Annotated in this window: 47 protein-coding genes, 1 tRNA gene, 1 other RNA gene and 1 pseudogene; 25 read left to right on the top strand and 25 right to left on the bottom strand. The window is 67.4% G+C overall.

Annotation, left to right across the window (positions count from 1 at the left end; genetic code table 11):
- The first annotated feature begins 95 nt into the window (after window positions 1-95).
- Window positions 96-602 (top strand): hypothetical protein, encoded by a 507-nt coding sequence (locus HBE64_RS01080; protein WP_167096973.1) that lies wholly within the window; start codon window positions 96-98, stop codon window positions 600-602.
- A gap of 3 nt (window positions 603-605) precedes the next feature.
- Here HBE64_RS01080 and HBE64_RS01075 read toward each other — a convergent pair whose 3' ends face one another.
- The 4 genes from HBE64_RS01075 to HBE64_RS01060 all read right to left on the bottom strand — a co-directional run bounded on the left by HBE64_RS01075 (window position 606) and on the right by HBE64_RS01060 (window position 4,925).
- Window positions 606-1,385, bottom strand: coding sequence for a sulfite exporter TauE/SafE family protein (locus tag HBE64_RS01075; RefSeq protein WP_167096971.1), 780 nt, complete (start codon window positions 1,383-1,385; stop codon window positions 606-608).
- Window positions 1,386-1,468: 83 nt separating this feature from the next.
- A complete protein-coding gene (locus HBE64_RS01070; RefSeq protein WP_208300631.1) occupies window positions 1,469-2,554 on the bottom strand; it encodes a DUF4185 domain-containing protein in 1,086 nt (361 codons plus the stop codon).
- A gap of 68 nt (window positions 2,555-2,622) precedes the next feature.
- Entirely contained in the window at window positions 2,623-3,609 is a 987-nt protein-coding gene (locus HBE64_RS01065) for an aspartate-semialdehyde dehydrogenase (protein ID WP_243841592.1), read from the bottom strand.
- A 50-nt stretch (window positions 3,610-3,659) separates the two neighbouring features.
- A complete protein-coding gene (locus tag HBE64_RS01060; RefSeq protein ID WP_167096961.1) occupies window positions 3,660-4,925 on the bottom strand; it encodes an aspartate kinase in 1,266 nt (421 codons plus the stop codon).
- 94 nt (window positions 4,926-5,019) lie between these two features.
- Here HBE64_RS01060 and HBE64_RS01055 point away from each other — a divergent pair, with 94 nt between their 5' ends.
- Window positions 5,020-5,715 carry a nitroreductase family protein gene (locus HBE64_RS01055; protein WP_167096959.1) on the top strand — a complete coding sequence of 232 codons (696 nt, stop codon included), beginning with the start codon at window positions 5,020-5,022 and terminating at the stop codon, window positions 5,713-5,715.
- On the opposite strand, the gene HBE64_RS01050 is transcribed toward HBE64_RS01055, so the two are convergent.
- Entirely contained in the window at window positions 5,698-6,138 is a 441-nt protein-coding gene (locus HBE64_RS01050; protein ID WP_167096957.1) for a hypothetical protein, read from the bottom strand. The two genes, HBE64_RS01055 and HBE64_RS01050, sit on opposite strands and share 18 nt — an antisense overlap.
- Before the next feature lie 6 nt (window positions 6,139-6,144).
- Window positions 6,145-7,392, bottom strand: coding sequence for a glycosyl hydrolase family 28-related protein (locus HBE64_RS01045; protein WP_167096955.1), 1,248 nt, complete (start codon window positions 7,390-7,392; stop codon window positions 6,145-6,147).
- A 208-nt stretch (window positions 7,393-7,600) separates the two neighbouring features.
- Here HBE64_RS01045 and leuA point away from each other — a divergent pair, with 208 nt between their 5' ends.
- The 5 genes from leuA (at window position 7,601) to HBE64_RS01020 (ending at window position 15,438) form a co-directional block, all read left to right on the top strand.
- The gene (gene leuA, locus HBE64_RS01040; RefSeq protein WP_371744154.1) at window positions 7,601-9,406 is read left to right on the top strand and encodes a 2-isopropylmalate synthase; all 1,806 of its coding nucleotides are present in this window, start codon (window positions 7,601-7,603) and stop codon (window positions 9,404-9,406) included.
- Between the two features lie 32 nt (window positions 9,407-9,438).
- Window positions 9,439-9,825, top strand: coding sequence for an SHOCT domain-containing protein (locus HBE64_RS01035; protein WP_167096951.1), 387 nt, complete (start codon window positions 9,439-9,441; stop codon window positions 9,823-9,825).
- 120 nt (window positions 9,826-9,945) lie between these two features.
- Complete coding sequence (locus tag HBE64_RS01030; protein ID WP_167096939.1) at window positions 9,946-11,403, top strand: DUF3375 domain-containing protein; 1,458 nt, start codon at window positions 9,946-9,948, stop codon at window positions 11,401-11,403.
- The gene (locus HBE64_RS01025; RefSeq protein ID WP_167096937.1) at window positions 11,400-12,089 is read left to right on the top strand and encodes a DUF4194 domain-containing protein; all 690 of its coding nucleotides are present in this window, start codon (window positions 11,400-11,402) and stop codon (window positions 12,087-12,089) included. The genes HBE64_RS01030 and HBE64_RS01025 overlap by 4 nt, the downstream gene beginning before the upstream one ends.
- Entirely contained in the window at window positions 12,082-15,438 is a 3,357-nt protein-coding gene (locus HBE64_RS01020) for an ATP-binding protein (protein WP_167096935.1), read from the top strand. The genes HBE64_RS01025 and HBE64_RS01020 overlap by 8 nt, the downstream gene beginning before the upstream one ends.
- Before the next feature lie 5 nt (window positions 15,439-15,443).
- Here HBE64_RS01020 and HBE64_RS01015 read toward each other — a convergent pair whose 3' ends face one another.
- Entirely contained in the window at window positions 15,444-16,430 is a 987-nt protein-coding gene (locus tag HBE64_RS01015) for a DEDDh family exonuclease (RefSeq protein ID WP_167096933.1), read from the bottom strand.
- Between the two features lie 103 nt (window positions 16,431-16,533).
- Here HBE64_RS01015 and HBE64_RS01010 point away from each other — a divergent pair, with 103 nt between their 5' ends.
- Both HBE64_RS01010 and HBE64_RS01005 read left to right on the top strand, forming a co-directional pair.
- A complete protein-coding gene (locus HBE64_RS01010; protein ID WP_167108438.1) occupies window positions 16,534-17,793 on the top strand; it encodes a Mur ligase family protein in 1,260 nt (419 codons plus the stop codon).
- Window positions 17,790-18,503, top strand: coding sequence for a type 1 glutamine amidotransferase (locus HBE64_RS01005; protein WP_167096931.1), 714 nt, complete (start codon window positions 17,790-17,792; stop codon window positions 18,501-18,503). Before HBE64_RS01010 ends, HBE64_RS01005 begins: the two co-directional genes overlap by 4 nt.
- 22 nt (window positions 18,504-18,525) lie before the next feature.
- On the opposite strand, the pseudogene HBE64_RS01000 reads toward HBE64_RS01005, so the two are convergent.
- The 3 genes and pseudogenes from HBE64_RS01000 to HBE64_RS00990 form a co-directional block, all read right to left on the bottom strand.
- Window positions 18,526-19,007 (bottom strand): annotated as a pseudogene (locus HBE64_RS01000) (hypothetical protein).
- Between the two features lie 112 nt (window positions 19,008-19,119).
- Window positions 19,120-19,731, bottom strand: coding sequence for a recombination mediator RecR (gene recR / locus HBE64_RS00995; RefSeq protein ID WP_167096929.1), 612 nt, complete (start codon window positions 19,729-19,731; stop codon window positions 19,120-19,122).
- A 9-nt stretch (window positions 19,732-19,740) separates the two neighbouring features.
- Window positions 19,741-20,088: a YbaB/EbfC family nucleoid-associated protein gene (locus HBE64_RS00990; protein ID WP_167108435.1), complete on the bottom strand. Its 348-nt coding sequence runs from the start codon at window positions 20,086-20,088 to the stop codon at window positions 19,741-19,743.
- A gap of 173 nt (window positions 20,089-20,261) precedes the next feature.
- Here HBE64_RS00990 and HBE64_RS00985 point away from each other — a divergent pair, with 173 nt between their 5' ends.
- Complete coding sequence (locus HBE64_RS00985) at window positions 20,262-21,020, top strand: Rv3717 family N-acetylmuramoyl-L-alanine amidase (protein ID WP_167108432.1); 759 nt, start codon at window positions 20,262-20,264, stop codon at window positions 21,018-21,020.
- Here HBE64_RS00985 and HBE64_RS00980 read toward each other — a convergent pair.
- Window positions 21,017-21,457: an SRPBCC family protein gene (locus tag HBE64_RS00980; RefSeq protein WP_167096927.1), complete on the bottom strand. Its 441-nt coding sequence runs from the start codon at window positions 21,455-21,457 to the stop codon at window positions 21,017-21,019. The two genes, HBE64_RS00985 and HBE64_RS00980, sit on opposite strands and share 4 nt — an antisense overlap.
- 90 nt (window positions 21,458-21,547) lie before the next feature.
- On the opposite strand from HBE64_RS00980, the gene HBE64_RS00975 reads away from it, so the two are divergent.
- Window positions 21,548-22,957, top strand: a complete 1,410-nt coding sequence (locus HBE64_RS00975) for an FAD-binding oxidoreductase (protein ID WP_167096925.1) — start codon at window positions 21,548-21,550, stop codon at window positions 22,955-22,957.
- Complete coding sequence (locus tag HBE64_RS00970) at window positions 22,954-24,264, top strand: class I SAM-dependent methyltransferase (RefSeq protein ID WP_167096923.1); 1,311 nt, start codon at window positions 22,954-22,956, stop codon at window positions 24,262-24,264. The genes HBE64_RS00975 and HBE64_RS00970 overlap by 4 nt, the downstream gene beginning before the upstream one ends.
- Here the strand turns inward: HBE64_RS00970 and HBE64_RS00965 are convergent.
- Entirely contained in the window at window positions 24,261-24,686 is a 426-nt protein-coding gene (locus HBE64_RS00965; RefSeq protein WP_167096920.1) for a rhodanese-like domain-containing protein, read from the bottom strand. The two genes, HBE64_RS00970 and HBE64_RS00965, sit on opposite strands and share 4 nt — an antisense overlap.
- Window positions 24,687-24,779: 93 nt before the next feature.
- On the opposite strand from HBE64_RS00965, the gene HBE64_RS00960 reads away from it, so the two are divergent.
- Window positions 24,780-25,238: an Lrp/AsnC family transcriptional regulator gene (locus HBE64_RS00960; protein ID WP_167096918.1), complete on the top strand. Its 459-nt coding sequence runs from the start codon at window positions 24,780-24,782 to the stop codon at window positions 25,236-25,238.
- Between the two features lie 3 nt (window positions 25,239-25,241).
- Here the strand turns inward: HBE64_RS00960 and HBE64_RS00955 are convergent, their stop codons facing one another.
- The 4 genes from HBE64_RS00955 to ffs all read right to left on the bottom strand — a co-directional run bounded on the left by HBE64_RS00955 (window position 25,242) and on the right by ffs (window position 29,074).
- Window positions 25,242-25,601 carry a heme-binding protein gene (locus HBE64_RS00955; protein WP_167096916.1) on the bottom strand — a complete coding sequence of 120 codons (360 nt, stop codon included), beginning with the start codon at window positions 25,599-25,601 and terminating at the stop codon, window positions 25,242-25,244.
- A 134-nt stretch (window positions 25,602-25,735) separates the two neighbouring features.
- A complete protein-coding gene (locus tag HBE64_RS00950) occupies window positions 25,736-27,616 on the bottom strand; it encodes a DNA polymerase III subunits gamma/tau (protein WP_167096914.1) in 1,881 nt (626 codons plus the stop codon).
- 9 nt (window positions 27,617-27,625) lie between these two features.
- Window positions 27,626-28,924 carry an aminotransferase class I/II-fold pyridoxal phosphate-dependent enzyme gene (locus HBE64_RS00945; RefSeq protein ID WP_167108429.1) on the bottom strand — a complete coding sequence of 433 codons (1,299 nt, stop codon included), beginning with the start codon at window positions 28,922-28,924 and terminating at the stop codon, window positions 27,626-27,628.
- 55 nt (window positions 28,925-28,979) lie between these two features.
- Window positions 28,980-29,074: signal recognition particle sRNA small type (gene ffs / locus HBE64_RS00940), an RNA gene on the bottom strand.
- A gap of 79 nt (window positions 29,075-29,153) precedes the next feature.
- Between ffs and HBE64_RS00935 the strand changes: the two genes are divergently transcribed.
- From HBE64_RS00935 to HBE64_RS00920, 4 genes are all read left to right on the top strand, one after another.
- Window positions 29,154-29,239: transfer RNA gene (locus tag HBE64_RS00935), tRNA-Ser, on the top strand.
- Window positions 29,240-29,312: 73 nt separating this feature from the next.
- On the top strand, window positions 29,313-30,047 hold the full coding sequence (locus HBE64_RS00930) for a hypothetical protein (protein ID WP_167096912.1): 735 nt from the start codon (window positions 29,313-29,315) through the stop codon (window positions 30,045-30,047).
- Between the two features lie 63 nt (window positions 30,048-30,110).
- The gene (locus tag HBE64_RS00925; protein WP_167096910.1) at window positions 30,111-31,190 is read left to right on the top strand and encodes a dihydrodipicolinate reductase; all 1,080 of its coding nucleotides are present in this window, start codon (window positions 30,111-30,113) and stop codon (window positions 31,188-31,190) included.
- A 138-nt stretch (window positions 31,191-31,328) separates the two neighbouring features.
- Window positions 31,329-31,979: a cutinase family protein gene (locus tag HBE64_RS00920; protein ID WP_243841459.1), complete on the top strand. Its 651-nt coding sequence runs from the start codon at window positions 31,329-31,331 to the stop codon at window positions 31,977-31,979.
- A gap of 26 nt (window positions 31,980-32,005) precedes the next feature.
- Here the strand turns inward: HBE64_RS00920 and HBE64_RS00915 are convergent, their stop codons facing one another.
- Window positions 32,006-34,462 carry a CocE/NonD family hydrolase gene (locus HBE64_RS00915; protein WP_167096908.1) on the bottom strand — a complete coding sequence of 819 codons (2,457 nt, stop codon included), beginning with the start codon at window positions 34,460-34,462 and terminating at the stop codon, window positions 32,006-32,008.
- Window positions 34,463-34,650: 188 nt separating this feature from the next.
- The gene (locus HBE64_RS00910; RefSeq protein ID WP_167096906.1) at window positions 34,651-35,907 is read right to left on the bottom strand and encodes a PecA family PE domain-processing aspartic protease; all 1,257 of its coding nucleotides are present in this window, start codon (window positions 35,905-35,907) and stop codon (window positions 34,651-34,653) included.
- Between HBE64_RS00910 and HBE64_RS00905 the strand changes: the two genes are divergently transcribed.
- Window positions 35,906-36,316 (top strand): hypothetical protein, encoded by a 411-nt coding sequence (locus tag HBE64_RS00905; protein ID WP_167096904.1) that lies wholly within the window; start codon window positions 35,906-35,908, stop codon window positions 36,314-36,316. The genes HBE64_RS00910 and HBE64_RS00905 overlap by 2 nt on opposite strands.
- 742 nt (window positions 36,317-37,058) lie before the next feature.
- Here the strand turns inward: HBE64_RS00905 and HBE64_RS00900 are convergent.
- The 4 genes from HBE64_RS00900 to HBE64_RS00885 form a co-directional block, all read right to left on the bottom strand.
- The gene (locus tag HBE64_RS00900) at window positions 37,059-37,328 is read right to left on the bottom strand and encodes a hypothetical protein (RefSeq protein ID WP_243841458.1); all 270 of its coding nucleotides are present in this window, start codon (window positions 37,326-37,328) and stop codon (window positions 37,059-37,061) included.
- Between the two features lie 227 nt (window positions 37,329-37,555).
- Window positions 37,556-37,807 carry a hypothetical protein gene (locus HBE64_RS00895; protein WP_167096902.1) on the bottom strand — a complete coding sequence of 84 codons (252 nt, stop codon included), beginning with the start codon at window positions 37,805-37,807 and terminating at the stop codon, window positions 37,556-37,558.
- Between the two features lie 293 nt (window positions 37,808-38,100).
- On the bottom strand, window positions 38,101-39,138 hold the full coding sequence (locus HBE64_RS00890) for a DNA polymerase domain-containing protein (RefSeq protein ID WP_167096900.1): 1,038 nt from the start codon (window positions 39,136-39,138) through the stop codon (window positions 38,101-38,103).
- A 38-nt stretch (window positions 39,139-39,176) separates the two neighbouring features.
- Window positions 39,177-39,863: an SDR family oxidoreductase gene (locus HBE64_RS00885; protein ID WP_167096898.1), complete on the bottom strand. Its 687-nt coding sequence runs from the start codon at window positions 39,861-39,863 to the stop codon at window positions 39,177-39,179.
- A 97-nt stretch (window positions 39,864-39,960) separates the two neighbouring features.
- On the opposite strand from HBE64_RS00885, the gene HBE64_RS00880 reads away from it, so the two are divergent.
- The 6 genes from HBE64_RS00880 to HBE64_RS00855 are packed head-to-tail and all read left to right on the top strand — an operon-like array spanning window position 39,961 to window position 46,178.
- Window positions 39,961-40,545: a TetR/AcrR family transcriptional regulator gene (locus HBE64_RS00880; protein ID WP_167096896.1), complete on the top strand. Its 585-nt coding sequence runs from the start codon at window positions 39,961-39,963 to the stop codon at window positions 40,543-40,545.
- Between the two features lie 13 nt (window positions 40,546-40,558).
- Window positions 40,559-41,632, top strand: a complete 1,074-nt coding sequence (locus tag HBE64_RS00875) for an ATP-dependent DNA ligase (RefSeq protein ID WP_167096894.1) — start codon at window positions 40,559-40,561, stop codon at window positions 41,630-41,632.
- The gene (gluQRS, locus tag HBE64_RS00870) at window positions 41,629-42,498 is read left to right on the top strand and encodes a tRNA glutamyl-Q(34) synthetase GluQRS (protein WP_167096892.1); all 870 of its coding nucleotides are present in this window, start codon (window positions 41,629-41,631) and stop codon (window positions 42,496-42,498) included. Before HBE64_RS00875 ends, gluQRS begins: the two co-directional genes overlap by 4 nt.
- A 45-nt stretch (window positions 42,499-42,543) precedes the next feature.
- Complete coding sequence (locus HBE64_RS00865; protein WP_167096890.1) at window positions 42,544-44,019, top strand: ABC transporter permease subunit; 1,476 nt, start codon at window positions 42,544-42,546, stop codon at window positions 44,017-44,019.
- The gene (locus tag HBE64_RS00860; protein ID WP_167096888.1) at window positions 44,016-44,795 is read left to right on the top strand and encodes an amino acid ABC transporter ATP-binding protein; all 780 of its coding nucleotides are present in this window, start codon (window positions 44,016-44,018) and stop codon (window positions 44,793-44,795) included. The genes HBE64_RS00865 and HBE64_RS00860 overlap by 4 nt, the downstream gene beginning before the upstream one ends.
- A 9-nt stretch (window positions 44,796-44,804) precedes the next feature.
- Entirely contained in the window at window positions 44,805-46,178 is a 1,374-nt protein-coding gene (locus HBE64_RS00855; RefSeq protein ID WP_167096887.1) for an FAD-dependent oxidoreductase, read from the top strand.
- Here HBE64_RS00855 and HBE64_RS00850 read toward each other — a convergent pair.
- Genes HBE64_RS00850 through HBE64_RS00840 form a run of 3 tightly spaced genes read right to left on the bottom strand, consistent with a single transcriptional unit; the run spans window position 46,175 to window position 49,592 of the window.
- Complete coding sequence (locus HBE64_RS00850; RefSeq protein ID WP_167096885.1) at window positions 46,175-47,398, bottom strand: cytochrome P450; 1,224 nt, start codon at window positions 47,396-47,398, stop codon at window positions 46,175-46,177. The genes HBE64_RS00855 and HBE64_RS00850 overlap by 4 nt on opposite strands.
- A gap of 45 nt (window positions 47,399-47,443) precedes the next feature.
- Window positions 47,444-48,667, bottom strand: coding sequence for a tRNA guanosine(34) transglycosylase Tgt (gene tgt / locus HBE64_RS00845; RefSeq protein ID WP_167096883.1), 1,224 nt, complete (start codon window positions 48,665-48,667; stop codon window positions 47,444-47,446).
- Window positions 48,668-48,689: 22 nt separating this feature from the next.
- Window positions 48,690-49,592 (bottom strand): haloalkane dehalogenase, encoded by a 903-nt coding sequence (locus HBE64_RS00840; protein ID WP_167096881.1) that lies wholly within the window; start codon window positions 49,590-49,592, stop codon window positions 48,690-48,692.
- 169 nt (window positions 49,593-49,761) lie between these two features.
- On the opposite strand from HBE64_RS00840, the gene HBE64_RS00835 reads away from it, so the two are divergent.
- A complete protein-coding gene (locus tag HBE64_RS00835; protein WP_167096879.1) occupies window positions 49,762-50,274 on the top strand; it encodes a lipoprotein LpqH in 513 nt (170 codons plus the stop codon).
- Window positions 50,275-50,292: the final 18 nt, after the last annotated feature.

The following is a 50,292-nucleotide window of genomic DNA, read 5'->3' as shown; positions in this document are numbered from 1 at the left end:
GTAGGTAGGGCCTTTGAAAAGACTGTGAATGACCGATTGCGGTCTGCCTGGCCGTTCCGGCACGCAACCCGTTGCCGACGCGCTATGAAGCATGGATGACCAAGCTGCTCACCTCCCTGACCGAGGCCGAGTTCCTGTTGATCCGTGAGACCGAGCCTGCCGCGCTGACAGACCTCGACGAGGACGCGCTGCTGGAACTGCACCGCAGGATTCGGCGGGCCCGCAATAAATACGTCAAGCTCTACCGCCGCAAGGGTGCGGCCAAGGTTCCCGCGAAAGGCGCGCGTGGTGCGGCTCGATCCGCCAACGAGCGCAACGGCGCAAAGGCCGAGATCTTCGAAGGTGCGCTGGGGCGAGTGAGCAAGCAGCTCGGTATCGCCGCTGCGCGCAGCGCCCGCGAGCTCAAACAGGAGCGCCTCGAGCGCGCCCGTCAGGAAGGCTCGCCACTGGCTCCGGCGCCGCCGGCGAAAAGCAAGGGCAAGGTGGCCACGAAGGGCCGGATCCGGGCGGACGAGACCCGCAAGTCCCCGGGCCGCAAGAAGCGGGAGGCCGGATCGAAAGCAGCCGGTGCGCGACGGCAGGCCAAGCGCGACAGCCGCTGAACCTCAGCGCGCAGGACCCAGAACACCGGGCGCGACCACACCCAGCACCAGGTGCGCCACCTCGAGGGAGAGCACCAAGACCAGCAATCGGAACACCCACTTGGCGGCATGCGGTCCGAGTGCCAGCCGGGCACCGAGGAACGCTCCCACCACGCTGCCGAGGGCGAGGAATCCGGCCACTTGCCAGTCGATTTCACCTTTGCCGGAGAACACGGCGAGCGACACGAGTGCCGCTGCACCGAGTGCGGTCACCTTGATGGCGTTGGCTTCCCGGATCGGAAAGCGCCCGACCAGGACCAGGGCCGCCAGGGCGTAGGTGCCCGAGTCGACGGCGATCAACCCCGCCCACAACCCGACCAATCCGATCAGCCCCAAGACCAGCGGGCCCCGGTTCGGTGGCCGATCCGTGCGGTCGGCCGCCAACCACTTCGCCGGGTTGGCAAACAGCAACAGCAGTGCCACCACCACCGCGACGATGACGAGGTTCGTCGTGCGGACGTCGTCGAACACCGACGCCAGCGAGGCGCCGATGAGAGCGCCGAGCGCCGCCGGGATGGCGAATCGGGAGGCGTCCCGCCACGGCAGGTGCCCGGCGCGGTGGAACGCCCAGATCGCCGTGGCGCAGCCGATCACAATCGGAAGCCGGTTGGAGGCGTTCGCCACGATGGGTTCGACGCCCAGCATGATCATGATCGGGATAGTCACTGCCGACCCGCTGGACGCCGCGGTGTTCAGGAACGCTGCGGCGAGGCCAGCAAGGATCAGGATCACCGAATCCGTCACGAGCGCAACCGCCCGCCGGCAACCATGCCCCTTTTATTAACACACGGGTCAATCTGCCGCCGGGTGTTAGCGGTGAGCGATTCTCACATGTCCCAGGGCTTGAACGGGTTCACCGCGAACTGCAACACCCGATACGGCGCGCGGTCACGTGGCGCGGTATTCCACTGGCTGACGAACACCCGCACCTCGTCGAGTGTGGACCCCGGTGAGATGTAGCCGCCGTAGGGCTGCGCCAGCTGGTTGTCGTCGGGCGCCGGCAGGGCGTCGGCCGGCTCGGGCCACTGGCCCGCCCGCACCACCGTCGTCACCGGCGCGCCGCCCAGACCGGTCGGGTCGTAGGCCACCCGGACCTCCATGTTGCCGGTGCTGGCATTGAAGTAGGACAGAACCGTCTTGCCGTCGATCTGACGGATGCTCAGCTCCCCCACCCGGTCGGGCCACAGCGGTGTCGGGGGCTTGTTCCAGCCGGCTCCGGCCGACCAGCCCTGCCAGCGGCTCCGGTCGGTAAATGACTGTGGCGCAACACGATAGAGCACCGCTGGCCCGGTGCGGTCGAAGTTGTTGGCGACGATGTAGACCCAACCGGTCTGCGACTCCGGGGTGGGGATCGGGTCGTAGTAGCCGCTGATCTGGGTCTGCCTGCCGTCGGCGTAGGCCGCCTTGCGGACCGATCCCGGCACCGTCTGCCAATCGCCGCGGCCGGCTTCGGCTTTCACCAGTCGGGAGGTTTGCGGCACCAGGTTCTTGGTGGTCGTCACCAACAGATAGTTCTGCCGGTTGATCGTGACGACGCCGGCGGGCAGCTGTGAGGATCCCGGCGCGGTGGGGTCGGCCAGCAGCGGCTTGTCCACCCCGGTGACACCGGTGTAGCGCACCCCGTCGGGGTCGTCGACGGAGTCACCGGCCACATGCAATGCCACCGGCGAGAACCAGCCGCCGAAGCCCACCCCCTGGCCGGCGAAGCTGTCACCGCAGATCTGCAGCAGTTCGGTTGGAAATTCCATGAATTCGCAGAGATCGGTGGCGCCGATACCGTAGTCGCGCGTCGGTGTACCCGTACCCGCTGTCGGGCCGATGAGCACCACCTCGCCCAGGGCCAGAGGCGCCAAGATGGGGTTCGGCACCGGGCTCGGCGGGTCGGCGGCCGCGACGGGAGCCGCCACCAGCATCAAGATCGACGAAATGGCGCACGCCACTCGCAGTTTCACGCCCAAACTCCCGCTTCGGCGTGGTGAGGTCAAAGCTGTGCGGCCAGCAGCTCGGCGATCTGGATCGTGTTGAGCGCCGCGCCTTTTCGCAGGTTGTCCCCGGAGAGGAACAGCGCAAGACCACGACCGTCGGGCACCCCGGGGTCGCGGCGGATCCGGCCCACCAGGGTGTCGTCCACCCCTGCGGCGGCCAGCGGCGTCGGCACGTCGACCACCGTCACACCCGGCGCACCGGTAAGCAGCTCCGTGGCGCGCTCAGGCGAGATCGGTTGGGCGAACTCGGCGTTGATCGACAGCGAGTGACCGGTGAACACCGGAACCCGCACACACGTCCCGCTGACGGCAAGGTCGGGGATGCCGAGGATCTTGCGGCTCTCGTTGCGCAGCTTCTGATCCTCGTCGGTCTCACCCGAGCCGTCGTCGACCAGCGAACCGGCCAGCGGAACCACATTGAAGGCGATCGGGGCGACGTACTTGTTCGGCGGCGGGAAATCCAGGGCGGAGCCGTCGTGCACCAGCTGCTCGGCGCCATCAATCACCGCGCGGGCCTGCGAGGCCAGCTCTTCGACACCGGCCAGGCCACTGCCCGAAACCGCTTGATACGTCGAGGCGATCAGGCGCACCAGTTGAGCTTCGTCGTGCAGCACCTTGAGCACCGGCATCGCGGCCATGGTGGTGCAGTTCGGGTTGGCGATGATGCCCTTGGGTCGATTACCGGCGTCGCGCGCGAAGTTGACCTCGGAGACGACCAGGGGAACGTCGGGGTCCTTGCGCCATGCCGAGGAGTTGTCGATCACGACCACACCGGCGGCGGCGAACCGCGGCGCCTGGACCCGCGACATCGTCGCACCCGCCGAAAACAGGGCGATATCAAGGTCACTGGGGTCAGCGGTCTCGGCGTCCTCGACCTCGATCTCCTGACCGCGGAACGGCAGCTTCTTGCCCGCCGACCGCGCGGAGGCGAAGAACCGCACGCTGGTCACCGGGAAGTCGCGTTCCTCGAGCAGGGTGCGCATGACCTGGCCGACCTGGCCGGTCGCCCCGACCACTCCGATGTTGACCACGGTTACCGTCCCGTCCCGCCGTACACGACGGCCTCTTCTTCGCCGCCGAGCCCGAACGCCTCGTGCAGTGCCGCGACGGCCTTGTCCAGTTCGGAATCTTTGACCAGCACCGAGATTCGGATCTCGGAGGTGGAGATCAGCTCGATGTTGACGCCGACTTCGGCCAGCGCCTCACAGAAGGTGGCGGTGACGCCGGGGTGGCTGCGCATGCCGGCGCCGACCAGGGACACCTTGCCGATGTGGTCGTCGTAGAGCACCTTGGTGAAGCCGATCTCGCTCTGCAGCGAGGCGAGCTTCTCCACCGCGGCTGGGCCGGCGTCGCGCGAGCAGGTGAAAGTGATGTCGGTCTTGCCGTCCTCGACCTTGGAGATGTTCTGCAGCACCATGTCGATGTTGATGTCGGCGTCGGCGACGGCGCGGAACACCCGGGCGGCGTAGCCGGGCACGTCGGGCAGACCGACGACGGTGACCTTGGCCTCACTGCGATCGTGGGCTACTCCGGTCAGGATGGCGTCTTCCATGGGGATGTCCTCGATAGATCCGGTGACGATCGTGCCGGGCTTGTCGGAGTACGACGACCGGACATGAATCGGAACGTGGTAGCGGCGGGCGTATTCCACGCACCGCAGCATGAGCACCTTGGCGCCGCACGCTGCCATCTCGAGCATTTCCTCGAAGCTGACGGTGTCCAGCCGGCGGGCATTGGGCACGATGCGGGGGTCGGCGGTGAAGATGCCGTCGACGTCGGTGTAGATCTCGCAGACGTCGGCGTGCAGTGCGGCGGCCAGGGCGACCGCGGTGGTGTCCGATCCGCCCCGACCCAGGGTGGTGACGTCCTTGCTGTCCTGGCTCACGCCCTGGAAGCCCGCGACGAGGACGATCTGGCCTTCATCGAGCGCGGCGCGCAGCCGGCCCGGGGTGACGTCGATGATCTTGGCGTTGCCGTGGGTGCCGGTGGTGATGACTCCGGCCTGCGATCCGGTGAAGGAGCGGGCGTGCGCTCCGAGTGACTCGATGGCCATGGCGACCAGGGCGTTGGAGATGCGCTCGCCGGCGGTGAGCAGCATGTCCAGCTCGCGCGGCGGCGGTGCCGGACAGACCTGGCGAGCCAGATCGAGCAGTTCGTCGGTGGTGTCGCCCATGGCGGACACCACGACGACGACGTCGTTGCCCTGCTTCTTCGTCTCGACGATGCGCTCGGCCACCCGGCGAATCCGCTCGGCGGACGCCACCGAGGATCCGCCGTACTTTTGCACGACGAGCGCCACTGTCTGCCCTTCTGTAAAACGTGGGGTTCGCCCACAAGGATAAGGGGTACGCACACCTGCTTTTCCCGCCGAGATCGGCGGTAACGTCCCAGCGGTGCCTGATCAACCCTCCGACCGCCACGCACACACCCGGGTGCCGGTGCACCCGCCGATCGCTACCCGCTGGAGTCCGCGGGCCTTCGACCCCGACGCCGTCGTCACCGACGAGGAGCTGACAGCCCTGCTGGAGGCGGCCCGATGGGCGGCGACGTGGGGAAACGTCCAGCCGGTGCGCTTCGTGGTCGGCCGGCGGGCTGGGGGTACCGCCCAGCCGGAGGCGAGGGGGAGAGCGCAGCGACCCGGGGAGATACCGGGCCGGGCTGGAGCGCAGCGACCCGGGGATATACCGGGCCGGGTGGATAGCGCCTTCGAGGCGTTGTCGGGCCTGCTCAGGCGGGGCAACAGCTACGCGAAAGCCGCCGGTGCGCTGATCCTGCTGTGCGCCGACGAGGGCGAGGACGAGCGCACGGCGCTGTACTCCGCGGTCGATGCCGGGGCGGCGGCGGCCAACCTGGCGATCGAGGCGGTGGCCCGGGGGTTGATCGCTCATCCGATGGCCGGTTTCGACGTCGAGGCCGCACCCGAGGTGTTGGGTCTGGCCGCCGGGCTGCGGCCGCTGATCATGGTCGCCGTCGGCACGCTCGGCGACTACGGCGAGATGGCGCCGGAGATCCTCGAGCGCGACTCCCGGCCAAGGGAGCGGCTGGCCCTGGAGGACGTGGTGCTCAACTGGTCAGGAACAGGTCTTTGACAGCTGGTTGGTCAGGCCGGTGATCTGGTCGCTCAGCGCCTGCATCTGGAAGACGATCACCGGCGCCGGGGCACCGGGTGCCCGGGAGTCCTTCTCGGCGCGGACCTTGGGCAGATCCGTGACGAACTCGTTGGCCAGCTGCGCCAGCTGGGTGGCCTGAGCCGCCAGTTCGGGGTCGTTGACCTTCTGGGCGCGCTCGGCCATCCCGTCGGCCCACTGCTGATAGAGGAGGTCCTCGGCGGCGGTCGGGGGGCCGGAGCCGCCCTTGGACTGGATGAGCTCCGACTGGCTCTTGTTGAAACTCAGCATGTCGATCACCGGCTTGCACTTCTCCGGCGGCTTGTCGAAGTATGTCCAGATGGCGAACCCGGCCGCGATCACGAGCACGATGACGGTGAGGGTCCAGCGGGGCGGGCGGCGCATGATCGATCAGCGTAACGACTGCCAGGTCACGCCGTCCGACACCAGGTCGACAACGCCGCCCGGCTCGATGGTCACGGTGGGAGTGATGCCGGCCATGGTGACGTCCCCCGCTCCGACGTTCTTCACCGTGTAGCGACTGGTGTTGTTCAGAGCCGGAGGCATTTTCGGCTGTGATCCGGCGGCGAGGAAGTAGACGTAGTCGGTGCCGGGTTCCGAGGCCAGGGTGAGCGGACCGGCGACGGTGGCCACCACCCGTGCCCCGATATTGGCCGAGGTGTTGCCGGCCACAGCCAGGTTGCGCCCGCCGCCGAGCACCGCCGCGGTGGCGAATCCGCCGTCGTCCCATTGGTTTCCGGAGATCGACAGGTCGTCAACGTGTTCGGCGGCCACCGCATGCGACCAGCCGGCGCCGTCGTCTTCGCAGGCGAACAGATTGCCGGTGATGTTGAACCCGCGAATCCGGTGGGCGGCGTCGCGGGCGTAGATACCGATGGCCGGACAGGCGTCCGGTGATCCCTTGCCGCCGTTGGTGATGTTGTTGCCGACGATCTGCACGTGCGGTGCGTCGGTGTCGAGCCAGGCTGGCATGGTGTAGACGATTGCTTCGTGCCGAGCGCCCTCGCAGATGTTGGCGACGATGGTGATGTTCTTGTTGCCGCGCAATTCGATGTTGTGCGTTGGGGTTCCGTTGAGGTGGTTGGCGATGATGCGCAGCGGCCCGCTCTCGACCGACAGGTTCGGCCCGGTGGAGCCGACGTTGTTGTTGACGATCCACGAGTCGTAGAAGTGGTGGGTGGTGTGGATGCCGTAGCCGTTGCCCTGCTCGACGAAGTTGTCGTCGATCCAGTTCAGCAGCCCGTCGGTGGTCGGGTTGAGCCGAATCCCGAACTGCGTCCAGCCCTTGATGAGGCAGTGCCGCAGATAGCTCTTGTCCAGCTCGACGACCAGGCCCGGGGATCCGTGGCCGCCGGCGTCGATGACGAGGTTCTCGATCCGCGCCTGCGACCACAGGCCGGTGATGGGCGCGAAGTTGCCGGTCGCCCTGATGGTCGAGGCCCGCTCCCCGTCGCCGGTCAGGCAGACCCGGGCCAGCCCTCCGGCCTCGCCCAGCGGGGCCGATACGCAGTACACCCCGGCGGGCAGGAAGACGGTGGCGCCGCCGCTGTCGTGGGCGGAGCGCAGGGCCGCCGCGAGGGCCGCGGTGTCGTCGGTGCGGCCGTCACCGAGCGCGCCGCGGGATCGGACGTCGATCACGAAGTCACGCTAGCGGTAGAGGCGGCCGGAAAACCCGGGCTTTGGCCTGGTGACGCATCGGGAGTACAGTACGACCTTGTGCAGCGGGTGCTCCTCCTCGGACGCCGCGACGGGGTCTGATCCAGACTGGCTTCCCGTCGCGGGTGTTTGCGATGCGCCGGTCTGAAATCCAAACCAGAACTCCCGGAGCCCAATCGTGACCACCCACATCTCGTCCGATTCGCTGGATGCCTACGTATCAGCTCGGACCATCAAGACCCCAGCCGGACCCCGCCAGGACGGCCAGCCGGCGTACAACACCCAGCGCAACACCGCGATGCCGGTGTTCCGCTACCGGCCCTTCGCCCAAGAAGTCGAATCCGTCGCCCTGCCCGACCGCACCTGGCCGGACAAGGTCATCGACCGCGCCCCGCTGTGGTGTGCGGTCGACCTGCGTGACGGCAACCAGGCCCTGATCGATCCGATGAGCCCGGCCCGCAAGCGCCGCATGTTCGAGCTGCTGGTCAAGATGGGCTACAAGGAGATCGAGGTCGGCTTCCCGTCGGCCAGCCAGACCGATTTCGACTTCGTCCGCGAGATCATCGAACAGGGCGCTATCCCCGACGACGTCACCATCCAGGTGCTGACCCAGTGCCGTGACGAGCTGATCGAGCGGACCTTCGAGGCCTGCGACGGCGCACCGAACGTCATCGTGCACTTCTACAACTCGACGTCGATCCTGCAGCGCCGCGTGGTGTTCCGGGCCGACCGCGACGAGATCAAGAAGATCGCCACCGACGGCGCACGCAAGTGCCTGGAGGAGGCGGCCAAGCACCCGGGCACGCGCTGGCGCTACGAGTACTCCCCGGAGTCCTACACCGGCACCGAGCTGTCGTACGCCAAGGAGGTGTGTGACGCGGTCTCCGAGATCATCGAGCCCACCCCGGACTGGCCGCTGATCGTCAACCTGCCCGCCACCGTCGAGATGGCCACCCCGAACGTCTACGCCGACTCGATCGAGTGGATGAGTCGCAACCTGAACCGCCGCGACTCCATCATCTTGAGCCTGCACCCGCACAACGACCGCGGAACTGCTGTTGCCGCAGCCGAATTGGGCTATCAGGCCGGGGCGGACCGCATCGAGGGCTGCCTGTTCGGCAACGGTGAGCGCACCGGCAACGTCTGCCTGGTGACGCTGGGTCTGAACCTGTTCTCCCGCGGGGTGGATCCGCAGATCGACTTCTCCAACATCGACGAGATCCGGCGCACCGTGGAGTACTGCAACCAGCTGGGTGTCCACGAGCGCCATCCCTACGGCGGCGACCTGGTCTACACCGCGTTCTCCGGCAGCCACCAGGACGCCATCAACAAGGGCCTGGACGCCATGAAGGTCGCCGCCGACGAGGCGGACTCCGACGTCGACGACATCCTGTGGCAGGTGCCGTACCTGCCGATCGACCCCAAGGACGTCGGGCGCACCTACGAAGCCGTGATCCGGGTGAATTCGCAGTCCGGCAAGGGCGGCGTGGCCTACATCATGAAGGCCGACCACGGCCTGGTGCTGCCGCGGCGGCTGCAGATCGAGTTCAGCAAGGCGATCCAGCAGATCACCGACGGTGAGGGCGGCGAGGTGTCACCCAAGGAGATGTGGGACGCGTTCGCCGACGAGTACCTGGCGCCGATCCGGCCGCTGGAACGCATCAAGCAGAAGGTGATCGGCTCCGAGGTCGACGGCGGCATCGACGTCATCGAGGCCACCGTGAAGATCGACGGCGTCGAGACCGAGATCCGCGGCGAAGGCAACGGACCGCTCGCCGCGTTCGTCGACGCGCTGAGCACCCAGGGCATCGACGTCAGCGTCCTGGACTACTCCGAGCACGCCATGTCGGCCGGTGAGGAGGCCGCCGCGGCGGCCTACGTCGAAGCCTCCGTCGGTGGCCGCACCGTGTGGGGTGTCGGGATCGCCACGTCGATCACGACCGCGTCGCTGCGCGCCGTGGTGTCAGCCGTGAACCGGGCAGCCCGGCAGGGCTAGGCTTACGGCGCACACTTCGAGGGGAGTACGCCATGGACTGGGGTTCCACCTGGGACTTTCTCTGGCATTTCTTGATCATCTTCGCCTGGATCGCCTACCTGCTGGTGCTGTTCCAGATCCTCACCGATCTGTTCTGGCGGGACCACACGACCTCGGGCTGGGTCAAGGCGGTGTGGACGATCTTCCTGATCGTCTTCCCGTGGATCACCGCGCTGATCTACCTGATCGCGCGCGGTCAGGGCATGACGGAGCGGGCCCGGGAAGCCGCCCAGAAGGCCAAGAGCGAGACCGACGCCTACATCCGCGAAGCCGCGGGACGCTCTCCGGCTCAGGAGATCGAGCACGCCAAGCAGCTCCTGGATTCGGGTGCCATCAGTGCGGCGGAGTTCGAATCGCTCAAGGCCAAGGCCCTCGCCTAAGGCCGACGGCCCGGACACGCCGGGCCTCGGCAACACGCCGTGCCGGGGCGATCGGGGTCGGTGCCGTCGCTTATCTTTGACGGTCCGATGACTAATCAGGAAGCCAAGGAGACGGCCTAGGTGGACGACGCCACGCTGTCCACCGCCGAGCTCGCACAATCCAACCGGGACATCCAGGCCTCACCCACCATCCGGCTGCTCGCCGCGCTCAACATGAGCATGTACGCCACCCTGATGGAGCGGCACCTGAGCAGCGGGGTGGCGGTGGAGACCGAGCTGGTGGTCGCCCTCGAGCGTGACCTCGACGACCTCGACCGGCCGGAGGGTTTGTCGGGCTTGGCCCTGATCAAGGTGTGGGCGAGCCAGGGCTGGCTGCACCGGGTCGCCGACACCCGCAGCGGCTACGAGCGCAATCTCTGCTACCTCACCCAGGAAGCCCGCCGGGCGCTGGACTTCCTGCGCGGCATCCGGCGCCAGGACACCATCGCCACCGGCGGGTCCATCAACGGCATCGCCTCCCGGCTCAAGCAGGTCGCCATCCGCGTCGGTACCGACCCGGACCGGATTCGCGCCGGCATCCAGGCGCAGATCGCCGCATTGCAGGCCGAACTCGACCAGCTCGACCAGGGCGTGAGCCGGGTGAACGACGACGTCGGCGACTCCTATGACGAAGCCCACGCGATCGCGCTGCAGATGGAGCGGATGATCACCGACATCGGCCAGTACGGGACGATGATCGAGCAGGCCACCGCGGCCCTCGACGAGCCGATCGACAGCAATCTCGAATACCGCGACCGGCAGCGCCAGATGTACGCCGACTACCAGGCCGCGTGGGACTCCCAGGGCCGCGACTCGCACCGCGCGTTCCTGGCGATGGTCAACGACCCCGACCAGCGCGCCGAGTTCGAGGCCGACGTGGCCGCGGTCGCCGACGCACTGCCGTCGCTGGATCCGGCGTTGCGCAAGGTGATGACCGGGTTCTTCGAGCTCGTCGGCCAGCAGATCGACGAGGTCGAACGCATCCAGCAGCGCTGCGCCCAGCGGGTCAAGCGATTCACCGCGTTCGGCACCCTCGAGCAGAGCCGGGGTGTGGCCCGTCAGCTCAACACCGCCATCGCCGCCGCGCGCACGCTGCTCAAGGAGTCGCTGACCGATTCGCGCCTGGACCTCGAGCTGCCGCTGGCCCGCCACGCCATCAGCTCCGTCGGGGCGCTGAGCTTCCGGATCAGCGACCTGTCGGCGCCCAAGCCTGCGCAAGCCGCCGACAGCACCGTCGATCTGGCCAGCTTCGCCGCGCTGACCACCCAGGTCGACGCCCCGGGAATGTCGGAGATGATCAACAGCGCCGTCGCGCGGGGGCCGCTGTCGCTGCCCGAGGCCGTGTCCATGCTCGACTCGGCGTACCTCGGTCATGTGATCGTGCTGTGGTCCTGGGCGCTCAAACAGCCGCGCACCGACGGCGCGGACGCGTCGACGACAGTCCGCTTCCAGTCCCTCGACGGACGTGACCGCGAGATCGAGGTCCCGCTGCTGATGTTCACCGAACCGATCTCCACTCTGCAGGGAGCCGCGCAGTGACCACCGAACCTGCCATCGACTTCTCGTCGCTGCCCCAGGTCAACAAGACCTCCCGGGTGCCGCAGGAACGCCGGCCGCGCTTCGACGGCGATGTCGGCGAGCTGCCCGACCGAGCCTGCTGGGCGTTGCAGCACCTGCTGACCCGCCGCTACATCAGCGCCGAGTCGGACCGCGAGCTCTACGGCTGGGTGGTCGAATACCGCGACCAGCTCAGTATCCGGCTGTCGGAACTGGACCTGCTGCTGCGCATCGTCGAGGGCGTCGAGGTCGCGTTCATCGAACAGGCACGCTACGAATCAGCAAGGGGCGTCAAGCTTTTGCGCCGCGAACCGCTCGGCACCTACGATTCGATCCTGGCGCTGCACCTGGCGCAGATGATGCGTGCGGCCAGCGACCACACCGTGCTGATCTCACGCGACGAGATGCACGGGCTGTTCGCCGGGGTGCTCAACGACACCGACCGCGACACCGTCACCTTCGCCGCCCGGATCGACGGCGCGATCGCCCGGCTGGCGTCGCTGGAGATCCTGCGGCGCAGCCGCGACGACGAGGACAGCTACACCATCAGTCCGGTGATCACCGCGGTGATGACGGCATCGGTGATCACCGAGTTGCAGCAGCAGTTCGAACTGCTGCTCAGCGGTGGCGCGCCGCAGGAGCAGGAAGAGGTCGACGTCGATGCCTGAGCAGTTCCACCTGGCCCGCCTTCAGGTCGTCAACTGGGGTGTGTTCGACGGCTACCACGACATCGCGTTCACCGAAGGCGGGGCGCTGATCGCCGGTGCCTCCGGAAGCGGTAAATCCTCACTGCTGGACGCCATTTCGCTGGGGTTCCTGCCTTTCAACCGCCGCAACTTCAACGCCTCCGGTGACCATTCCGCCGCCGGGTCCAATGCCGGGCGGCGCACCGTCGACAAGTACGTGCGCGGCGCCTGGGGTGAGCGCACCGACGGCGGCACCAGCCGGGTGATGTACCTGCGCGGCGAGGGCACGGCCTGGTCAGCGGTCGCGGTGACCTATGCCAGCAACACCGGCCGCGCCGTCACAGGTCTGGTGCTCAAGTGGCTGGTGGGCGAGTCCCGCTCGGACTCCTCGAGCCGGTTCGTGCTCGCCGACGGCGACCGCGACATCGAAGAGGTGTGCAACCGTTGGGCCGCAGGCCGTTTCGACAGCAATGTCTTCAAGGACGACAATTGGCGGTTCTCCACCAAGGTCGAATCCCAGTACCTCGCCCAGCTGTATGCCACCATCGGCATCCGCGCCTCCGATGCCGCTCAGCAGCTGCTCGGTAAGGCCAAGTCGCTGAAAAGCGTTGGTGGACTTGAACAGTTCGTTCGCGAGTTCATGCTCGACGAACCGGAGAGCCTGGCCCGCCTGCCTGAGGCGCTCAAGCAGATCGACCCGCTCGTCGAGGCCCGCGAGCTGCTGGCCGTCGCGCAGCGCAAGCGCAAAATCCTCGGCGACATCGAGGCCATCCAGCAGCGCTACGCCTCGGAGTCCTCGGATCTGGGCATCATCGACCTCGTCGACCTGCCGACGGTGCGGGCCTACACCGATCACGTGCGTCTGGCCCAGTGCCCGGCGCAGATCGAGGCGCTCGACAGCACCATCGACCAGCTCGGCAACGAGTACGAGGACGTCACCCGCACCCTGAATCTTGCCAAGGCGGAATCGGATTCGCTCAACGCACAGATCAACGGGTCGAGCTCCACGGTCGGGCCGCTGCAGTCACAGGTCGCCGCCGCCGAGGCCCAGGCCGACGAGGTGTCCCGGCGCTGGGCGGCCTACGAGGCGATGGTCGAGGCGCATGACCTCGACGTCCCCGACACCGCAGACGACTTCTGGAACCTGCGCGACGATCTGACCAAGCAGGCCACCGAACTGCTGGCCCGGCTCGACCGCGGCCGCGAGGCCTCCACCGATGCCGAGTACGCCCAGAAGGTCGCGCGGCTGGCCCGCGACGAAGCCGCCAAGGAACTGCGCCGCGTCGAGCACGTCGGCTCGGCCCTGCCCGAGTCGGCCATCACGATGCGCGAAGAGATCTGCGCCGCAGTCGGTGTCGACCCCGGCGAGCTGCCCTACATCGCCGAGTTGATGGACCTGCGGCCCGAGCAGAGCCGCTGGCGGATCGCCGTCGAGAAGGTGTTGCGCGGTGTCGGGCTGCGGCTGCTGGTACCCGATCAGCACTATGCCGCGGTGCTGCGGTTCGTCAACGAGACCAACATGCGGGGCCGGCTGCAGCTGCACCATGTCCGGGCCTCAGCCAGTGGCCGCGAGGCGGAGCCGAACACGTTGGCGGGCAAGCTTTTCGTCGTCGATCCCACGCACCCGTGCGCTGCCGAAGCCGCCGACATCGTCGCCGCGGCCGGTGACCACATCTGCGTCGACACCCCTGACGTGTTCCCCCGGTTCCGGCGGGCCGTCACCGACACCGGGCTTTACAAGGACTCCGAACGGCTGGCCATCAAGGACGACCGGCGCGCGCTGCGACCCTCCGAGTACATCTACCAGGGTGACGTCGGGGCCAAGATCGACGCGCTGACAGTCGATCTCAGCAGCGCCGAGGAGGCTTATCGGCAGGCCCGCCGGGTCGCCGACGACATCGCAGCCGAACGCCAGCAGTGCCGCGACCGCGCAGCGGCCTACAAGGCGATCTGCGAACAGTTCCCGCAGTGGAGCCACATCGACACCGAGACGGCCGACAAGCACGCCGACCGCCTGCGCGAGCAGTTCGAAATCCTGCTGGCCGACCATCCGAACATCGAGGCCCTGTCGGCGCGGGCCGAGGAGTGCTGGACCGAGATCCAGACCCTGATGACCCGCCGCGGCGCCATCCAGACCCGGCGCGACGACCTCGACGTGCGGCGGACCCGGCTGCTGGAGTTGCAGGAACGGCTGACACCGGCGTTCGTGAGCGAGCCGTTGACGGAGCTGCTCGACCGCTACTCGGCGGATCTGCCGGTGGTACTGGAGCTGCTCGATCCCGAGCCGCACCGCGAGGCGCTGTTCACCGCGATCCGCCGCGAGCGCGAGCAGCTTAGGGAAAGCAGGCGTCGCTCCTATGACGAACTGGCCCGCATTCTCAACACGTTCGACACCGCGTTCCCTGATGCGATCCCCAACGACAGCGACGTGTTCGACGAGCGGGTGCACGACTACGTCGCGCTGTGCAAGCACATCGACGAGCGTGAACTACCCGAGGCCTACGAGCGGATGATGCGTCTGGTCACCGAGCAGGCACCCGACGCGATCCTCACCTTGCACCGGGTGGCCGAGCAGGCGGCCCGCCGTATCAGCGATCAGATCACCAGGGTCAACACCGGTTTGGGTTCGGTGGAGTTCAACCGCGGCACCCGGCTGACGCTGCGGGCCACCCCGCGGCAGCTGGCCGCGGTGTCGGAGCTGACCGAGATCGTCAAGGCCATCTCGGGCCGCATCGCCGAGGTGGGCCTCGGTGACAACCAGGCGATCCTGGACCAGTACGCCGACATCATCCGACTGCGGAACCGGTTCGCCTCCAGCACCCCTGAGGACCGGGCCTGGACGCGTGACGCACTCGACGTGCGCAACCGGTTCACCTTCGACTGCGCCGAGTGGGACGTGCACAGCGACGAGCTGATCCGCACGCACAGCAACGCCGGCGACAACTCCGGCGGTGAGCAGGAGAAGCTGATGGCGTTCTGCCTGGCGGGCGCGCTGAGCTTCAACCTGGCCAGCCCCGACAGTGTGGACAACCGGCCGATCTTCGCGCAGTTGATGCTCGACGAGGCGTTCTCGAAATCCGACCCGCAGTTCGCCCAGCAGGCGCTGCAGGCCTTCCGCAAGTTCGGGTTCCAACTCATCATCGTGGCCACCGTGCAGAACGCCACGACGATCCAGCCCTACATCGACAGTGTGGTGATGGTGTCCAAGACCGACGCCAACGGCCGAAATGCCCGGCCGGTGGCCACGGTGGCGACCAAGACGATCTCGGAGTTCTCCACGCTGCGCAAGCAGATGAGTGCGCCGACGGCCAAGGTTCCCGTCGAGGTCTGACCGGCTCAGAACAGGGCGAACTGCTGGCCCTGGTCGACCGAGGCCTCGAACTCGTCGACTCCGGTGCCGTTGGCCACCGATGCCACCGAGTCCATGAACTGGCGGTCGGAGACGGTCGGGACGCCCAGCTCGCGCGCCTGGTAGCCCTTGCCCTGCTCGGGCCGCGGCTCGTTGCAGATCACCAGTGACGTCTCGGGGTCGACCGCGTCGGTGTAGGCCAGGCCGGCATGCAGGATGCGCTCGACGAGTTCTTCGTGAGTGCGGTTGACCTCGGCCGACAACGCCACCCGCATGCCCTGCACCAACCGTCGGCCGTCGTAGCGGCCGGGGTTGAGGTACGGGCACGGCATCCGCGAGGCCAGCATCTTCAGCGGGCGCAATTCCTCATGGGTGATGCGGCCGTTCGGCCAGCGCCTGCGATTGGCCGGACGCACCGGCAGCCAGACACCGTTGTCGCGGGCACGCTGCAGCGCCGGGGTGAGCACCCGGGAGAGCACCAGCGCATCGTCGAACGCGTCGTGGGCGCGGGTCTGGGCGACATCCCAGTGCCGGGCCAGGGTCTCCAGCCGCAGGTTCTCCAGGCCCAGGTCGAGGCGGCGAGCCAGCTCGACGGTGCACATGACGGTGTCGATCGGCAGCACGGTCTCGGCCATCTCGGCCTCGGTGGTCAAGAACGCGTAGTCGAAGGCCACGTTGTGGGCCACCAGGGTGCGCCCGTGCAGCAGGTCGACGACGTCGCCGGCGATATCGCCGAAGGTGGGCTGGTCCTCGAGCATGTCCGCGGTCAGGCCGTGGATGTGGGTAGGGCCGGGGTCGACACCGGGGTTGAGCAGGCTGACCACCGAATGTTCGACCCTGCCCTCAGGGTCCAGCGCGAGGGCGGCGAGGCTGATCACCCTGGCATGACCAGGGCGAAAGCCGGTGGTCTCGACGTCGACGACGACCCACCCGTCCCCCGGCTCGGAGGCTGGTCTGCCCCAGGTGTGGCTCACACAGTCAGAATGGCACGCACCCCCGACAGCGCCCGGTACATCGAACCGTGTCGGGCCGCACACCTCTGCGCCGCATAAACTGCGTCCGATGCCCAGGCCGACGATGACGATCCGGGGGCGCACCGCGCTCGCCGCCGGCGCCGCCGCGCGCTGGGCGTCCAGGGTCACCGGCCGCGGGGCCGGCGCCATGATCGGCGGCCTGGTCGCGATGACGCTGGACAAGTCGATCCTCGACCAGCTCGGGGTGGGGCGGCGCTCTGTCGTCATCACCGGTACCAACGGCAAGTCGACGACCACCCGGATGACGGCCGCGGCGCTGGGCACGCTGGGTGCGGTCGCGACCAATGCCGAGGGCGCGAACATGGACGCCGGGTTGATCGCGGCGCTGGCGGGCGCACCGGAATCGCCACTGGCCGCACTCGAAGTCGACGAGATGCACGTGCCGCACGTCTCCGATGCCGTGCATCCGGAGGTGATCGTGCTGCTGAACCTCTCGCGCGACCAGTTGGACCGCGTCGGGGAGATCAACCACATCGAGCGCACGCTGCGTGCGGGGCTGGCCCGTCACCCCGATGCGTTGGTGGTGGCCAACTGTGACGACGTGCTGATGACGTCGGCGGCCTACGACTGCCCGAACGTCGTGTGGGTGGCCGCGGGCGCCGGGTGGGCCAACGACTCGGTGAGCTGCCCGCGCAGCGGCGAGGTGATCGTGCGCGACGGGTCGCACTGGTATTCCACCGGAACGGATTTCAAACGCCCGAGCCCGCAGTGGTGGTTCGACGACGTGAACGTCTACGGGCCTTCCGGGCTCGAGTTGCCGATGCGGCTGTCGCTGCCCGGCCGGGTCAATCGGGGCAATGCCACGCAGGCGGTCGCGGCCGCGGTCGCGCTCGGCGCCGATCCGGCCGCCGCGGTGGCCGCGGTGTCGACGGTCGATGAGGTCGCCGGGCGGTACCAGACCGTGCCGATCGGTGAGCACACCGCGCGAATCCTGTTGGCCAAGAACCCGGCTGGCTGGCAGGAGGCGCTGTCGATGGTGGACACCACCGCGGCGGGCGTGGTGATCGCGGTCAACGGTCAGGTGCCCGACGGGGAGGACCTGTCGTGGTTGTGGGACGTCAACTTCGAGCACTTCGGCGATGAGCGTCTCGCGCAAAGAGCATCGGGATCAGCCGTGCCGGTGGTGGCCGCCGGTGAGCGCGGCACCGATCTGGCGGTGCGGCTGGGGTATGCCTCGGTGCCGCACACCTTGGTGCACAACACTATTGACGCGATCACGTCGTGTCCGGAGGGGCACGTCGAGGTGGTGGCCAACTACACGGCGTTCTTGCAGTTGTCCCGGACGTTGGGGCGAATGCGATGAGTGATGTCGTGCAGATCGGGCTGGTGCTGCCCGATGTGATGGGCACCTACGGCGACGGCGGCAACGCGGTGGTGTTGCGACAGCGGCTGCGACTGCGCGGTATTGCCGCCGAGATCGTCGAAATTACGCTGGCCGATCCGGTGCCCGACTCGCTGGATCTCTACACCCTGGGCGGCGCCGAGGACTACGCGCAGCGGTTGGCCACCAAACATCTTCTGACACATCAGGGTTTGCAGCGGGCGGTGTCGCGCGGCGCGCCGGTGCTGGCGATCTGCGCGGCTATCCAGGTGCTGGGTCACTGGTATGAGACCTCGGCCGGTGAACGGGTCGAGGGGGTCGGCCTGCTGGATGTGACCACGTCGCCGCAGCCGGCGCGCACGATCGGCGAGGTGGTGTCCAACCCGGTGATCGAGGGCTTGTTTCAGCCGTTGACCGGCTTCGAAAACCACCGCGGCGGAACGGTTTTAGGCCCGGATGCCCGCCCCCTGGCCGCGGTCGTCAAGGGTGCCGGCAACCGCGACGGGGACGGGTACGACGGCGCGGTGCAGGGCAGCGTGGTGGCGACGTATCTGCACGGGCCCTGCCTGGCCCGCAATCCGGAGTTGGCCGACCTGCTGCTGTCCAGGGTGGTCGGCCCGCTGGAGCCGCTACAGCTGCCCGAGGTAGACGACTTGCGTCGCGAACGCCTAGCAGCCCCCCGCCGCATGTGAACCTCTTTCCCCGAGATTGAACTCACGCAGACAATCTGCGAGTGGACCTCTGCGTCACGTCAATCTCGGGGCGCCAACCCCGCGACATCAGCGCATCGTGAACGCGACTGACGACGTCGATCGGGTTGTCTTCGTTGATCACCCGTACTGCCTCCCAGCCCAGTTCGGCAACGAGACGGGACCGCCTCTGATCCCAGACGTAGCGGCCTCGGTCGGTCCGGTGCTGGTCACCGTCGTATTCCGCCGCAACCATGAACTCCTCCCACCACCATGAAGTGCAGCCGCAGCGGCAACCGCGTTCGACCTCGGGAGGTGCTTGCCACCGGCGATCACCGCCCGCCGCTTGGACCACAGCCACGCCGCGACAGTGCGGCCCCGCAGCGTCGGCACCAGGCCGCGCGGCAGGTAGACGTCGGGCAGAAGTCTGGTGTGGAACCTTTGCAGCTCGTACCGCGTGAGCTTGCCGCTGGCGATCGCCTCAGTCCCGATGAACACCTGATTCATGCCGACCAGCATGAGAACACCCACTGACATCTCCGCGAGATTGAACTCACGCAGAGGAAGTGCGAGTAGACCTCTGCGTGAGTTCAATCTCGGCGCGGAAGAGGCGGCGTACCTAGACCATCTGGCGGCGGCCGGACAGGGCGCGGCCCAGGGTCAGCTCGTCGGCGAACTCCAGGTCACCGCCCATCGGCAGACCCGAGGCGATCCGCGAGACCGTCAACCCCGGGATGTCGCGCAGGATGCGCACCAAATACGTTGCGGTGGCTTCACCTTCGGTGTTTGGGTCGGTGGCGATGATCACCTCGGTGATGTCCACGCCGTCGACTCGTTCACCAATCCTGTTGAGCAGCTGACGAATTCGCAGCTGATCCGGACCCACGCCCGACAGCGGATCCAGCGCGCCGCCCAGCACGTGGTAGCGCCCACGGAATTCGCGCGTGCGCTCGACGGCCTGCACGTCCTTGGGTTCCTCGACCACACACACCTGTGTGCCGTCGCGGCGGGCGTCGCTGCAGATCCGGCAGCGCTCGGCGTCGGAGACGTTGCCGCACACCTCGCAGAACTGCACACCGTCGCGAACCCGGGCCAGCACCGCGGTCAGCCGGTCGATGTCGGGCGGCTCCACCGACAGCAGGTGAAACGCGATCCGCTGGGCACTCTTGGGCCCGATACCCGGCAGCTTGCCGAGCTCGTCGATCAGATCCTGGACGGGGCCTTCAAACATGAGGCAGCGTCAGACCTGCGGAAGCCCGGGTGTGCCGAGCCCGCCGACGCCCGGAAGACCGGGCGGAGTCTGGTTCGCCAGCGGCCCCAGGTGGGTCTGCGCCAGGATCGTGAACTGCCGCGACGCGTCGGCGATGGCACCGACCACCAGGTCCTGAAGCGTCTCGACGTCATTGGGGTCGACGACCTTGGGATCGATGCGAACCCCGACCACCTGCCCGCTGCCCTTCATGGTCACCTGCACCAGCCCGCCACCGGCCTGCCCGTGCACCTCCGCGGCGGCCAGCTTCTCCTGGGCTTCCATCAGCTTCTGCTGCAACTCCTGCGCCTGGGCCAACGCAGCCTGCAGGCCCGGCATCAGCTGATCGCGCACCTGCTCGGCGCGTTCACGCAAGCCCTCGAGGTCGGGCACTTCTCCGGGCTGCATGACAGTCTCCTTGCGTATTGGTCTCGACTTGGTTGCGCCTGGGGATTACGGCGCTTACCGACTTCAAGCCTAGACGCCGAAGAGTTACGGTGACGCGCGTGCTTATGTCCGTTCCCAGGCGTGTCGCCACCGCAGTCTGCGCCAGCTTGCTGATCGCGGCCTACCCGCTGGCGACCCCGGTCACCCAGGCCGCGCCCGCGAACATCGCCGGAATGATCGTGTTCCTCGACCCGGGCCACAACGGCGCCAACGACGCCTCGATGACCAAGCAGGTTCCCACCGGCCGCGGCGGCACCAAGGATTGTCAGACCAGCGGGACAGCCACCGACGATGGCTTCCCCGAGCACACCTTCAACTGGGACACCGTGCTGCTGATCCGGCAGGGCCTGACCCAGCTCGGGGTGCGCACCGCGATGTCGCGCGGCAATGACGACCAGGTCGCGGCGTGCGTCGACGAGCGCGCCGCGATGGCCAACTCGTTCGCCCCCAACGCGATCGTGTCGATCCACGCCGACGGCGGCCCGGCCACCGGCCGCGGCTTTCACGTCAACTACTCCAGTCCACCGCTGAATCAGGCTCAGGCCGGGCCTTCGGTACAGCTCGCCCGCGTCATGCGCGACACCCTGGCCGCCTCGGGCATCCCGCCGGCCACCTACATCGGGTCCGACGGCCTCTACGGCCGCGCTGACCTCGCCGGGCTCAATCTGGCGCAGTATCCGGCGGTGCTCGTCGAACTCGGCAACATGAAGAATCCGGTGGACTCGGCGTTGATGGAAAGCGCTGACGGCCGCGAGAAGTACGCGGCCGCCGTCGTCCAGGGCATCGCGGCGTTCCTGGCCACCCAGCCGCCCAGAACCAGCTAGGGGTTCTCGACGGCCTTCTTCAGGTTGGCCAGCACCTCGCCCTGAATGCGGCGCAGGCCCAGCGGCGCGAACGTCTTCTCGAAGAAGCCCTTGACCCCGCCGGCCCCGGTCCAGGTGGTCTTGACCGTGACGCTGGAGCCCGGCCCGGCCGGGGCGACGGTCCAGTTGGTCACCATCGAAGAGTTGGCGTCCTTCTCGATGACGGTGTGGCCGGCGACATCGACATTGGCCTGTACCTCCCGCACCCGCGACTTGGTGGCCTGCAACTTCCACTTGGCTACGGTGCCCTGCCCCTGGCCGCCCTGCAGAACCTGGTAATCGCTGTACTGCGGCGAGAGGATCTTCGGACGCACGCCCTGGTAGTCCGCGATCGCGTCGAGCACAGTGGCGGGTTCGGCGTCGATCAGAATGGTGCTGTCCGCGCTGACCTGTCCCATCAGGAAAAACTCCTCGTGTGGCGGTGATGTACCGGTGTGCCGAACAGCCGTGCGGTCGCATCGGCTGGGGCTGGCGACTAGCGTAGTCGTGTGGCTGTTGACGCAGCACTGACCACTTACCGGCGGGGAGTTGACCGACTCCTTGCCAGCTACCGCGCTATCCCTGCCACTGCCTCGGTGCGGCTGGCTAAGCCGACGTCGAACCTGTTCCGGGCCCGCGCCAAACGCGACGCACCGGGCCTGGACACCTCCGGGCTGACCGGCGTCCTCAGCGTCGACCCGGACACCAAGACGGCCGACGTGGCCGGTATGTGCACCTATGAGGATCTCGTCGCGGCGACACTGCCCTACGGGCTGACCCCGTTGGTCGTCCCCCAGCTCAAGACCATCACCCTCGGTGGTGCGGTGACGGGCCTGGGCATCGAGTCGGCCTCGTTCCGCAACGGCCTGCCGCACGAGTCGGTGCTGGAGATGGACATCCTCACCGGTTCGGGCGAGGTGCTTACCGCGACTCCCGAACACCACCCCGACCTGTTCCGCGCTTTCCCGAATTCCTATGGGACGCTGGGCTATTCCGTTCGACTGCGGATCGAGCTCGAGACGGTCAAACCGTTCGTCAGCCTCCAGCACATCCGGTTCAACACGTTGGCCGAGCTTGTCGCAGAGATGGACCGCATCGTCGACACCGGCGGATACAACGGGCAGCCGGTGGACTACCTCGACGGCGTTGTGTTCAGCGCCGACGAGAGCTATCTGTGCCTAGGCACCCAGACCGCCACCCCTGGCCCGGTCAGCGACTACACCGGCGCCGACATCTACTACCGGTCGATCCAGCACGCCGCCGGGATCAAGGACGACCGGTTGACGATCCACGACTATCTGTGGCGCTGGGACACCGACTGGTTCTGGTGCTCAAGGGCTTTCGGCGCACAGAACCCGACCATCCGCCGGCTGTGGCCACGGCGCCACCGGCGCAGCAGTGTCTACTGGAAGCTGATCGCCTACGACCAGAAGTTCAACATCGCCGACCGGATCGAGGCGCGGCACGGCCGGCCACCTCGCGAACGAGTGGTGCAGGACGTGGAGGTACCGATCGAGGGCGTCGAGGAGTTCGTGTCCTGGTTCCTCGACAACGTCCCCATCGAACCGATCTGGCTGTGCCCGTTGCGGCTGCGCGATCAGGGCGGCTGGCCGCTGTACCCACTGCGCGCCCACCACACCTATGTCAATGTCGGGTTCTGGTCATCGGTGCCGGTCGGCCCCGGCCCCGGCGGGCAGGAGCGCAGCGACCCGGGGATCAGCAGAGGCCACACCAATCGACTCATCGAGCGAAAAATCAGTGACCTGAACGGGCACAAGTCGCTGTACTCAGACTCTTTTTACAGCCGGGAGGAGTTTGACGAGCTCTACGGCGGAGAAACCTACAGGACCGTGAAGAAGATCTACGACCCCGATTCGCGGCTGCTGGACCTGTACGCAAAGGCGGTGCAACGACAATGACGACCTTCAACGACCCGACCGAAGCGCCAGGCCGGCTCAGCCTGGCCGAGATCCTCGAATCCTTCACCGCCGGTGGGGAACTGCCGCTCAAGTTCAGCGCATACGACGGCAGTAGCGCCGGCCCCGAGGACGCCCAGCTGGGCCTGGAACTGCTGACGCCGCGCGGCACCACGTACCTGGCCACCGCACCGGGCGATCTCGGCCTGGCCCGCGCCTATGTCGCCGGCGACCTGGGTGTGCAGGGCGTGCACCCCGGTGACCCGTACGAGTTGCTCAAGGCCCTCGGCCAGTCGATGGACTTCAAGCGCCCGCCGGCCCGCGTGCTGGTCGACATCGTCCGGTCCCTCGGGATCGAGCGCCTCAAACCGATCGCACCGCCCCCGCAGGAGGCGTTGCCGCGCTGGCGACGGATCGCAGAAGGCTTGCGGCACAGCAAGAAACGCGACGCCGAGGCCATCCACCACCACTACGACGTGTCCAACGCCTTCTACGAGTGGGTGCTGGGGCCGTCGATGACCTACACCTGCGCGTGCTACCCGAACCCCGAGGCGACGCTGGAAGAGGCGCAGGACAACAAGTACCGCCTGGTGTTCGAGAAGCTCAACCTCAAGGCCGGTGACCGGCTGCTCGACGTGGGCTGTGGCTGGGGCAGCATGGTCCGCCACGCCGCGCGCAACGGGGTGAAGGCCATCGGCGTGACGCTCTCGCGGGAGCAGGCGGCGTGGGCGCAGAAGGCGATCGCCGACGAGGGCCTGGCCGACTTGGCCGAGGTGCGCCACATGGACTACCGCGACGTGCTGGAGAGCGGGTTCGACGCGGTGTCCTCGATCGGGCTCACCGAACACATCGGGGTGGCCAACTACCCGTCCTACTTCGGCTTCCTGAAGTCCAAGCTGCGCACCGGCGGGTTGCTGCTGAACCACTGCATCACCCGCCACGACAACAGGACCGGTCCCAGTGCTGGTGGGTTCATCGACCGCTACGTCTTCCCCGACGGGGAGCTCACCGGTTCGGGCCGCATCATCACCGCGGTGCAGAACGTCGGCCTCGAGGTCATCCATGAAGAGAACCTTCGTCAGCACTATGCGCTGACCCTTCGGGACTGGTGCCGCAACCTCGTGGAGCACTGGGACGATGCGGTCGACGAGGTCGGGCTGCCCACCGCCAAGGTGTGGGGCCTGTACATGGCCGGGTCGCGGCTGGGTTTCGAGACCAATGTGGTTCAGCTGCACCAGGTTCTGGCCGTCAAGCTGGACCACAACGGCGGCGACGGGGGCCTGCCGCTGCGGCCGTGGTGGAACGCCTAGGCTGACGCCTCAGGCACGGGTGCGGTGAGGCCGTCCACCGGCCGGCGGGTGCGGCCCGCCGCCGTCTCGATCGCCAGGCCTTCGCGGGCCCAGTACTCGAACCCGCCGATCAGCTCACGGACGCGGGTGTAGCCCAGTTCGGTGAGCAGCAGCGCCGCGCGGGTCGAGCCGTTGCAGCCCGGCCCCCAGCAGTAGACGACGATGTCGGCGTCGCGATCCGGCAGTTCGGCGTCGGCCCGCTGCCGCAGCTCGCCACCCGGGATGTGCAGCGCATCGGGGATGCGACCCTGCCCCCACCCGGTCGTCGACCGGGTGTCGACGACAACCGGCGACTGCCCGGCCTGACGGGCCGCGACCAGGTCCGCGGGGTCGGTTTCGAAGGCGAGCTTCGCGGCGAAGAACTCGCGAGCAGTCACTGGCATCCTCTAATCGAACAACGGCTCGCACGGCGGAGGAAGGGCTGATCAACGCAAATCAGGGAGAACGTCCGTGGAATCGGTGGCATTATTCGCCTCATGCCGAACGATCGACGGGCCGCACTTGATCGCACCGACGCGCTGATCCTCGACACGTTGCAGTCGGACGGCCGCGTCAGCATGGCCGATCTGGCCCGGACGGTCGCGCTGTCACCCAGTTCGGCTGCCGACCGCGTTCGGCGGTTGGTGGACGCCGGGATCATCACCGGCTACACCGCGACCGTGGATGCCGCCGCGCTGGGCTACCCCATCACCGCTTTCGTGCGGCTGGCCTTCCCGTCGGGCAACTACAAGCCCGTTCACGACCTGCTCGAGGTGGTGCCGGAAGTCGTTGAGGCCCATCACGTCACGGGCAACGACTGCTTCATCATGAAGGTGTTGGCGAGGTCGATGACCGACCTCGAGCGCATCACCGGAAAGCTCGCCGCGCTGGGCAGCATCACGACCAGCGTGGTGTACTCGAGTCCCCTGCCCAGGCGACGGATCGCGCCGGCGTGAGCGTCAGAACGGGCCGGGTGCGCCCGAATCTCCGCAGCGAGTCTTGATGTCCAGCAACGGTTGTCGAATCCCAGCGATATCGGCCTTCACATCGGGGTTGGCGGCCATATAAGCCTTCACCTTGGCCAGCACCTGGGCGCGCGGCAGCCCGCCGAGGCTGCTGAAGAAGGCGTTCACGTCGGGATGGGTGAACAGGTACGCCGAGGTCGCGAACTGCACACCGGTGCGCACACCTTCGAGGTCGGCGGCAGTGCAGTTCGGTGGCGGGTCGGCGGAGGCGGCCGGCGCTACACCCACCAGCGCCAGCGTGAACGCACCGAACGCCGCGGCCGTGAGCCGCCGGGTCAGAAGAGTCGTGGGCATCGCCGATTCGTTCCGTTCTGCCTCCGGGCGCGGCCCGGGGGCGGACCGCATGTGTGGTCGACAGTAGGGGGCATCGGGGCGTTCCGCACGCCGGGGATGGCCGATCTCAGCGACCACACAGCGAATTCGCGTTGTCAGCCGTCGATGCGGCGGGCGCCCAACTCGGTCTGCAGCAGTTCCAGAGCCACCTCTTCGGGGTCGCGACGCGGTGCGGCGTCCTCGTCGCGGCCGACCTCGGCGATCATGCTGTCTTCTTCGGCGCGTTGCGCCTCGACCGGATCGGGTGCCGGCTCGGGCGGCAGTGGTTCGGCGGCGGCGGCGACGGGCTGGCCCGCACCGACCTCGCAGCGGATTCGCCAGTCGACCCCGAGGGCGTCTTTGAGCGCGTCGCGGATGACATCGGCATTGCGCTGCTCGGCCAACCGCTTTGCCAGCGGCGCCGATTCGTGGGCCAGGACCAGGGTGTCGCCCTCGACGGCACGGACCACCGCACCGGCCAGCATCACCTCGGTGGTGCGGCTGCGCTGACGGACCTTCTCGCGCACCGTCGACCACATGCTGCGGACCGCCGCCGCCCCGGGCTCACCGGCTGCCGCAGCCGGGGCAACAGGCTCGGGCCGGGACACCGGTTCGATGACGGGTTCCGGCGGGGCCACGGGTTCCGGTGCGGCAACAGGTTCGGGCTCGGCGACGGGCTCGGGCCGGACCACCGGCTCCGGCTTGGCGACCGGGGTCGGCTGAGGGGCCGATGGTGCGGCGGCGGGTGCCGCCTCGACGGCAGGTGCCTGCGTCTTGCGCACGTATTGCTTGGCGGGCGGGGCCGCCGCCGCACCCATGGCTGCTTCGCCCGCCGGAATCGAGATGTCCAACCGGGTTTCGATGCGCTCGATGCGCTGCAGCAGCGCTGACTCGGTGTCGCTGGCCGACGGCAACAGCAGCCGGGCGCACACCACCTCCAGCAGCAGCCGCGGCGCCGTCGCGCCACGCATCTCCCCCAGCCCGGCATGGACGACCTCGGCGTAGCGGGCCAGCGTGGCCGGGCCGACCCGCTCTGCCTGGTCCCGCATCCGCTCCAGGACGTCATCGGGGGCGTCCACCACACCACGGCTGGCGGCATCCGGAACCGCTTGCAGCACAATCAAATCGCGGAACCGCTCGAGGAGGTCGACGGCGAATCGGCGCGGGTCGTGGCCGGCGTCGATCACCGACTCGACCGCACCGAACAGGGCGGCCGCGTCACCGGCCGACAGAGCGTCCACCGCGTCGTCGATCAGCGCGACGTCGGTGGCACCGAGCAGCCCCAGCGCCCGCTGGTAGTGCACCCGGTTGTCCTGGGCCCCGGCCAGCAGCTGGTCGAGGACCGAGAGGGTGTCGCGTGGCGAGCCGCCACCGGCCCGGATCACGAGCGGGAAGACGGCGTCGTCGACCTCGACGTCCTCGGAGGCCAGGATGCGCTCGATCAGCGACCGCATGGTGCGCGGCGCCAGCAGCCGGAACGGATAGTGGTGGGTACGCGAGCGGATGGTCGGCAGCACCTTCTCCGGCTCGGTGGTGGCGAACACGAAGATCAGGTGCTCGGGCGGCTCCTCGACGATCTTGAGCAGCGCGTTGAATCCCGCGGTGGTGACCATGTGCGCTTCGTCGATGATGAAGATGCGGTAGCGCGACTGGGCGGGTGCGTAGAACGCCCGGTCACGCAGTTCGCGGGTGTCGTCCACACCGCCGTGGCTGGCGGCGTCGAGTTCGGTGACGTCCAGGTTGCCCGGCCCGTTAGGGGCCAGGGCCACGCAGGAGTCGCATACCCCGCACGGGGTGGGTGTGGGCCCCTGCTCGCAGTTCAGGGACCGGGCCAGGATGCGCGCCGACGAGGTCTTTCCACACCCTCGCGGGCCGGAGAACAGATAGGCGTGGTTGATCCGGCCTGCCGACAATGCGGTCGACAGCGGCTCGGTGACGTGCTCCTGCCCAACGACCTCGGCGAAGGTTGCCGGCCGGTACTTGCGGTAGAGCGCCACGGGTGAAGGCTACCGACCGTCGGTGACAGAGTCCGACCGCAGCAGCGCCTCGGTGCCGGCCAGCAGCGCACAGGTCGCCAGACCGTCGATCGCATCGGTCAGATCAGACGTGGGAGGGAACGTCGGCGCGATGCGAATGTTCTTGTCGTCCGGGTCTTTTCGATACGGGAACGACGCACCCGCCTCGGTGACGGCGATGCCGGCATCCTTGGCCAGTGCCACCGTGCGCTTGGCCGTTCCGGGCAGCACGTCGAGGCTGATGAAGTAACCGCCCTTGGGGTCGGTCCACGATGCGATCTTGGAGTCCGAGAGCCGCTTGTCGAGGATGTCCAGCGCCAGCTCGAACTTGGGGGCGATCAGCTGCTGGTGACGCAGCATCTGCAGGCGCACCCCGTCGGCGTCCTTGAAGAACCGCAGGTGCCTCAGTTGGTTGACCTTGTCCGGGCCGATCGACTTCTTCCCCGCGTGCTGCAGGTACCAGGCAATATTGCCCAGCGAGCCGCCGAAGAAGCTCACCCCCGCACCTGCGAACGTGATCTTCGACGTCGAGGCGAACACGAACGGCCGGTTCGGGTGGCCGGCCTTCTCGGCAAGGCCCAGGATGTCCACCTGACGCGGGAAGTCCAGCGTCAAGGTGTGCACCGCGTAGGCGTTGTCCCAGAACAGCCGGAAATCCGGTGCCGCGGTTTGCATTTGGACAAGGCGACGAGCCGACTCCCACGAGTAAGTGGCGCCGGTGGGGTTGGAGAACACCGGCACGCACCACATGCCCTTGATGGCCGGGTCGGCCGCGACGAGTTCCTCGATGAGGTCGACGTCGGGACCGTCCTCCAGCATGGGGACGTTGATCATCTCGATGCCGTAGGTCTCGGTGATCGCGAAGTGACGGTCGTAACCCGGCGACGGGCACAGGAACTTGACCGCCGGCTCCTCGATCCACGGCCGCGGCGAATCGACGCCGCCGTGCAGCAAGGAGAAGACCACGGCGTCGTGCATCATCTCGAGGCTGGCGTTGTTGCCGGCGATGAGGTTGGGCACCGGGACGCTCAGCAGCTCGCCGAAGATGGCCCGCAGCGCGGGCAGCCCGTGCAGGCCGCCGTAGTTGCGGGTGTCGGTGCCCTCGTCGTCGCGGTAGTCGTCGGCGCCGGGAAGGCTCAGTAGGGCGTTGGACAGGTCCAACTGCGCGCTGGACGGCTTGCCGCGGGTGAGGTCCAGGGCCAGCTTCTTGGCCTGCAGATCGGCATAGTTCTGCCTCTGGATTTCGTGTTGGGCAGCCAGTTCGTCGCGGCTCAGGGAGTGGAACGACACCATGCGCCTTTCGAACGTCAACGCCGTGATCACCGGGCGGAGATGCACCCGACAAATTAGGGGACCCCGCGCACCCGCCAGAGCCCATTGACCCTTGCTGCCTTCCGGCCCTGGGGGAGTTCACAGGATAGACGCCGCGCGGGGTCCACAGCGAGTCTAATACGCGTGCCAACCGGGACTGTCAGCCAGCCGGATCCGAGCGCCTTCCGAGTCGGCTACCATTGCCGACGGAGGATTCGCCTAGTGGCCTATGGCGCTCGCCTGGAACGCGGGTTGGGTTAATAGCCCTCAGGGGTTCAAATCCCCTATCCTCCGCACCTGATCCGAGGTGCGATCGGGGGTGAGTCACCACCTGATCGCACCTCGGATTCACAGCATTAGGAGGGGTATGGGTCGCTTCACCGCGACGGCAGTGCACCTGACGGTGTGGCTGATCGGGGGCGTCCTGTATTTCCTGTTCGTCCTGCCGCGGTGGTGGGAGCTCATGGGCGATACGTCGCACACGCTCGGGACGGTGCTGCGCATCGTCACTGGGTTGTTGTTCGGTGTGGCCGCGCTGCCGGTGCTACTGACTCTGGAGCGCACCCGTGAGCCTGCGTTGGGCACACCCGCCCTGGCGCTGCGGCTGCGGCTGTGGTCGCTGATCCTGCACGTGGTCGCCGGTGCGCTGATCGTGGTCACGGCGATCGCCGAGATCTGGCTGAGCCTGCAGACCGCCGGGCCCTGGCTGTTCGGCGTCTACGGCGCGGCCGCTGCGGTGGCGGTCCTGGCGTTAGGGGCGTTCTACCTCTCCTTTGTCGCCGAACAGGTGCCCAAGCCGCCCAAGGAGAAGAAGCCGCGACGCAAGCGCGGCAAGCAAGCCGACGAAGCGGCCGATGAAGCCGAGGAAGCCGAGGCCGAGTCCGACGAGACCGAGGCAGTCGAAGAGAAGGCCGAGCCTGAGGCTGAGCCCGAAGCCGAGGAATCTGCGGACGACGAACAGCCCGCCGAGTCCGAGCCTGAGGTCGCCGCCGAAACCGAGCCCGAATCCGAAACCGGCGCTCTCCGCAACAAGCGGCCGACCGGCAAGACCAAGCATCGCCTGCGGCGCAGCAGCCGCGGCAGCGTCACCCTCGAAGAGTGATCGCCGCGTCGAGATCGACGCAATGGGGCGATCTCCACGACCGCGTGCTCCTATGCTGAGCGAGTGCACAACATCGCCCCGTATCGGGTCGTCCAGTGGACGACAGGCAACGTCGGAAAAAGCTCGGTAGCGGCCATCGCGGCCAACCCCACCCTCGAACTCGTCGGCTGCTACGCCTGGTCGCCGGACAAAGCAGGCCGCGACGTCGGCGAGCTGGTCGGCATCGAGCCGCTCGGCGTGACGGCCACCAATGACGTCGACGCCCTGCTGGCACTCAAGCCGGACTGCGTGGTCTACAACCCGATGTGGAACGACGTCGACGAACTGGTCCGCATCCTGTCGGCCGGGGTCAACGTCGTCGCCTCGGCATCCTTCGTCACCGGCCACAACCTCGGCGAGGATCGCACCCGCATCCTCGAGGCCTGCATAGCCGGCGGGTCGACGATGTTCGGCTCAGGTGTCAGTCCCGGCTTCGCCGAGCTGCTCGCGATCGTCGCGACGACCGCCTGCGACCGCGTTGACAAAGTCACCATCGCCGAGTCTGCCGACACCACGCTCTACGACTCCCCCGACACCGAGCGGCCGTGCGGTTTCGGTATGCGCATCGACGATCCCGAGCTGCCGGACAAGGCCGCCGAAGGCACGGCGATCTTCGCCGAGGCGGTTGCGCTGGTGGCCGACTCGCTCGGCGTGGAACTCGACGAGATCGTCTGCGAAGCCGAATATGCCCAGACCACTGAGGATCTCGTGATGGCGTCCTGGACCATCCCCGCCGGCCATGTGGCCGGGGTCTACGCCAGCTGGCAGGGTCGGGTCGACGGCGCAACCGTCATCGACCTCAATGTCCGGTGGCGCAAGGGTCAGACCCTCGATCCCGACTGGAAGCTCGACGGCGACGGCTGGAAGATCACCATCGATGGCCGCCCGACGGTCACCATGACCGTCGGCTTCCTGCCGCCGCCGGACCTGATCGAGAATGCAACGTCCATCGAGGACTTCTTCGTCCTCGGCCACATCATGACAGCGATGCCGCCGATCCACGCCATCCCGGCCGTCGTCGCGGCCGCGCCGGGTATCGCGACCTACAACGACCTACCACTGCCCAACGCCCGCGGGGTGACTCCGCTGGCGCGGAAAGCCTGAAGCCGGGCGCATCTACCAAGGTTGTTGTGCGACAAATCCTTTGACACACTTCGCCGCTGATGTGAGCTTGCCGATAGGCTGCCGCCGGACTCGGCGCGCCTGCGATCACCCAGGTCAACACAGTGTCACGATCCGCCGGTGCCCCCCAACCGTCCGGTTCACATGGTTGCTGCAGCGGTCATCACGCTCGTCGCCCCGTTGACATCCGCACCGCCCGCCCTTGCCGCACCGTGCCCCGATGTCCAGGTGGTCTACGCGCGGGGCGCCAACACCACTCCCCCGGTCGACTCCGTCGGCCAGGCATTCGTCAACACCCTGAGCGCTCAGGTGGCGCCGAAGTCGCTCGCGGTGTACGGAGTCGACTATCCGGCGAATCTGGACATCAGCGCGTCCACTGCCCAAGGTGCTTCAGCCACTTGGGTTTACGTGCAGAACCTGGTGGCCGCCTGCCCCGCCACCCGATTGGTGCTCAGCGGCTACTCGCAAGGGGCCAATGTCATGGACGCGCTCACCGCCGACTCCGGCACCGCCTTCACGGCTGAGACCGCGATGCCCGCTGCGGTCGCCGGCCACGTCGCTGCGGTGGTGTTGTTCGGCAACCCGTCCCGCAAGGTCGGCGGTGGACCGCAGCCCGGCAGGAGCACGCTCTACGGCTCCAAGACGATCGACCTGTGCGTGTCGGGCGACCCGATCTGCTCGACAGGAATCGACCTCATCGCACACGGCAGGTACATCGAATCAGGCACCGTCGGCCAGGGCGTGCGGTACGCAGCCAGCCGGCTGCTGTAGGCAACCGGCTGGCTGGACCCGGAAATCTAGAGCGTTTCCGGGGTGATCGTCGCCGGGGTCGGCAACGTCAGGTTGATGTTGGAGATCTTGACCGCGCCGAACGACGACAGGCTCCAGTACGCCGTGGTCGAGCTGGTGATCTGCAGCGTGAGGTTGTCGACGTTCGGGTTGGCGACGGTGTAGACGATGTTCTCCATGTTGATGGTGGCGGTGTGGTTCTGGCCGTCCATCGTCACGGGGACCGGCGTGACCAGGTTACCGACCACCAGGCCGGTGGCATTGTCGACCAGCTGGGCATAGACGAAGCGGTTGGTGCCCAGACCCTGGTAGTCGAAGCTCAGCGTGGGTGCCCCGACGATCTGGCTGATCCCGTTGGTGTTGACCGCAACGTTGATCGCGTTCGAGGCCTTCGAGGCCAGCCCCAGCGAGTACGGCAGCGTCGCCTGGTAAGGCGGGTTGCCCGATCCCGGCCCGGATCCGCCGAGGAACGGCACGATCCCCAGCACTCCGCCGTCAGCGTTGTTGAGCACCTGAACCGGGGTGCCGAAGAACGGGCTGCCCGACACCGGAAGGTTGGTGGACTGATACCAGTTGCCCTTCTGGTCGGTGTACTGGAACGTCGGGATCTCCGTGCCCACCGGGGGCGTGATCCCCTTCAGCTGCTGGTTGAGGAACGTGATGGTGTCGGCGATGTTCGGGTTCGGCGACGTCGGCCCGGTCAGGCACACGCCATGGCCGCCGCAGTACCAGACCATCTTGAGGTCGGTGTTGCCGTTGGCCAGCACGGTCTGGGCGTTATCGATGGCCTGCTGCAGCGTGAACAGCACGTCGACGGTGCCCTGCAGGAACAGCACCGGAATCTTCAGGTTGTTCAGCAGCGAGGTCGGGCCGCTGCTGCTCAACACGGCCTGCGCGGTCTGGCTCAGGTAGCCGATCAGGTCGCCGGAGAGCACACCGAGGTAGATCTGGTTGTTGATCCGGGCGCCGGAGGTGATCAGCGACAGCAGCAGCAGCGACCCGTAGGCCGTCTTGAACGCGCCATCGGGGTACAGCGAGTTGTTCAGCGAGTTCCAGGCGATACCCGGAACGATGGCGTCGATGCGGGGATCGGTGGCCGCGCTGGTCAGCTGGATGCCGCCACCGTAGGAACCGCCGACCATACCGACGACGGGGTCCCCGGGGCTGTCGAGCTTGGAAGCGGACAGGCCGGCGACCCAGCTGACGATGGCCGAGACGTCGCGGCCCTCGAAGAAGGGGTTGTCCAGCTGCAGGACGCCGCCGGAGGCGAACTCGCCGCGCGGATCCCAGGTGACGACGTTGAAGCCGGCCGAACGGAGCTGGGACACACCCGCCGTCAGCCCGGAGATGCCGTAGAGCTGGTATGGGTCGGTCTGGCCGGCGGTGGCCAGACCGGGACCGTCGAGCACGGTCTGCTGCTTGTCCCCGGCCGCAAGGCCCACGGCGGGGAACCAGTTGACGCTGATCAGGGCGCCGTCGAACGACGACATCTTGTAGGTGTAGGCCACCGGGGCGGTGCTCGGCAGCACGGTGTTGGAGTTGAACGTCGCGAAGCTGGCGTAGCCGATGACCGGTGCCAGCAGGTCACCGAGGATCGGCGTCTGGTGCAGGGCGTTGATGATCGGGGTGGCCAGCGAACCGAGGATCGGGATGCTGCCCACGAACTGATCGAACCCCGTGTTCTGGGCCACCATGATGGTGAACTTCTCGTTGGTGGCGCCGGTGAGAACCGACTGATCGGGCAAGTAACTGAAGTTGCCCAGCACGTAGTTGGGATCGGTGGTCGCCGAGAACGTGACCTTGCCGCCCTTGTCCGGGGCGCCGATCAGGGTGTAGACGAGGGTGGCGCCCACGGGCGCGGTGACGTAGTTCTGGCCGACGATGACGCCGTTGTCGATGGCCAGGGTTGGGGTGACGACGATCGGGTTGCTGCCGACGGTCAACGACGCGGTGGTCTGCGCGGTGACGTTGGCGGCGCTGAGCGTGCCGGCTGCCTCGCGGCGGGTGAACGCGGCCAGCGCCAGAGCCAGCGGCGAGTCGACCGGCGCGGCCGGGCCGCCGGTCGCGGGAGTGGCCGTCGTCGGCGCGATGGGGTTCACCGAACCGACGGTCGAGGTCGACGGTGCGGCGATGGTGGACACCGCCGCATAACTGGTGGGCTCAGCCGATCCGCCGGTGGCTGTCGCGGCCGCGGGGGCAGTGTCGGACGAGGTAGTCGGGCTCGTCAGCGTGACGCTGGCCGAGTGCTTCGAGCTGCTCTGCGCGCCGCCGCTGCTGCTCACCTTGCCGGTGTCGGAGGCCGCCCGCCGGGTGCCGCCGGTGGCCTTCGCGTGCGAGCCGGACGAGCCGGCGTCGGCCGAGCTGGAGTTGTCAGTGCCGGAGGTGGCCGCTGCTCCGGTCGAGCCGTCCGCCCATGCCAGACCACATCCGGAGGACAACAGGGCGGCGCCGACCCCCAGGGACACCGCTAATCCGCCGACTCGGCCTACAAACCTCGAAGCACCCATGATGTTCTTCCTCCTGAGGACTGGCGAACGCCACCTCAGCGGAGATTAGTCGCACCGCGGGCCGGGATCGGCGAAATTCCCAAATCGTCAATAACGTGTTCCGGGTCGTCGAAACTACGGCCCGAATTTCTTTGCGGCGCAATGCCTCAGGCGTAGTCGAAATCCGTGGAACCGATGAGGTCCGGCGCGGCGTAGTTGATGTACACCGGACCCTGCTGGAACGCGAAGTAGCCGGTGTTGATCAGGCCGGTCGAGATCACCGTCGGGCTGCCGTAGGACGTCGTGGTGTAGGAGTACAGCAGCGTGCTGCCGTCCGCGGTGTACACCGAGATCGTGGTTCCAGCCGGCACCGTAGAACCGATTGCCCCGCCGACGATCGACTGCAGTATGGTTCCGTACACCCCGCCGGAGTCGATGATCGACCCGACCGTCGTCTTGGTGCCGTTGTTGATCTGCACCTGCACGTAGGCGGTGGGCGCACCGGGCACCGAGGTTCGCACCGGCAGCGGGTTCTGGCCGACGATCATCAGCCCGGCGAACCCCAGGAACAGCCCCTGGTAGAGGAACACCCCGTCCTTCAGTTCTCCCGGCAGCGACGCGGTGGGCACGTTCGGGGCGAAGCCGGCCGCGTTCGCCCCGATGCCCAGGATGCCGTCGGCACCCCAGCTGAGGAAGTTCTCGAACGCCGCCGAGTCGGCTTGGTCGACGATGTGGACGGTCGTCGGGTCGGTGACGATGCCGTTTCCGAAGTCCACCGTGGTGGTGTAGTCGGTGTAGTGGTAGGTCTCGGTCACCGCTCCGCTGTAGGTGGCGGAGCCGGTACCGGTCGCGCTGCCGAGGCCGGTGGTGTTCACGGCGTTGCGTGAGATCACCAGGCCCGAGGAACCGGTGTCGACGAGCACCGGCACGCTGGGGCCGCCGTTGACCGAGATGTAGACGACCGGCTCGGTGGTGGCCTTCATGGAGACCGGCACGAAGCCGTACACGCGACTGTTCGATATCGCGGCGCTCAGGCTGTTGGTCACCGGGTCGAGGGCGGTACCACCGGTGAACACCCCGACCAGCGGCAGGAAGAACGCCGCCGTGTTCATCTCGGCCCCGGCCAACGACGGCAACAGAATGTTGAGCAGCAGATTGCCGCCGGCCAGCTGGTGGACGATCGGGATGTTTGCGGTGGTGGCGTAGAAGCCTTGCGCCCCGGCGTTGGTTGCCGAGTAGAAGTTCAAGGTGGCTGATGCGCTGGAGAGCAATAGCTGCGGCACGATCGCGGCCAGGCCGCCGGCGATGTTCCCGCTTGCCCACGTCACGGTGTTCAGCGAGGTCTGCGCGTCGGTGATTTGCTGTTTGCCGAGCGCCAGCGCGACTCCGGGGACGATCGGGTCTGTCGGCAGGTACGACGTCATGCTCGGCGCCGGGTCGGCCGCCGGCAGCACCGCCGCCGCACCCGATGATCCGCTCGACGACGTCGTCTCGGTGCTGGTGGTGGTCACTCTGGCCGAGTGCGCAACCGTCGTCGCCTTCTCGGTGGTGGTTTCGGTGGCGGACGTGGCGGTGGTCGACGAAGTGGTCGACGCCGTCGACGCCGTAGTCCCGGTTGCCGCCGCTGCCGTTGCAGCCGCGGTCTGCGCCGTCGAGGAATCCTGCCCGCTGGTATTGCCGCCCGACGACGACACCTTGCTGCTGCGCGCCGAGTGGGCGGTGGTCTTCTTGGCTGTGGTCGAGGAATCGCTGGACGTGGAGTCTGACGAGCTGCTGTCCGAACTGGCCGAGGCGCTCTTGGCACTGCCGCCGGCGGCTCCGGTGTCGGCGTAGGCCACGGCGGTTCCACCGGCCAGTGCCGCGCCCATACCCAGGGTTACGGCTCCGGCACCCAGCCAGGCGTAGGGCTGTGGCCGCCGCCGCGCGCGGTGCTTGCCGCCTCGGCCGTTCGTGCTGTCGGTTTGCCTCATAAGCTTCCCCTTGCCTGGAAGGCTCGTCACCGCGTGCTGTCGCAGACGCTAGTTTGCTGAGCTTGTCTATCACAGTGCCGACGGGCGGCGATAGCCAACTCGCGCGGCTCACAGCTGGCACCTAAGCGCGCGGCCAGTCCGTCACCGGCGTATTTGCCAGCCGACGGCGGGGTCGACCAGGATCCCCGAGAATCGTCTACGTCGAACACCACACTGGCAGTCCGGGACTGCAGTGACTTGCCCTCCAGCCGCCGTGGCCGCCGGCTTGGCAGCTTTGGCGGTTCCCTGGGTCTTCTCGTCCTGGTTAGGCGGACTTAGCCGGGGGCAACTGGTCCGGTGGTGGTGGTCGTGACGCCCGCCGTCGCACCCAAGGACATCCCCGGAGCCTGGCTGGGCATGTAGGTCGACACTGTCGGCATCGGCCCCATGTGCCCTGCTACAGCACCACCCGGGATACCCGCCTCAGTGAACGAAATAACGCCCGATGCCAGCACGGCTCCCACGCCAAGCGCAGCCGAAAGATGTCTGAATCTTCGTGATCCGGCAGCGTTGGTTCCCACGACCGCTCTCCTCATGCTCATGCACTACGTCGCATCAGATCCCACTCAGGGTTGATAACCGGGAACGAGTACTTCCCCCGGGTAGTTGACGTACAGCGCCAAGCACGCGAGGTTGTGCCTGCAACCGATGATGGCCCCCGCGTCGGGTGCCGCGCCGATGATCTGGTTTCCTCGCGACGGCAGGTTGCAGTTCACGACGTATGGGTTGAGTGGCACGATCCCGTTGACACAGGTCTGCGAGCCACTTGCGATGTGGGTGCCCGGTGGGCTGAATGCGGTGAACCCCAAGCCCAGCATCGCGATGGCGAACCCCACGACGGCCAATGCAAGCCCCCGCGCACGCCTCGTTCCTGACCTGATCCCAGCCTGATATGACGTCATTGTCCGAACCCGCTCCCTGCTGATCGTCGGCGCCGATCAAATCGACCGGACCGTCAATAGCTATTCGGAGCCGCAGAGCCGGCGGATTGCCCGGCGGTTCATTCGGTTCATGACCGAGTGGGGTGCTAGGTCAGATTCGGGCATCCGTCCGAGGCATGCGCCTACTTCTTGCCGGTGACAGCCTTGTCCTGGGGCACTGCGTCCATGATCGGCCCGGCCTCAGTGCCGTCCATGGCAGCTTTGTAGCTGCCCTGGGTGCCGTCAGAGTCGATGCCGGCGCCGTCCTTGCCGCTGTCACCGTCTTGCACCGTCAGCGTGGTCTTCGGGCTTGCGGCAGCTACGACCGTGCCCCCGAAAGCGCCCGCCAGGACGATGCCGGCGACGACGATCGCGCCCTTGACAGTGTTGTTCATGAGACCCCCCGTGGAGATAGTTCGCGTAACCGGCGCAAACTAACCGCGCTGCCTGTGAACAGTGCTGTCAATTGCCTGGAAACGAGCCCCCTCAGCATCAAGATTGCTGAGAACCTGTCCCGGCGGACAGGTAGTCAGCCGCAAAAAACCAGTTCAGAGGCGAATCCACGAGCCGCCCCGTGGCGTGGCACGGTCAGCACATTGACAGGTAAGTCCAGCCCATTGACAGGTAATTCAGATGTCACTGCCCTGCGGCAAGGAGCCCGCAGCAAATCACCGTGCCGCAGCCGCGATCAGCCCTTATCGGCCTTCAGGTCGGTGTCCCGGCTGGGCTGCACCCGCTTGGGTTCACCCGGCATCTTCGGGTAGTTCGGCGGATAGGGCAGGTCCCCGAGACCGCGCGCTTCGTCGGCGCCGACCATCGCCAGCAGCGGTTCGATCGACTGCGCCACCGAATCCATCCCGGCCATCGGGTCGCCCCGTTCGGCGATCAAGGCGGGCACGGTGGCCATCGTGTAGTCGTCGGGATCGGCGCCGGCCAACTCGTCCCACGTCAGCGGCGTGGACACCGTGGCGATCGGGGTGGCGCGCACCGCGTACGCGGCGGCGAACGTGCGGTCGCGGGCGTTCTGGTTGTAGTCGATGAAGACACGCCGGCCCCGCTCCTCCTTCCACCACGAGGTCGTCACCAAATCCTCTGCACGCCTTTCGACTTCACGCGCCAGCGCGATGCCGGCCCGGCGCACGGCGATGAAGTCCCACTGCGGTGTGATGCGCAGGAACACGTGTACCCCACGCCCACCGGAGGTCTTCGGGTAGCCGACCAGGCCCAGTTCGTCGAGCAACGGCTTGAGGATGTCGACGGCGATGGTGCGCGCCTCGGCGAAACCGGTACCCGGCTGGGGGTCGAGGTCCACCCGCAGTTCGTCGGGATGGTCGGTGTCCGGGCAGCGGACCTGCCACGGGTGAAACGTCACGGTGCCCATCTGGGCGGCCCACACCACCGCCGACGGATGGGTCACCTTCAGCGCATCGGCGGTGCGGCCGGACGGGAACGTCACCCGGCAGGTCTGGAGATAGTCGGGATGCTTCTCGGGCACCCGCTTCTGGTAGATCTCCTCGCCGTCGATCCCGTCCGGGAAGCGCTGCAGATGTGTCGGCCGATCGCGCAGCGCCGTCAACAGCGGGCCACTGCAGGCCACCGTTCGGTAGTACTCGACGAGCGTGCCCTTGGTCCCCGCGGAGCCGAGCTTGGGAAAGTAGATCTTGTCGCGGTTGGTGAGCCGCACCGCGACACCGTCGACGTCGAGTTCCTCGGCTTTGGTCGCCACCCCTCGAAACTACGCCGATCGGGTACCGGGCATGGTGTTCAGCGCTCGTCGAGTGGCGTTCCGAGTTGTCGACGCACATCCCGGGTCACCTCGTCGGCGAGCACCTCCTGCGCACCGGCTTCGATGCCGTCGAGAACCTGGCGCACCACGTCGGCGGGATCGGACTTGGGCGCATCGGCGAACGCCCCCATCTCCGTGTCAACCAGGCCGACGTAGACCCCGACGACCTGAACACCGCGGGGTGCCAGTTCCGTTCGCATCGAGTCGGTGGCATTCCACAGCGCGGCCTTCGACACTCCGTAGCTGGCGCCGACCGGCAACCAGGCCAGGACCGAGGACACGTTGACGACCGCACCGGAGCGCTCGGCGATCCCGTCGGCGAAGGCCGCAGCCAGCGCCAGCGGACCCAGCAGGTTGGTCTCGAGTTGCTCGCGCAGTGCCGTGCTGTCCGGGTCGAGCACTGAGGTCAGTCGCGCGATGCCGGCATTGTTGATGAGCACGCTGACATCGGGTGCAGCCTTCACGGCCGCCGCCACGGATTCCGCGTCGGTGACGTCCAAAGCCAGTGGCACCACTCGCGGATCGTCGACGTCGATGCTGTGCGGATCGCGGGCCGCGGCATACACCTTGGCCGCGCCGCGTTCGAGCAGCTGCGACACATAGTGGCGGCCCATGCCCCGGTTGGCCCCGGTCACCAGAACGGTCTGTCCGGCTAACGACGTCACGAGATCCTCCTACAGGTAAACCGAACGGTTTACATATCTTACGGCGAGCCTACAAGGCTGGCGGCAAAAGGTAAACTCATCGGTATACTTTTGGCCTATGACCAGTGCGCGGCAGTCGACGGCGGGCAGCGGCCGCGGTGCCCGCGGCCGCATCCTGGCGGCCGCCAATCGCCTCTTCTACCGCGACGGTATCAACGCCACCGGCGTCGAGCGGCTGGCCACCGAAGCCAGGGTATCCAAACGCACTCTGTACCAACACTTTCCAAGCAAGCAGGCCGTGGTGGAGGAATACCTTCGAGGTATCGAGGACACCGCAGGCGATCCGATCAGCCCCACCCCCACCGACACCGGCCGCGCACCCCGCACCCGGCTGCTGGCGATCTTCGACCTCGCACTCCCGCCCGGACAGATCCGTGGCTGCCCGTTCCACAATGCCGCCGTCGAGGCCGCCGAGGCGATGCCCGAGGTGGCAGACATCGTGCGCAACCACAAGCAGGATTTCATCGACGGCCTGATCACGTTGGCGGGCCAGGCCGGGGCGGCCAGCCCGCGTCTGCTCGGCTGGCAGTTGGCCGTGCTCTACGAGGGCGCGGCCGCCCTGGGCACCTCGCTGGACGACCCGGCCCCCTGGGAACATGCCCGTAAGGCTGCGCAGATTCTCATCGACCACGCCCTGCCCTAGGCACAATGGGGAGATGGACTTACCCGTGCTGCCGCCGGTCTCACCCATGCTGGCCAAGTCGGTGACGTCCTTCCCCGCGGACGCCTCCTACGAGCCGAAGTGGGACGGCTTCCGGTCGATCTGCTTTCGTGACGGCGACGAGGTCGAACTGGGCAGCCGCAACGAGCGGCCGTTGACACGGTACTTTCCCGAACTCGTCGCGGCCGCCCGAACCGAACTGCCCGCGCGGTGCGTGCTCGACGGCGAGATCATCATCGCCACCGCGCACGGGCTGGATTTCGATGCGCTGCAGCAGCGCATCCATCCCGCCGACTCCCGGGTGCGGATGCTTGCCGAGAAGACTCCCGCCGCGTTCATCGCGTTCGACTTGCTGGCGCTTGGCGACGAGGACCTCACCGGCCGTCCGTTCAGCGAGCGCCGTGCGGCGCTGCTCGACGCCCTCGCCACAGCCGGCCCCGCATTCCACGCCACCCCCGCGACCACCGATCTGGCGACCGCGCAACGCTGGTTCTCCGAATTCGAGGGCGCCGGCCTGGACGGCATCATCGCCAAACCGCTGACCGTCACCTATCAGCCCGACAAGCGCGTGATGTTCAAGATCAAGCACGAGCGGACCGCCGACTGTGTGGTCGCCGGCTACCGCCTGCACAAGTCGGGTGACGACGCGATCGGCTCCCTGCTGCTCGGGCTTTACAAGCCCGACGGCGCGCTGGCCTCCGTCGGCGTCATCGGCGCGTTCCCGATGGCCAAGCGCCGCCAGCTGTTCGCCGAATTGCAGCCGCTCGTCACCGCGTTCGAGGGGCACCCGTGGAATTGGGCGGCAGTGGAGGCGGGTGAGCGCACGCCGCAGAAGAATGCCGGTTCCCGGTGGAACGCCGGCAAGGACCTGTCCTTCACGCCGCTGCGCCCGGAACTGGTGGTCGAGGTCCGCTACGACCACATGGAAGGCGAACGGTTCCGGCACACGGCGCAGTTCAGCCGCTGGCGTCCCGACCGTGACCCGCGCTCGTGCACCTACGAGCAACTCGACGAACCGGTCGGGTTCCGCCTCGGCGACATCGTTCCGGGGCTGGGCGGCAGCGAGTGAATGGCGCGGGCCGCTTCGCACCCAGCCCGTCAGCCGACCTGCACATCGGAAACCTGCGCACGGCAGTGCTGGCGTGGCTGTTCGCCCGGTCGACGGGCAGGCGGTTTCTGGTGCGGGTCGAAGACCTCGACGACCGCACCCACGACGACGTCGCGCAGCGCCAACTCGCCGACCTGGCCACCATCGGGATCACGTGGGACGAACAACCGCAGTGGCAGTCCGCGCACCGCGACCGCTACAACACTGTCGTGGACGAGCTGGCCGCAGCCGGGCTGGTGTACGAATGTTATTGCAGCAGAAGGGATATCCTCAGCGCACCCCGCGCGCCGCACGCCCCGGAGGGGGCCTATCCCGGCACCTGTCGCGAGCTGTCCGACAGCGACCGCGCCGTCAAACGCGCCGCACGGCCACCGGCGCTGCGGTTGCGGGCCTCGACCCCCGAGTACACCGTGACCGATCTGCTGCACGGCACCTACACCGGAGTGGTCGACGATTTCGTCCTGCGCCGCGGTGACGGTGTGCCCGCCTACAACCTCGCCGTCGTCGTCGACGATGCCCAAAGCGGTGTCGACCAGGTGGTCCGCGGCGACGACCTCCTGGCGTCCGCACCGCGGCAGGCCTACCTGGCCGCCCTGCTGGGCTATCCTCGGCCGGTCTACGCCCATGTGCCGCTGGCGCTCAACGCCGACGGTAAACGTCTGGCCAAACGTGACGGTGCGGTGACCCTGGCCGAGATCGGGACCGACGCCGCGTTGGCGCAGATCGCCGAATCCCTGGGATTCACCGCGACGACGACACCCGAGATGTTGGCGGAATTCGATCCGGACCGCCTGCCGCGCGAGCCGTGGATATACCAGCCTCGGTGATCAGAACTATTGGGCGGCGCACCGTCACGTTGTTAGCGTGCCGGAGTGCCCCGCTATGTCCGAAGAGCCCTGCTCGCGCTCGTCCTGCTCGCCGCGCTGCTGAGCGCGGCCTGCGGATCCAGTGAAACCGGCGCCGACCGCATCTCGTCCTCGGGTGTCCTGCGAGTGGGCACCGAGGGTACCTATGCACCGTTCAGCTACCAGGATCCTGCCACCGGGCAGCTTGCCGGCTACGACGTCGACGTCGCCAATGCGGTCGGCGAGCGGCTCGGCAAGAAGGTCGAGTTCGTCCAGACCCCATGGGATTCCATCTTCGCCGCGCTCGAAGCCAACCGATTCGACGTGGTGGCCAACGAAGTCACCATCACCCCCGAGCGCAAGAGCAAATACGATATCTCCGAGCCGTACTCGGTGGGCGAAGGTGTCGTCATCACCCGGGCCAACGACAACTCGATCACGTCGGTGGCCGACCTCAAGGGCAAGACCGTAGGCGCGACGGTCACCAGCAACTGGGCTCAGGTGTCCCGTGACGCCGGCGCGAAGCTGGAACCGGTGGAGGGCTTCACCCAGGCGATCACCCTGCTCAACCAGGGCCGGGTCGACGCTGTAGTCAACGACAGCATCGCCTTCCACGCCTATCAGGCCGAGACCAACGACCAGTCGGTCAAGATCGGCGCCACCATCGGGGAGAAGAGCGAGCAGGGCTTCGCCGCCCGCAAGAACAGCGGCCTGCTGCCCGAGCTGAACAAGGCACTCGACGAGCTCAAGGCGGACGGCACCCTGGCCGCGATTTCGCAGAAGTACCTGAAGGCCAATGTCACCGGGGAATCGGCAGCCGGCGGCACGGAACCCGGACACCGCTCGGTGTGGAAGCTGATCGCCGACAACCTGTGGCCGTTGGCCAAGGCCGCGATCACGGTGACCATTCCGCTGACCGTCATCAGCTTCGTCATCGGCCTGGTGATCGCGCTGGTGGTTGCGCTGGGCCGGTTGTCGAAGAACATCGTCGTGTCGAACGTCGCCCGGTTCTACATCTCCATCATTCGGGGCACGCCGCTGCTGGTGCAGCTGTTCATCATCTTCTTCGCGCTGCCGCAGATCGGGATCAAACTCGAGCCGTTCCTCGCCGCGGTGATCGCGTTCAGCCTCAACGTCGGCGGCTACGCGGCCGAGATCATCCGCTCGGCGATCCAGAGCATCCCGAAGGGCCAGTGGGAGGCCGCCGAGACCATCGGCTACAACTACGCCGGTGCGCTGCGCCGGATCATCCTGCCGCAGGCCGCCCGGGTGGCGGTGCCGCCGCTGTCGAACACGCTGATATCACTGGTGAAAGACACGTCGCTGGCCTCGACGATTCTGGTCACCGAACTGCTGCGCACCGCACAGGTGGCCGCCGCGCCGACCTTCGAGTTCTTCGCGCTCTACGGCACGGCGGCGGTGTACTACTGGATCATCTGCCTGGTGCTCTCGTTCGGCCAGAGCCGCCTCGAGCACCGGCTGGAAAGGTATGTGGCGCGATGACTGACAGCGAGAAGACCGACGGCGTCGAGTATCGCGTCACCGCCGAGGGGGTCGAGAAGGCGTTCGGCGACAACAAGGTACTCAGGGGCGTCTCGTTCAAGGTGCAGAAGGGCACGGCGACCACCATCATCGGGCCGTCCGGTTCCGGAAAGACCACCTTGTTGCGCACCCTCAACGCGCTCGATCGGGCCGACGCCGGGGTGATCCGAGTCGACGATATCGAGCTCGACTTCTCTCAGCCGGTGCCCAAGCCAGAGGTCCGCAGGTTCCAGTCGCGCAGCGGCTTCGTGTTCCAGGGGCACAACCTGTTTCCGCACAAGACGGTGCTGGAGAACGTCACCGAAGGGCCGCTGATCGTCCAGAAGCGCCCCAAGGACGAAGTCATCGCCGAGGCCCTCGCCCTGCTCGATCAGGTCGGGCTGGCCGAGAAACGCGACCAGTACCCCTATGAACTGTCCGGCGGTCAACAGCAACGGGTGGGCATCGCCCGGGCGCTGGCGCTCAAACCCCGACTGGTGCTCTTCGACGAGCCGACGTCGGCCCTCGATCCCGAGCTCGTCGGCGAAGTGCTCTCGGTGATCAAGGACCTCGCGGTCGAAGGTTGGACCCTGGTCATCGTGACTCACGAAATCCAGTTCGCCAGGCAGGTTTCCGATCAGGTGCTGTTCACCGACCAGGGCATCATCCTCGAGCAGGGCCCGCCGTCGGAGGTCATCGGCAACCCGAAAGAGGCCCGGACCCGGCAATTCCTGGAACGGGTGCTCAACCCCCTCTAGATTGTCTGCATGGCAAATACCACCCGCCGGGACGCCGACGTCATCATCGTCGGCGCCGGACTGTCCGGAATGATCGCCGCCCGCACCGTTCTCGCAGCCGGGCTGCAACCACTGGTTCTGGAGGCCGACGAGCGGGTCGGGGGCCGGATCCTCACCGAAGAGGTGGCGCCCGGCCTGGCCGTGGAACTCGGGGCTCAGTGGATCGGCGACACTCACCACCGGATGTTCGCGCTGGCCGAAGAGCTCGGTGTACAGACCTACCCGCAGTTCGACGAGGGCCAGACCTCCTACGAACTGGTGGGCTCAGGTGTGCTGGGCGAGAACGACTTCCATACCCGCTTCGCCGGCGAGCTGGCCGAGTTGGAGCGCGTCCTGCGCCGCCTCGACGAGCTGGCGGCCGAGGTTCCGCCGGACGCACCGTGGCTGGCCCCGCACGCCGAGGAGTGGGACGTCATCACCGCGGCAGACTGGTACGACGCGCAGGGCCTGGCACCAGTGGCGCGCACGCTGCTGGAGATCTGCACCGTCGGCATTCTCGCGGTGCCCACCGTCGAGGTGTCGTTCCTGCATTTGTTGTTCACCGTCCAAACCTGCGGTGTCACAGCGGAATTGTTCGCCGAATCCGAGGGCGGCGCACAAACCACCCGGTTCGTTGGCGGCACCAGCGAGATCCCCAATCGGCTGGCCGCGCTGATCTCCGAGCACATCGTGCTGAAGGCTCCGGTGCTGCTGATCGAGCACGCCGCCGATCGCGTCACCGTGCACTGCCGCGGCGGGCTGGTGGCCCAGGGCCGACGCGTCATCGTCGCGATCTCGCCGACGCTGGCCGGGCGGATCATGTACGACCCGCCGCTGCCCGGTGTCCGCGATCAGCTCACCCAGCGGATGCCCAACGGCTCGGCCATGAAGGCCTTCTTTGTCTACGACGAACCGTTCTGGCGCTCAGAGGGTTTCAATGGTCAGCTGATCTCCGATATCGGCCCGGCCCGGATGTCCAACGACACCTGTCTGCCCGACGACGACCACGGCGTGATCCTGATGTTCCTCGAAGGTGAGCAGGCCCGCGACTACGCCCGCTGGTCGTTGGAGGACCGGCGCGAGGCCCTGACCGCCGAACTGGTCCGCCACTACGGAAGCAAGGCCGCCAAGCCGCAGTTCTACGTCGACGGCGAGTGGTCGGATCGGCAGTGGACTCGCGGCTGCTACAACGCCAATCACGGCCCCCACGTGTGGACCACCTACGGCTCGGCGCTCAGCGCGCCGATCGGGACCATCCACTGGGCGTCCACCGACACCGCCACGTTCTGGAGCGCCTACATGGAGGGCGCGGTCGAAGCCGGGGAGCGTGCCGCCGCGGAAGTCATTGCCGCACTGGGCAATTAACCCAGGTCGACGGCAAGCGACGTCATACCCCGCAGTGTGACGTTCGGCTTGTACTCGGGTTCACCGGCTAGTCGCGCGTTTGGGAAGCGTTTCGTCACCGCCGACAACGCGACAGCCGCCTCGAGCCGCGCCAGCGGTGCACCCAGGCAGAAGTGCGGACCCTTCGCAAAGGCCAGATGGCGCAGGGGTTCCCGGCTCGGGTCGAACTCGTCAGGCCGTTCGTTGGCCGACGGGTCGCGGTGCGCCGCGGCCAGCAGCAGCATCATGTTGTCGCCCTTGGGGATGTCGACGCCGCCGATCGTCATGTCCTCACCGGCGACCCGGCCGACGAGCTGAACCGGCGGGTCGTAGCGCAGCGTCTCCTCGATGATGCCTGCGGCCAGCTCGGCGTCGGCGCTCAATGCCCGCCAGTGTTGCGGGTGGCGCAGCATCGCCAGGATCGCGTTGGCGATCAGGTTGACCGTGGTCTCGTGCCCGGCGATCAGCAGCAGGTTGCAGGTGGCGACGATCTCGTCCTCGGTGAGCTGGTCACCGGATTCCTCGACGGCGATGAGTCCGGAGATCAGGTCCTCGGCGGGCTCGGCGCGCCGCTTCTCCATCAGCTCACGCAGATAGCTGCGCAGCCACAGCCCGGCCTCCAGGCGCTCCTCGAAGCCCTGGGCCTGACCGGTGAACGCGATGAACGGGTCCAGACCCTGGGCCAGCAGTGCCGAGGCCCAGCTGAATTTGGGCTCGTCCTCGATCGGGACACCGAGGAGCCGGCAGATCACCGCGACGGGAAGGGGGTAGGCCAGGTCCTCGATCGCCTCGAATTCGCCCGTGGCGGCGACCTTGTCGAGCAGGCCGTCGACCATGGCGGCGATATCGGGTTCGAGGGACTTGACGACCTTGGGCGAGAACGCCTTGCTGACCAGCCGGCGCAGCCGGGTGTGGTCAGGGGGATCGAGGAACAGAAAGCCCGGGGTGCCGAACGGCCGCAGCTGCTGGCCCGCGGCGATCGCGCGTTGGGCGATGGTCGACTTCGTCCGGTCGCTGCACGAGGCCGGATGGCGCAGTACCTCGTCGCAGTCGGCGAACCCGGAGAAGACGTGCAGGTCGTTGTCGGGCACCTGCAGCACTCCGCTCTCGCGGATCTGCCGGTACACCGGGTAGGGGTCGGCGCGGTTGGCCGGGTCGAGGAGTTCGACGAGCAGCGCCTGCGCTGGTGCCGGAGCGGTCATCAGTCAATTGTGCACACGTCCAGTAAGAGCAACCTGAGCCGAAAGTCAGCGGGCGGCACCGTAGTAGCGGCCCAGGACGTCCTCGCGCAGGTCGTCGAACTCGCCGGCGCCGATGGCGGCGCGGATCTGGTCGACCAGCCGGACGATGAAGCGCTCGTTGTGGATCGTGCACAGCGTCGCGGACAGCATCTCCTTGGCCTTGAACAGGTGGTGCAGGTAAGCCCGGGTGTAGTGGGCGCAGGTATAGCAGTCGCACGCGTCGTCGATCGGGGTGAAGTCGCGCCGGAACCGGGCGGTGTTGATGTTGAACCGGCCAGCCGGTGAATACACCGCAGCGTTGCGCGCCACCCGGGACGGAGACACACAGTCGAAGGTGTCCGCGCCCGCCTCGATCGCCGCGAACAGGTCATCCGGCTCACTGATGCCGAGCAGGTGGCGCGGCTTGTCGTCGGGCAACTCCTCGGTGCACCAGCCGACGATCGTGGCGAGGTTCTGCTTCTCCAGCGCCCCGCCGATGCCGTACCCGTCGAAACCACGGCCGTCCGCATCGACCAGGCCCGCGAGGTCACGCGACGCCTGGCGGCGCAGGTCCTCGTACTGCGCGCCCTGCACCACACCGAACAACGCCTGCGCGGGCCGCTCGGGGCGCTGGGCGCTCAGGCGCCGGTGCTCGGTCAGGCAGCGCTGCGCCCAGGCGTGGGTTCGGGCCACCGATTCCTCTTGGTAACCACGGGTATTCACCAACGTGGTCAGCTCGTCGAAGGCGAAGATGATGTCCGCGCCGATCTTGTGCTGGATCTGCATCGACACCTCGGGAGTGAACCGGTGCGTAGAGCCGTCCAGGTGTGAGATGAACGTGACGCCGTCGTCGTCGACATGGGCCAGCCGCTGCTTGCCCTCGGCGATCACGTCGTCGGCCTGAACCCGGTTGGCATCCATCGACAGCACCTTGCGAAACCCCGCACCCAGCGAGAGCACCTGGAACCCGCCGCTGTCGGTGAACGTCGGGCCCGGCCAGTTCATGAACGCACCGAGACCGCCGGCTTCGTCGACGATGTCGGGGCCGGGCTGCAGGTACAGGTGGTAGGCGTTCGCCAGCACCGCCTGCGCGCCGAGATCGCGCATCGTCTCGGGCAGCACCGCCTTGACGGTGGCCTTGGTACCGACCGCGACAAAGGCCGGGGTCTGGATGTCGCCGTGTGGGGTGTGGATGACGCCTTTGCGTCCCCGCCGCCCGGGTAGCTCCGCGTCGACGGTGAAAAAAGGCACGTCGACATCTAACCAGCGCGAACTAGCTCAAGAAATTCACGATGTGTTCGGCGAGCTCCTCGCCGGCGTCCTCCTGCAGGAAGTGCCCGGCGTCGTGGATCGTCGGGTGCTCGATGCCCTGGGCGCCGCGCATCTGCGAGGTGAAGATCGGGGCCATCGCACCGGTGATCGGGTCGCCGTCGCTGAACGCCACCAGCATCGGGGTGGGGCTCTGCGACAGCACGGCCCAGGCCCGGCGGTTGGCCTCCGACGCCGGGTCATCCGGGCGGGTCGGCACCAGCGTGGGCATGGCCCGCGGGCCAGCGCAGTAGGCGTCGTCGGGGAACGGCGCGTCATAGCCGGCCCGCACCTCAGGGCTGACCGGCCGCCGGCAGCCACTGATCACGAACAGGCTCACGTCCACGCTCGGGGCGTTCTCGATGGCTGTGCGGAACTGCCACCAGATCTCGGGCATGTCGAAGTCCCCGGTCGGTAGGCCAGTGTTTGCGACCACGATGCGGCTGAACCGGTCGGGGTTCTCGGCGGCCAGCCGCAGACCGATCAACCCACCCCAGTCCTGACCGACCAGCGTCACCCGCTGCAGGTCAAGCACGTCGAACGCCAGTGACCGCATCCACTCGACGTGTCGGGCGTAGGTGTGGTCCTCACGTTCGAGCGGCTTGTCGGAGCGGCCGAAGCCGACCAGATCGGGGCAGATCACCCGATGCCCCGCGGCGGCGAGAATCGGGATCATCTTGCGGTACAGGAACGACCAGGTCGGCTCGCCGTGCAACATCAGGATCGGGTCGGCGTGAGCGGGGCCGTGTTCGACCCAGGCGACCCGCAGCGTCCCGCCTTCGTCGTCGTCGAGTTCGGCGTAGTGCGGCCGGTAGGCAAAGTCGGGAAGCTCGGCGAATCTGTCGTCGGGAGTACGCAGTGTCTGCACGCTGCCTCACGATACCGATGGTGAGGTGCGCAAACTTCAAACTTGCTGTGAATGGGTGTCGACCACCCCGACGACTTCGTTCATTCAGGACATCGCTGGCAAAGAGCGGCTCATAATCTTCCCGATGGTCCGTCAATGTAGACGGCTCACGTCAACAAAGGAGAAATCGGTGAATCGTGGCTTTGTGGTAGCCGTAGCCGGCGCCGCAGTTCTGGTCGCCGGCCTGTCCGGCTGTTCGAAGGATGACAAGAAGACCGAGTCGACGTCGAGTGCGTCGAGCTCGTCTGCGGCGGCGAGCGCATCGTCGAGCGCGGCTGCAAGCCCAAGCGCCAGTTCCGGTGCCGGCACTGCCAAGGTGACCATCGACGGTCAGCCGCAAACCATCAACGGGCAGGTCGTCTGCGCGACCGCCGGCGGGAACTACAACATCGCCATCGGTGAGGCCGCGACCGGCATCGCCGTCGTTCTCAGCGAGGACGCGTCGAAGGTTCACTCGGTAGGCCTGGGCAACGTCAATGGCGTCACCCTGGGCTACCAGGAAGGCGTGCCCGGTGGCGCAGCCGCCACCGCGACCAAGGACGGCAACAACTTCAAGATCAGCGGAACCGCAACGGGTGTCGACATGGCCAACCCGATGCAGCCGGTGAACAAGCCGTTCGAGATCGAGGTCACCTGCCCCTGACGGCAGACGAGGACTAGG

It is taken from the genome of Mycobacterium sp. DL592 (genome assembly GCF_011694515.1).
Taxonomy (GTDB): Bacteria; Actinomycetota; Actinomycetes; order Mycobacteriales; family Mycobacteriaceae; genus Mycobacterium.
This window is presented reverse-complemented; position numbering and strand designations above follow the sequence as displayed.

Coding starts and splice junctions, on each gene's coding strand:
- HBE64_RS00910 (WP_167096906.1), bottom strand. CDS start 35,907: ATGACGTCGTACCTGCCGACAGACCCGATCGTCCCCGGAGTCGCGCTG.
- recR (WP_167096929.1), bottom strand. CDS start 19,731: ATGTTTGAAGGCCCCGTCCAGGATCTGATCGACGAGCTCGGCAAGCTG.
- HBE64_RS00875 (WP_167096894.1), top strand. CDS start 40,559: ATGGACTTACCCGTGCTGCCGCCGGTCTCACCCATGCTGGCCAAGTCG.
- HBE64_RS00880 (WP_167096896.1), top strand. CDS start 39,961: ATGACCAGTGCGCGGCAGTCGACGGCGGGCAGCGGCCGCGGTGCCCGC.
- HBE64_RS01065 (WP_243841592.1), bottom strand. CDS start 3,609: ATGCGCACCCTGCTCGAGGAACGCGACTTCCCGGTGACCAGCGTGCGG.
- HBE64_RS00985 (WP_167108432.1), top strand. CDS start 20,262: ATGTCCGTTCCCAGGCGTGTCGCCACCGCAGTCTGCGCCAGCTTGCTG.
- HBE64_RS00930 (WP_167096912.1), top strand. CDS start 29,313: ATGGGTCGCTTCACCGCGACGGCAGTGCACCTGACGGTGTGGCTGATC.
- HBE64_RS00955 (WP_167096916.1), bottom strand. CDS start 25,601: ATGCCCACGACTCTTCTGACCCGGCGGCTCACGGCCGCGGCGTTCGGT.
- HBE64_RS00860 (WP_167096888.1), top strand. CDS start 44,016: ATGACTGACAGCGAGAAGACCGACGGCGTCGAGTATCGCGTCACCGCC.
- HBE64_RS01070 (WP_208300631.1), bottom strand. CDS start 2,554: ATGCTGGTGGCGGCTCCCGTCGCGGCCGCCGACCCGCCGAGCCCGGTG.
- HBE64_RS00965 (WP_167096920.1), bottom strand. CDS start 24,686: ATGCCAGTGACTGCTCGCGAGTTCTTCGCCGCGAAGCTCGCCTTCGAA.
- HBE64_RS01050 (WP_167096957.1), bottom strand. CDS start 6,138: ATGCGCCGCCCGCCCCGCTGGACCCTCACCGTCATCGTGCTCGTGATC.
- HBE64_RS01005 (WP_167096931.1), top strand. CDS start 17,790: ATGAGTGATGTCGTGCAGATCGGGCTGGTGCTGCCCGATGTGATGGGC.
- HBE64_RS00960 (WP_167096918.1), top strand. CDS start 24,780: ATGCCGAACGATCGACGGGCCGCACTTGATCGCACCGACGCGCTGATC.
- HBE64_RS01080 (WP_167096973.1), top strand. CDS start 96: ATGACCAAGCTGCTCACCTCCCTGACCGAGGCCGAGTTCCTGTTGATC.
- HBE64_RS00970 (WP_167096923.1), top strand. CDS start 22,954: ATGACGACCTTCAACGACCCGACCGAAGCGCCAGGCCGGCTCAGCCTG.
- HBE64_RS01035 (WP_167096951.1), top strand. CDS start 9,439: ATGGACTGGGGTTCCACCTGGGACTTTCTCTGGCATTTCTTGATCATC.
- HBE64_RS01020 (WP_167096935.1), top strand. CDS start 12,082: ATGCCTGAGCAGTTCCACCTGGCCCGCCTTCAGGTCGTCAACTGGGGT.
- HBE64_RS01010 (WP_167108438.1), top strand. CDS start 16,534: ATGACGATCCGGGGGCGCACCGCGCTCGCCGCCGGCGCCGCCGCGCGC.
- HBE64_RS00905 (WP_167096904.1), top strand. CDS start 35,906: ATGCTCGGCGCCGGGTCGGCCGCCGGCAGCACCGCCGCCGCACCCGAT.
- HBE64_RS00850 (WP_167096885.1), bottom strand. CDS start 47,398: ATGACCGCTCCGGCACCAGCGCAGGCGCTGCTCGTCGAACTCCTCGAC.
- HBE64_RS00990 (WP_167108435.1), bottom strand. CDS start 20,088: ATGCCGGGCCTGCAGGCTGCGTTGGCCCAGGCGCAGGAGTTGCAGCAG.
- HBE64_RS00855 (WP_167096887.1), top strand. CDS start 44,805: ATGGCAAATACCACCCGCCGGGACGCCGACGTCATCATCGTCGGCGCC.
- HBE64_RS00980 (WP_167096927.1), bottom strand. CDS start 21,457: ATGGGACAGGTCAGCGCGGACAGCACCATTCTGATCGACGCCGAACCC.
- HBE64_RS00895 (WP_167096902.1), bottom strand. CDS start 37,807: ATGAACAACACTGTCAAGGGCGCGATCGTCGTCGCCGGCATCGTCCTG.